We start from the raw sequence: 57,671 nt of genomic DNA, 5'->3' as shown, positions 1-57,671 counted from the left end.
ATCGGTTATATACCGTGTGGACTATATACCAGAATCGGTATACAGCCAGGTCAGCGTGCTAACGCATAGTTGGCAGGTTCTGCACGCTATTTCGGCAAAGACGTATCTGTCTTTGGAGATTCCGTGGGTTCTGAGGGGCCCGGCAGCGAACTATCTTTCGGAGACTCTGTAGGCTCTGACGGACTCGGCAGACTGCTCTGCTGCTGCTCGCTCAGCGGAACCACCTGGGCGCGTTCACCGGCAGCTCCGTTCTGACCGCTCAAATCTCCGGTACCGTTGTGCAGGTGCAGGAAGAGTGCCGAAGGCTTCTCGCCCTCAACGCGGTGCACCTTCATCTCGCCGCCGTTACGGTCAGCAAAGAGCCCCGGAACACCTGCGCTCTCACCCTCGAACCATACCTTCGGTGCGAACGGGTTGAAAGAGATCTTCTCGGTGGCATCAACATAGTCGCCGCCAGCCTTCGCATTGCTCCACGTGTTCGTCGAAACCGCATAGTCAATGCTCGAAGCCGAGTCAGCTGTCAAACCCAGATCCTTGAGCGGCACACCCAGCACCATCACGTTTGTATCCATGATGTTCGTATCGGTATCGCCCCAAGCGCCATTAAGCGGGTACCGATTGGTTATTTCCCAGGTATCCCCATTCGCCTTCCACACCTTCACGAGTGGGTAATCCAGACCCTTTTCGGGCCCCACCTCAAGGTTGTAGTCGGGCTTACCGTCACGGTTGGTATCGAGCGTTACTTGAAGCTGACGTCCCGGGTGCATGGAATCCCAAATACCCCAGGTCGAAATACCGAAGTAGATCTTACCGTCGTTCGGATTCTGCCCGGCTGCCTTGAGCGCCGGAGCGTCCGAAGCGGCACCTACATACTGCAGATCCATGCTCTGACTTGAGGGAAGATCCAAATTCTCGGTGGGGATGCGCGGGCTCGCAGCCCCCAGCTCGAAGGCTCCCATCATGGACCGGTAGCCGCCCTGGTTCACATCCTGCCCGGCGAGTTTGACGGTGGTTTCGGTGGCTTTACCATTCTCAAACTGAATCTCAGAGCCTTGAACCTTCATCGTAGAGATAGGCTTCGGCGCCGCATGAACGGGCAGGCGTATAAGCTCCTCCCAATCGTCCTGGTTCGCGTCCTTAAGGAGTATGCGGCCGGAGACGCTCGCAATATACTGACGTTTGCCCGAGATAATAGGCTGGTACTGCCCATCAGTATAGGCCATGGCAGTTTGCTCTTTCTCCAGGGTGGGATCCATGGTCTTTTCCAGGAAGGGGGTGTAAGTCGAGAAGGTGATAGGAACTTTGACGGTCTCACCCGGTTCTACGGTCACCAGGGGCGGTACTTCGGGACCTGAACCAGGGATTTCGGGACCATTCTGGTACGAAAGCTCGTAGGTGTGAGCCACCGAATCCATATTCCGCACGACAATATTGCGGGTTACGGTATGGTCTTCGCCATCGAGAGGATATTCGAGAACGCCGAATGATAGGGAAACCCGTTCGGGAGTTTCCTCATTGTAGACCAGAACCTTCGCGTTAACCGCCTTCTTGGCGTTCACGAAGCCAGACCCCACACGATCAACAGCATATTTATATCCTGAATTGTTGGTGACATTGGTGTCTGCGCTGTTCATGATCGCAGCCTTCACCATAGCCGGGGTATAGTCTGGATGCGCCTGCATCACCTGCGCGGCAATGCCGGAGACATGCGGTGCCGCCATTGAGGTTCCGGTGTTGTAAACCCCTTCGGTGCCCTGGCCGACTGACGCCGAAAAAATATCAACTCCCGGCGCAGCAACATCGGGTTTGATGAATCCTTCGGTGCCGTGCTGTCCGCGAGAACTCATAGAATTGAGGCCGAATTCGAGCCTGGTAGGAATATGCGTTGCCTTCTTATAAGCCTCATTCGCTTCAACCTTGAAAGTTCCGGCCTCCACGTAGGGTTTTATGTCTGCGGCGAAGGCGGTGTTAATGCGGAACCCGGGGATCGTGGCGTTACCGCCAAACCCTTGTTGGGCAGGATAGTCCTTGAGGACGAGCAGCACGCCCGTGCCACCCGCCTGGGCAACATGATCGAAACGTTCGGCGGAGGAACAGTTGACCTTGTAGGTGTAGTCTACTTCCCAGTCGAGCATCACCCATTTACCCTTGATCTTTTCAGCCTCTTCCGGGGTGAAGGGTTTACAGCCGTCACGGTTGCGTTCGGGCGCGAGGGTGACATAGCCGGTGCGTTTATCGGCAGGTGCCTTATCGAGGGGGAAATTGAGCGAATAGTCACCATCAATAAACTTAAAGTCCCTAAAGATGCCGTCAATAAAATCAAGGGGAATTCCGTTTTCGGGGCTGACAATTTTGAGCTGATCAGACACGCTCATGGTGCCGTTAGCATTGGCAACCGAAATGCTGGATGCGGCGTTGGCGGGGCTGCCCGAATCCGAGTAGGTATCACCCACGCCGTTGAACTCATTAGCGTTACCCGCCGCCGTGACGGTGAGAATACCTTGCTGCGCGAGGGCATCCACCATAGCGGAGTCAGGGTCATCAGCCGGAGAAAATTCGCTGCCGAGGGACAGGTTGATGATATTGGCGCGATCCGAGAAGTCGCCGTCCTCATTGGGGTCTAGAGCGCGGTCGAGCCCCTGCATCACCACGTTTGAGCTGCCCTGGCACCCGAACACGCGGATGCTCAGCAGCTGCGCCTCGGGGGCGGAACCGGGACCAATCTTCATGTTCTTGAGATCGTTTTCGGTGAGTTTGGAGTAGTCGCCGCGGAAGGTACTGCCGTCGGCATTCACCCCGTACCCCGCCGCGGTACCCGCCACGTGGGTGCCGTGCCCGCCGGTTCCATACCCTTCAGGACGGCAGTCGAGCGGATTATTATCGGGCTTAGGGGTCGAACCCGCGTCGAGAGCGTTGTAGTCATCCCCCACAAGGTCGATACCGCCAACCACTTTGGACCGGTCGATAAGCCCTGAATCGGCATCGGGCAGGTCCGTCAGAGTCTTGGCCTTTTCGTAAGCCTCTTTCGTGCCGGGACCGCCAAAGTCGGTATGGGTGTAGTCAATCCCGGAATCGACTACAGCGATCTTGACGCCCTTACCGGTGTACCCGGTGCTTTCGGCCCAAGCCTGCACGGCCTTAGAATCTATATCGCTATAAGCATTCATGCTCTTTTTCGCCACAATGGGGGTGATGCGCTCGACATCATCCCGCGCGGCGAGAGAACGGATTTTCTCGGCATCTCCGTGCAGGGCTGCGCCGCGCATCGTATTGTGCACGGTATAACGTATTTCTGCACCGGAATCCTGAGCCGCTTGGCGAGCCTGATTCTCGACCTGCTCCTTGATAGAGGTGGCCTCACCCTGCTTCTTAACGGGTTCCTGTTTATTGTGCAGAACCTCGTCGGGCTGGGTCTGCTCGTAGGCACCCTGACCCTTGAACTTAACGAAGACGAGCACATCTCCCTCCGCCTTTTTCATGGTGGGGGAGAGAGCATCTGAACTCTGCGGTGTGGGGGTTGCGAGGTACTGCCCGTTTTCGTTAATACCGCCCGGGTTTATGTCTGCGCTGGCAGGCGTGCCAAGCGCCAACAGAATACTTGTCGCGGCGGCAAGGCAGCCTAAGGCGCCTCGTCTGCGATGATTCGGAGGCATATCATACTCCTTGATCCTTTGAAGGTAACAATCTACAGATGATGCGGAGTGAATATGTGTTAACCCTCGTAAGAAGCGGGGATACGCCCGAAAAGGTAGGATTTTCCCACCTTCTCGGGCGAAAACCGCTGCTCGCGGGGTGGATTAGGGGGAGGGGCTAACCCTCAGCCTTGAGCACGCCCTGGTTGTAGCGGTACAGGAACGCCGCCATCGCATCGCGGTGGATAGGCTCCAGCGGACGGTAGGTTTGATCCGGCCCCCCGGTCGTCACCTTCTGCGCGGCAAGCCACTCGATCTCGCGGTAGAACATGCTATTCGGGGCAACATCCTTAAACGTGGGCTTATCCGGTGCCGTGAAGGCCGGGCTGCCCGCATACCGGTAGAAGAACGCCGCCATTGCATCGCGGTTAACCGCATCCTGCGGACGGAAGGTGCCATCCGCATACCCCGTCGTCAGCCGCTGCGCTGCAAACCACTCGATCTCCTTGTAGAACTGGTCGCCGGGAGCCACATCCTTGAACGTGGGCGTGCTCGGCGCGGTGAACTGTGGCGAGCCCGCCAGGCGGTAGAAGTACGCCGCCATGGCGGCACGGCTCGTATTCTCGGCGGGGCGGAACGAACCATCCGGGTAGCCGGTCGTGATCCGTCGCTGCGCTAGCCAAGCGATCTCGGTGTAGAACATATCGCCCTCCTTCACATCCGTGAAGCGCGGGGCAGAAGGGGTCTCCGTGCTCTGCTCGCTCACCGGAAGCACCTGGGCGCGCTCGCCGCTTGCACCCTGAGAACCCGAAAGGTCTCCGGTGCCGTTGTGCAGGTGCAGGAAGAGAGCCTTAGCCGAACCCGCATCCGAGGCGCGGTGCAGCGTCAGCTCGGTGGTGGGGGCATCCGCGAAAATCCCGGGGATGCTCGACTCGGTACCGCTGAACCACACCTTCGGGGCGAAGGGGCTGTAGGTAATCCAGTCGGTCTGGCTGACGTTCTCCCACTCGTACTGGGTGATGGACTCAACGCTGTAGCGAATCTGCGGGGCGTTTTCGGCCGTCAACCCCAGATCCTTCAGGGGTACGCTCATGATGAGTGTGTTTGTGTCCATCATGTTTGTATCGGTATCGCCCCAGGCGCCGTTGAGCGGATAGTAGGCGAGCTGCTCCAAAGACCCGTTTTTGTAGCCCATCAGGCGCACGATCGGGAAGTCCAACCCTGCGGAACGGTCGGTTTTGAGCACATAATCGGCGCGGTTATTGCCGTCCGTATCGATATTGACTGTGAAGGTGTTTTCCTCAGAGATCACATCCCAGTTCCTCCACGTGCTGATGCCGAAGGAAAGCGTGCCTTCGTTCGGGTCTTTGCCCGCATCCTTGAGCGCGGGCGCGTTCGAGGCCGCACCCACATGCTGCAGGTTCGCCTTCATATCGCTGCTGACCCACAGGTTGCTCGGGTTAACACGATTCACCGATGCGCCCCACTCGAAGGCCCCCAGCAGGGAGCGGTATCCGCCCTGGTTCAGCTCGGTGCCCTCTAACGTGACTCGCGTCTGGGAGGAGCCAGCGGGAACCTGCACGTTGTTGCCCGCAACCTTCATGGTCGAAACCGGTTTGGGTGCCGCATGCAGGGGAACGCGCAGGGTTTGGTCGCCTTCGGCCAGCTTAATACGCCCGGATTCGGAGGCGATAAACTGCCGCGCCTGCTCGGGAACCACGGTCTTACCCGTGTTCAGGTCGATGGAGGACTGGGTCTTTTCCATCGCCGGGTCCATAGTTTTCTCCAAGCGTGCAGGGTCGATCGTGACCTTCACCTGGAAATTCTTCTTCTCACCCGGCTGAACCGTAATGCTGGAAGGCATCGAGAATTCAACGCCGGGCATATCGGTGCTTCCCGCATAGGAAATCGAGTAGGTGTGCGCCTTGGAATCGAAATTCTCGACCGTCATCTCGCGGGTGAGCGACTGCTGGCCTGCATCTGCCGCATATTCCAGCACGCCGAAAGTCTGCGAGACCTGCTCGGGACGGTCCGCGTTGTACAGAAGCACGCGGGTATCAACAGCGGCCTTCGCATCGATGCGCCCCGAACCCACGCGATCCACCGCGTAGGTATGCCCGTCGGCATCGTGCAGGTCATGGTCTGCGCTGTTCATCATCGCCGCCTTGATCTGAATCGGCGAATAATCCTGATGCGCCTGCAACACCTGCGCCGCCACACCGGAGGCAAAGGGCGCAGACATCGACGTACCCGTGTACTGAATCGAGCCCGTTCCGGTACCCACGGCGGCAGAGGAAATATTATTCCCCGGTGCAGCGAGATCGGGCTTCGTGTACCCGTACGATCCGTGGAACCCGCGTGCGCTCGAAGTTGTCAGCTCATCGAATTTACCGCTCTGAACACGCAGACCACCCTTGAGGTCTTCGCCCAGGCGAATCTCTAGGGTGCCAGCCTGTGCAGCCTCGCGAACCTTATCGGATGCGCTCTTCGCCACCCTGAAGCCCGGAATAGTTTCGTTCCCGGCTATCCCCAGTTCGGCGCGCTCTTCCTGGGAGGACAGGACAACGCCCTTAGCGCCAGCTTTCTCAGCATTGTCGAAACGGACTTTCGAGCCGCACGAAATAGTACCGTCCTCGTTTGCCCACTCGATAAAGACCCACCGATCCTTGAGCTTGGCGGCGTCTTCGGCGCTGAATGCCTCACACCCGAACTTATTCGATGCGGGCGCCGCAACGACTTGACCCCGCAGGGTCTCTTCGGAGGCTTTCGAGTAGTTATAGTCCACCGAATAGTCGCCCGGAATCTTCCCAGCAATCTGGCTGGGTGCAAGAATCTGCGCCGCATCCATGGCGTAGGTTGAACCCACCGAGTTCGCCACCGTCAGCGCCGAAATGGCATTCGCGGGCTGGCCAGAGTTCGAGTAGGTATCGCCTGCACCGTTGTATCCGTTCGCGTTACCCGCCGAGACAACGGCGAGCACACCCTGGCGGAACAGCGTTTCGACGGCGTAGGATTCCGGGTCATCTTCGGGGGAGAACTCGCCGCCAAGAGACATGTTCACCACCTGGGCACGGTCTGAGAAATCGCCGTCGCCGTTGGGGTCGAGCACCTTATCGAGAGCTTGACCCACCAGGTTGGTGGCGCCGCTGCACCCGAAGACGCGGAAGCTGTACAGCTGGGCATCCGGTGCAGAACCGGGGCCGATCTTCATCTCGCCCAGTTTCTCAGGTGTCAGCGTGGAATAGTCGCCGCGGAAGGTCTTGCCCTGCGCATCCACCCCCCAACCTGCCGCAGTACCCGCCACGTGGGTGCCGTGACCGCCGCTGATGCAGTCGATCGGGTTGTTATCGGGCACTGCCGTGTTCAGGCCGTTATAGTCGTCACCGGCAAGATCGTACCCGCCTAAGAACTTCGCGGGGTCGTAGAGACCGGACGATGCTTCCGGCATATTGGTGAGTTTCGTGGCCTCGTCAAAGGCTTCTTTCGTGCCGGGTCCGCCAAAGTCGGCGTGCGTGTAATCAATCCCTGAATCGATCACCGCAATCTTGATGCCCTTGCCGGTATACCCGGTGTTTTGCCGCGCCCAATTCTCGGCGGCCCCGGTATCGACGACGGAACCCGCATTTTGACGGTATTTCGGCACGATCGGGCTAATGCGCTCAACATCCGGGCGGGATGCGAGCTCACGGATCGCCTGGGCATCGCCCATGAGCGCCACGCCCGGCATTACGTTATGGGTGGTGTATAGAACTTTCGCGTGCGATTCTCCCGCTACGGACTGCGCCTGTGACTCTACGCGGGTCTTGATCGCCTGCACCTGTGCCTGAGCGTTCACGGGTGCCTGTCTGTTCTGCAGAACCGCCCGCGGCTGGGTCTGCTCATAGGCACCTTGACCCTTGAACTTGACGTAGACCGGTATGGTGCCCTGCGCCTTTAGCATGCTGGGGGAGAGTACCTGCTGCTGCGTGTGCTGTTGTGAGGTTCTCAGGTCTGGGTCTTGCCCTCTCAACGGTGTCTCTGCTGCGTTGAGTGGTACCGCCGTGGAGGCGATAAGACCGAGCCCCAGAACCGCCGATAACCCGATGCGGGTGCACGCCCGCCAGGTGTTGGTGGATGCCATGATGCTCCTTGTGTTTGATAGTGTCGAACCCGAGTCAGCACTTTTGGTAACTACGGTTCGGTGTGATATACAAGCGCATCGCGTTTTAAAAAACAACGATGTGTCTTGCACTATCAATTCTAAGAAGTTTTACTCTAAAGTTTTATCAAGGACACCAAAAATATTTATAAAATTTATACATAAATGTAAATTCTTTACTTCTATAGTTTTATATACTCCCTCAAAACACCCGGTATTCGTGCCACAAAAATCTACCGTATAAATATGGTGCGCGCTATGATAAAAAGACCAAAAACACCGAATAAAATACCTTGTCGAAGCTGAGTTGCTCGCGTGGTCGAGCACGGTAAGGATGCTGTGCCCGGCTCGCATGGAAGTCTGCATCAGACCCGACGGGGTGGGGCAGCAGCCTCAAGAATGGAATATTGTCATGAGTCAGCCAAATTTTGATCCCAACCACAACCCTTATCAGCAGAACCCGCAACCTAACCAGGGACAGTACCAACAGCCGTACCCGCCGGGGCAGCCTATATACGTGACTCAACAAACCAACGATGTCAGTACGGTTGCCATGTGGGGACATCTTTCCGGGCTTTTAGGTGGGTTTATTATTCCACTCGTTATCTGGGCTATCTACAAAGATAAGCCCGGGTACGAACTGGCACGCCGCGCCGCCGCGCGGGCCTTCAATTTTGGGCTGACGGGATACCTGATTGTTCTTATCACCCTGCTGAGCGGGTTTGTCTATATTTTTACGATGGTCGTACCCGGTATGGCATCGACTAACGATCCGAGCACCGCTGTTTCCAGTGCCATGGGGATGTTCGCACCCATAACCCTCATGGTTCTGATAAGCTGCGTTGTCCAGATTATGATGATTATTTTCCAGATTATTGCCGCGGTTAAATCAAACTCTGGTGAAGACTATAAGTACCCTCTGCCCACCCTGCCTATCCTGCGATAGCACCGAGACGGCGGGCGCATCGGGCAGGAGTTTTGAGCAAACTTTTGAAGATGGACGCCGTGAAAAGCTTGAACACGAAACACAAAGACGACAACACACAGAACAGGTGAAAACATGAGCCAGTCAAACCCAAATTTTGACCCCAACCAAGACCCTTATCAGCAGAATCCACAGCCTAACCAAGGCCAGCAGCCATACCCGCCGGGATACGGCCCACAGCAGCCGAGCCAAGGCTACCCACAACCGGGTTACGGGCAGCCGGTCTACGTGATACAGCAGCCCACCGACGTTAACAACATGGCGATGCTCGCGCATCTTTCCGGGATTGCAGGATTCTTAATTCCGTTGATCTTCTGGGCGGTTTACAAAGACAAGCCCGGCTATGAGCGGGTACGCAGCGCCGCCGCACGAGCCTTCAACCTGGGCGTGACCATGGTTATCACTATTTTCAGTTCATTCCTGCTGCTGGTTCTGCTGATGGTAATATCCCTCATCATAGGGGCGCAAAGCCAATCCGGCGAACCATTTATGCTGTTCTTTACGATGTTTCCCATACTGTGGCTTCTGATCGCAGGCTTGGGCGTTACCGCTGTCGTGTTCCACATTATCGGGGCGGTCAAAGCAAATTCCGGTGAGGACTATAAATATCCTCTCCCCACGATTCCCATGTTGCGTTAAGGTAGGCGGCATATACTGTAAAACACAGCCCAACACGCTGCATTGAGGAGGTTCTTATGACCTACGACCCTAACTACAACAACGGACAGCCGAACTACCAGAATCAGCCCGGTTATAACCAACAGTCGGGTTCGGGTTACAGCCAGCAACGGCCAGAATATAACCACCAAGGTATTACCCCGGACGCAAAAAACATGGCGATATTCGCGCACCTCTCATCGCTTCTCGCCATGCTGCTGTCGCTGAACACGCTGAGCTTCATAGCCCCGCTCATCTTCTGGCTCATCTACAAAGACAAGCCCGGCTACGAATTCACCAAAGAATCATCGCGCCGCGCCTTCAATTTCAACTTCTCCATGTGGGTTATTAACACCGCCGCATTCCTCCTGATGGTTATCACCCTCTTCATCATGTCTCCGATATGGTTTTTGGTGGTATCAGTCACCGGCATACTCATGATTATCTTCCACATCTTAGGCGCTATCGCGGCTAATCGCGGTGAAATGTACGACTACCCCATGACCTTCATCAAGATTCTCAAATAAGAAAGTTCATGCGGTACCTGGGGCATACACCCGGGCATAATTCACGGATGCGCGCTCGCGGCAGGTTGCCCCGGGCGCGCATCCTGTATGTTGGCCCTCCAAAGTGGCTTTTACCGCCGAATCACGGGGTTTACGCCGCAGAGACTCACGGAAAAGATGTGTTGCAATCGCTAAATAATAGATGCACCTTCACAGGGTCGCGTTATGATTAACAAATGTGTGCCTAAGAGGGTTTGAAGAACCCGCGCACGGCCGCCGAAACGGCGGGGACTACATCCTAGAGGAGCAAGAATGTCAGCTGTTGTGATCGTGGGCGCCCAGTGGGGCGATGAAGGTAAAGGTAAGGCAACCGACCTGCTCGGACCCCGCGCGGACTACGTGGTCAAGCCGAACGGCGGCAACAACGCTGGACATACCGTGGTGGTGAACGGCCAAAAATTTGAGCTTAAGCTGCTGCCCGCCGGCATTCTGAGCGAGAACGCAACCCCCGTGATCGGCAACGGCGTGGTGGTGAACCCGGAGGCACTTTTCTCTGAGATTGAGGGTCTGCAGGCGCGCGGCGCCGACACCTCTAAACTCAAAATCTCGGCAAATGCCCACCTTGTGGCACCGTACCACCAGACGATGGATAAGGTCACCGAACGTTTCTTGGGGAAGCGCGCAATCGGCACGACCGGGCGCGGTATTGGGCCTGCCTACATGGATAAGGTAGGGCGCTTAGGTATTCGCATGCAGGATATTTTGGATGAGTCGATTCTGTGGCAGAAGGTTGAAGGCGCGCTGCGGCAGAAAAACCAGCTGCTCGTGAAGGTGTACAACCGCCGCCATGTTGAGGCAGACGAGATCGTGGACTATTTCATGTCTTACGCCGAGCGGCTCAAACCCATGATCGTTGATACTACTCAGCTGCTCAATAAGGCGCTGGATGAGGGTAAAACCCTGCTCATGGAGGGCGGCCAGGCGACCTTCCTCGACGTCGATCACGGCACCTACCCGTTCGTGACCTCCTCAAACCCGACCGCCGGGGGCGCCTGCGTGGGATCAGGTGTTGGCCCAACCCGCATTTCCCGCGTGATTGGTATTCAGAAGGCATACACCACCCGCGTGGGTGCTGGCCCGTTCCCCACCGAGCTCTTCGATAAGATGGGCGATTTCCTGCGTACAACCGGCGGCGAGTTCGGTGTGAACACGGGGCGTCCACGCCGATGCGGCTGGTACGATGCGGTGCTTGCGCGCCAGGCGGTGCGCATCAACGGGTTTACCGACCTGTTTATCACCAAGCTGGATGTACTCACCGGTCTTGAGAAGGTCCCCGTATGCGTGGCGTATGAGGTGGACGGCGTGCGCTTTGATGAAATACCGATGACGCAGACCGATTTTCACCACGCGAAACCGATTTACGAGTACTTCGACGGCTGGAACGAGAGCATTTCGGATGCGAAAACCCTGGACGAGCTGCCCGAGAACGCCCGCAAATATGTGCATAAGCTTGAAGAACTTTCTGGCTGCCGCATCTCGGCGATCGGCGTAGGCCCCGACCGCGACCAGACTATTGTGGTCCGCGATTTGATGGATTAGGCTCGTCATAATCTGAAGGAATCTATTGACAGAACGTTCTGAAAACCGGTAGATTAATTATCGGTAGTAGTGGGGCTTGGCCCCTCAGAACGCCGTTCCGGATGCCGTAACTTTAGAAGTTGCGGCATCACGTGTATATAAAATTAATCTGGATAACTGGAGGTAAAAACAATGAACGAGCCACTTGTACGTAATAATGAGTTGCTAGATCAAGTGGTGACGGACGCAACTAAAATTGGGCGATCTTTATATGAGATTTCAAGACATGGTTTAAAAGAAGGAACAGACTCAAGTAAAATATTACCGCCAAGATTTACTAACTTAAATAATTATAAAAAAGGAAGTGAAAATTATAATTTATATCACATAGATAGTCAATCACGGATAAATGATATAGATTTTGATTGGGCGATTATAACTTTAATGAAACTAATCGATATCTCGTATAAAAATAGAAATTTTTCATGTCATGAAGAGGAAGAATATGTGTATGAAGTAAAAAAGTGGAGAATATATATTGTGCGGGCGCTTCAAAGAATATATCTACTTAAAAATTCATCGCAAAAACAGTATGTAGGAGAGTGTCGAGATTTCGGTAAACTATTCAGTTTTATAGTTGATTGTTTGTTTTTGGAACGTGCTAAGGAACATAATGATGTAGCACTTATATGGGGGGATCCTGATGAATTCTATTCGACGATAGTGTTTGCCCCAAAGGTCCCTGTTGAAGAAGATATAAATAGTTTACTTAGTGATCTATCTTGTGAAACCCTTGCTAAGGTTATTGATATAATATGGTATGGAATAAATATTGATGACAATGTCATTAAATTACTATTTAAGGAATCTAGGATTCTGAAGCATATTCCTACGTCTGGGGCAGGGAAAGATATTTGGTTTGGTTTGCACATGAGACTATCCCTATTACTTAATATTCTAAAGAAAAATCATAATAATCTTACGTTCGTTAATAAAAATAGTTTTTTGAATGTATCGATGTACTCTTGCACGACGAAGCAAAAAATTGTTTATACTTCTCTAAATTATTATGGTCTTTGCCTTAACTCATGCAGTGAAGATAGTTATAATTTATTTCCCCTGTATATTTTAGGGGAATATGTATGGTTTTCTCCTCGAATCCTAGAGGCATCAATATCATTGTGGCTATCTCAAGAAATTGATAGAAATAGTGATATACGAGAAAAAGCTATCTCTGGGTCCTTTGAGTTGAAAGTCATTAATTTATTGCGCCGAAATAATTATATTGCCGGCGAGGTGACCCAGAATGGTTTCTGGAGAAATGATCAACCTGGCGAAGACCTCTCAGGTAAACAAAAATCTGGTCTTACTGGTCAAATAGATGTATTAGCAAGAAATGGGAAAGGAGACCTCATTGTATTAGAATGTAAATCTGTTAAGCCATTTGGAAATCCGAGGAATGTGGCCGGAAAAATTAGAAATGATGATTCTTCTTGGCGAAGAAATCTAGCTAAAAAGATTGATTGGGTGGAAAATATTTTTAAACAGAAGATTAGTTATTCTGCAATTGTTCAGGAAGGTTATATATATAAAGATCCATCCGAGGATAGCGCAGATATACCTGTCATTAATTTTAATGATTTGGAGAAAAAGATAATAATTACTCGATAAAGGTTTAAATCCTACGGGTTATTCGTTGAGGTTGTTCTATAGCCAGAAGATTCATGCCCACGTATCGCCAAGAACATTCTGAGGTAGGAACTGATGGGTCTGCGTACCTGTACGCTAGGATCCGCTAATACTTGTTTTGGACGATGACACGCTCCACCGCCGTCCGGTGGTGGTTGATTTGCTAGTTCACATTTTTACATCATGGGTGAGGAGGCTCCTTCCCGATGATGATTTCTTAGTCCCTCAATAGCAGTGCTACAAGCGCTTAGCAGGGCTTATGGCACGTTGGACACAACTGGATGCAGAATCTCCAGCAGTGTTGTCTCTATCTTCGTGATGACACAGCTGATTGGTAGGCTGGAAGACACCTGAAACGTTCGGCGAGGGTTTCTCCTCGGTGTATGATTCTGGCACAGGTATAACAGGGTGGGCTTTTAGCACTTATGTATGTCAGGGCGCGGGGTATTTGGGCTGTCCTAGGCCAAGATACTGTTGAGTAAATGTACAGGATAGCGAGTTGCGTTGCGGTGAGCTTGGATCTACGGTGAGTATGTAATGGGTTCTACCTGTGCGTGGATTGGTGGTTGTTAGTTTTTCACCATCATACGCCCTTTAAGGTTAGGGATCGTTGTTTTTGCGCGTAGTGGGGTGGGATACCTAAATGAATAACTCTTCTTGGTGTAAGTAAAGGAATACCATCGTCCCGATAGTATTAAAATAAACAGTCCTTAAGGTTATATTCAGTCATCCTTTTTTCGTTCAATAATCTTATATATTATACAGATAACAAGCCCCAAAGTTATAAGCTGTATAATGCTAAAGAAAAGTGTTAAGGGGTCTTGATGCTGAGTATTTTCGGGGGGAGTAGATAAATTGTGTATGAAATTTATAATAGATATACTGTCACTCATTCCAGAGACAACCCCAGGTACAATCATTAGAAGGGCTATATACAATGCATACTTAGATATATAGCCTTGTTGTCTATTTGATTGCAAATCATGAGCTTTTGAGGATATTTCTGCTAAGCTTTCGATATCTTTTGTAAAAGATGTATATAACTCCTTAAATTCTCTAACTTCATATATAAGGTTCATAATAGATATATGTTGTCCAGTATGGGATATGTGATTATTGAATCTGTACCTCATGCTATTTTCCTGAATCTCTTTTTGTAGTAGTATTATATTATTTGTCCTACTGTATAAATTTATCCCTTCAGCATATTTTATATTTATAGTATCAATCATTTGTGATTCATAGTACTCTATTATGTGCTCTTGAAGCAGAATAAAGACAAATCCATCTAAGTGAAACCCTAGGGCGTATGAAATACCATATTTATACTTTGGTGATATATAGTAACATGCACCATGACGTGCTATGTATACTCCCCAGTATTTACTTAATTTATAGTAAGCATTAGGTTTTTTATTAGACCATCTAATAATTTGGTGTTTATTAGGATTCCTGGATGTTGCAAATGAGTAACTTGTAAATACTTCAGAGAGCATTTCAAAGGAATTAATATCTTCAATATTGTTGTCCGGTACTTGTAATTTAAATTCTGAGTAACATACATGATAAACTTTCTTTCGTGATGAATGAGAACTTTTTTGCGTTCTCGGAATTAGTATTCCAGAAAGATTTAGCTTTTCAATTACTTCATATATTTTATTATGTCTAGAGAGCTTATTGATTTTATCTTTAATTTCTTTGAAGGGTCCGGTTATATCAGTAACTAAAGTTATTTGTGCGGGAATTTCTTCGGATTTAATTAAGTCAGGGCTTACTGTTAAAATATCGACCCATTTTATTTCAATATTAAATATTTTTTTATCTATTAATTTATAAAATCTAGTAGGTATTACGCTATCTTTTCTTGCATTTATTCCATATATGTAAGGAAGCATCGGTGTGGGAAAGTTATCTACTCTGTCTTTGGCATCGCTTGCATAATAGGAATTTGAATCTTCCCTTCTAGGAGTCTTTATTGGCTTGGCGCCAGCATTCCAGTCCTCTTTTAATTTATTGAGAGAACCCCTGTCTATCTCTATGTTGCAGATGAAAGCGGTAATCATATCGTATCTCCTTATAACTAAAGTTATTTTATATTCTAGCAACATGCGTTGTATCTAGGTTATGTGGCATGTGTGTTTACCCCTACACTTAACCTATGTCGTATGTAACCGGTGCTATTTATCCGCAGCAGGACCGCATTCGTATGGGGGTTACCCAGTCCGAGGCGCTTGATGCTTACCGTGAGGGCGGCGCAAGCGTGGCGCTCGGCTACATGACCCCGAACGCGCGGGAGCTGCGCGAGCTTCAGCAAACCTTCAACCTGCACGAACTTGCGCTCGAAGACGCCTCGCACGGGCATCAGCGCGCCAAACTTGAAAGCTACGAAGGCTCCCTGTTTGCGGTGGTACGCCCCGCCATCTACCTGGATGCCGAAGAAGAGGTGCGCCTGGGCGAGATGCACATGTTCCTGGGGCGTGACTACCTGTTGAGCATCGTGAACGACCAGATACATCCGCAGCAGGCAGTGTACGAACGCTTCAACCTGATCTACGCCACTCCGGACGGCTCGCCCATACGCCTGCTGCACCGCATCATCGACCAGACGGTAGACGGTTACATGCCGGTGCTCGAAGGGCTCGAAAACGACGGCGATGAAATTGAGAATGCGCTCTTCCAAGAAACCGGCGCTGGCGACCGCACACTGTCACGCCGCACCTACGAACTGCTCAACCAGGTTGCCGATTTTCAGCGTGCCTGCAAACCGCTCGATATGATGCTCGCGCGCATCATGCAGCAGATTCGTGACGGCGTACTTGACGTCAGCCCCTATACGGGCGCTACCGCAACCGAAATCGCGCAGGAGAAGGATGAGCTGCAGCGGCAGTTCCGCAATATTCAGGATCACGTGGTGCAGGTTAAGGAGCGCCTAGAGGATCTGCGCACATCCCTGCAGAACACGCTTACGGTGCACGATACGATTGTGGCGCAGCAGCAAAACGAAGATATGAAGCGTATTTCGGCGGGTGCCGCAATCCTGGTGGTGCCTACGATTATTGGGTCTATCTACGGTATGAACTTTGAGGATATGCCCGAGCTGAAGTGGACTTACGGATACCCGGCATCGCTCGTGCTCATGGTGGTGGCGTGTGTGGTGGTGTATCTCTTCTTTAAAAAGCGCGGCTGGTTCTAGCCGTAATATTAAGCATTTTAGAAGAGTATATTAAAAACATTCTCACGGTATTTAGTGTTAGAAATATCGAATAAAATCTAGAGTTTTCGGTGGTCTGCATGTTGTTGTTAGCGCTCTATTGCAGCGAAGTGAGGGCATTGTAGTGTATGAACATTTTGTAGCGACAACTCGTCACAGAGTGGCGTTAAGCTCTTTTGTATTAAGGGTAGGATGTTGCTACATTAAGGGTGTCCTAACTCAATAGATCAACGAGGATTACACATGTCTTTCACGTTTGCATCACGCCAGCGCACCCTCAGACGCATCTGCGCACTCACTCTCGCAGGCGCCATGCTCTTGCCCGCAACTCCGCTTTTGGCTGTGAACGCTCACGCCGATTCCGGTGTAGCGGTAACCGCCGAACAGAACCAGAGCACCGGAAATATCACCTGGGGTATCAAAACCTCATTCCGCAATTACATCGGCGAACCGTACAAGGTCAGCGAAGGCGCAAGCTACAACTCCACCGACCTGTTCACCTTCCCCAACCAAGAAGCCAAAGTTTCCGAGGACGGTAACCAAGTTTCACTTCAGGGATCCGGCAAAGTTCAATATATCTCGCACTGCGCCGACCGCAATAAACCCGAAGAATGCTCGCTAAACCTAACGCTCTCAAACCCGCGCATCGAGATGGATGCGGCACAGGGCACCGGTACGCTCTACATGGTTGTGCGCACCAAAAATTACACCTCCGGGCAGTGGGAAGGACCCCACGAAATCCCGATGGCGAAGCTCTCGCTCAAGACCGCTCAGCAGAGTGAAAAAGACGGCGTTGTCACCTGGAGCAATGTTGCGGCTAATCTCACCGCCGAAGGTAATCACGCATTCTCGAACTTCTACGAAGACGGCGTGGGGCTGGACGCTCTCACCTTTTCGTATTCCGGTACTAAAGCGAAAGATGCCCAAAACAGCGGCTATAAACTGGGTGAGAGCCTGAACTCGGGTACCGATATTAATAATCCGCAAAATACCGTGCGCGCGGGCTCTTATCTTTTCTACGCGGCAGGTAAAAGCTTCGGCGGCGGGGCGGATGCACGCTACGCGGTCATCGACCCAAAGACTTTGCAGCAGACAGAGTCTGCAACCCTGCCGATGGGTTCCAGCGCGCACTTTGCCGCCAACCCCGCCACCGGCGATATCGTGTTTGTGAACGCGAATACTCGCGCCTTGGAACGCTACCGGGTAGATGAATCCGGCAAGCTTGTATCTCAGGGTACTTTCGCGGGTGTCACCTTCAGCGAATCCGAAAATATTCTGGCGCTCGGTTACAACGAAGCGACCAACAGCTGGGCTGTGCTCACCGCCGATAGCAGCGGGCAGGCGCGGTACGTCAACGTCGCCTCTGATGGCACGGTGAAAGCGCAAACCGTCAAATCTCCGCTGGACTTTGACCCCTCGGTGGCACACGCCGATGACCTGAGCGAATATTATGGCGACGTTTTCACCGGAAGCACCCGCACGCTTGCGCCGCTGCCCGACGGCTCGTTCCTATACAGCCCCAATAAATCTGTGTACAACGAAGAGGGCAATAAGATTCAGAACGGTCAGCTGCTTCACCTGAGCGCTCAGGGTATTTCGGTGGTTGAGCAAACCCAGCCCAAGGATGCGGAAGAGGCAGCCAGCCTCAACGGCCTGCTCACCACCCCGGACGGATATGTCTACCGGTGGAATAACTACGCCGCAAGCACCAGTGCCGTGCAGGTTCTCAAGTACGATGGTTCTTCCTTCACAACGGTGCGCGAAAGCTCCACAGCGCCGCACGGTATGGGGGCGATCGCATCGTTCTTCACCGCTGGCGACAAGATTGTGGCGGTCGATTCCGCAAACGGCCGCCTGGTCTGGATGTCAAAGACCCTTGAATTTGATCACGATGTGCCGCTCTCTGACTTGCGTTCGACCGATAAGAGCGGGTCGTACAACGCGCTTGAGCTGCCGAATGGGGATATTATCTTCCCCACGATGGTTGAGAAGAATGACGGTCTGGAATCTAACCTGTGGCTCAACCGTCTGGTGAATACAGCTAAGACACCGGAACCCGAACAGCCGAAACCTGCTGATCCGACCCCGGAACCCACCCCTGAGCCGACGCAACCCGCGCCCGAGCCCAGCAAACCGGCTGAAACACCGACTCCCGAGCCGTCGGAAAGCTCCGAGGCACCAGCGCCTGAGCCCAGCAAACCGGCTGACCCTGCTCCAACCCCTGAACCGAGTAAATCAGCTGACCCGGCCCCGACGGCCCCCGCACCGGAACCTTCGAAGCCTACCGAGCCGGAGCCCAGTAAGCCTGCCGAACCTGAGCCGAGTAAACCGGCAGAGCCCGCTCAGTCGTTCTCGGATGTGCACGAAGGCGATATGTTCTACCGCGAGATTACCTGGCTTGCCGGGCAGAACATCACGACCGGCTGGGTCGACGGCACGTTCCGCCCGCACGAAAGCATCGAACGTGAGGCTATTGCGGCGTTCTTCTATCGTATGTCCGGCTCGCCCGAGGTACAGCTGCCGAAGGAATCCCCCTTTACCGATGTGAAGGAAGGCGACCCCTTCTACAAGGAAATCGTCTGGTTCCAGCAGCAAGGTATTACAACCGGCTGGCCTGATAAGACCTTCCGTCCGCACGATCCCGTCAGCCGCGAGGCTATGGCGGCATTCTTCTACCGGTACTCTGGGAAACCGCCGGTTAAAGTGCAGAATGCGCCCTTCAAGGATGTTCCCGAACAGAACATGTTCTACCGTGAAATTGCTTGGCTGCATGACAGCAAGATTACGACCGGTTGGGATGATGGAACGTTCCGTCCCCACGAGAGCATCAGTCGTGAGGCTATGGCGGCGTTCCTGTACCGTTACGCACACCGTGGCTAATCCGTAACCGTGCTGGCTCCCCGCGCACCGCATCGTTCGGTGAGTGGGGAGCTTTGCTCTGCCCGAAAACCCTAAGCGGTCATACCGTAATCTTCGCGGATGCGGCGACGCACGTCCCGGCGTTCCCGTTTGAATTTGGTGCAGGCGTCCTTGGGGTTTTCGCACTCCCACAGGTCCCATTCACTCACATCAAGCCCCATCATGGCGACTTCCAGCAGGCCCAGCATATTGAGGAACTGTGCGGTATTAATCCTGAAATCGCCGGAACCCGGGCGGCTCTCGGTGGCGAAAGCATACCCTTCCAAGGGCAACACCCGCGGCGCCCAATGCTTATACCAGGCATCACCGTAACGGGGGCTGCAATACATACGCGTCAGCGCCAGCTTGGTGCCCTGAATCCGCTCGAAACGAAGACCAATCTCAAGCTGATCGTGCGGGAAAACCATTAGGATAGCGTTCTGCGCCGCCCGGCGTAATTCGTGAAGATTTTGCTGGAATCCGGCCTCGCCATAACGATGCTGAGTGAGCATCCGGGTGCAGGAATTTGACGCCGGGGCGACCTGCAGACAAACACGCTCGGCAATGAGCTGTTCTAAATCGCGGCGAATGGCCTCTATATCGAAGGTTTCGTGGTGTACGAGCGTTCCCGTGGACATGAGGAACTGATGATCGGCGCTAACAATATCCTCGGCGGTTGCAACGATGCGGGATGCGCTTAGGGGGTGCTGTGCCATAGGTGCTGATCCTCTCGATGGGGTGCCGCCCCGTGAAGGTGCGGGGTGTTTTTCTGATACCTCGACGGTACCTAGGCACCCTGACACTTTAACCGTGCCGAGCCGCCAAGAGAGAATTGCATGCGATGTATATTCCAGATGTGGAATGTGGAATATATGCTCTGACAAGTTTATATATCGTTTTTGGAATATAGCTATGTGGGTTAATAAAGAGATGGAAAAACCCACATGTATTCATGGGTGCAGGATTTAGTCGCTTTACAGGGCCCCTGTCAGACTCGTTCGTACCTCACTCGCCTGACATCCCTAGGCGCTTTAAACCCTGCACCCCTGCGGCATGGATACGTCCGCACATTTTTAGAAACCCAAGTTACTTACTCCGGTGCAGAAGCCACAGCATATAGGCACCGCCCAGAGCACCAGTCATCAGTCCGACCGGAATCTGGAAGGGTGAAAGAATCCGTGATGCCGCATAGTCAGCCGTCACCAACAGGGCTGAACCCAGAAGCGCTGAGTGCCACATCGCCGTACCCGGGGTATTCCACAGCCGCCGCGCAATCTGCGGGGCAACGAGCGCCAAGAAACCTATGGGCCCTGACATTGAGATAGCGACCGCCACCAAGAGTACTGCTGCGGCTACCAAAATATTGATCGTGCGCCGTACCGGTAAGCCCAAGCCCGCCGCCAGGTCTTCGCCCAGTTCTAGGGTGCGCAGGTAGCGGGTGAGCATCAGCACGAGTGGAATCGTAATCGCAAGCGCTATCGCTGGTGCTGTCACCTGGTCCCAAGAAATCGCATTGAGCGAGCCGTGCTGCCAGGTCTTGGCCGCCTCCGCCTTTTCCAGATCGGAGCGTGTGATTAGATAATCATTGACCGATGCGAGCATAGCGCTGACCGCAATACCGATCAGTACCATGCGCTGCCCCATAGAAGCGCCGCCGCGTATACCCGCAAGCAGCATTACCACGGTGGCGGTGAGGAAGCCGCCGATAAGTGCGCCCATGCCGATACTCACGCCGGAATTGTCGAAGGATCCGACCAGAATGATGGAGAGCGCGCCGGTTGCCGAACCGACCGTGAAGCCGATGATGTCCGGCGAGCCGAGGGAGTTGCGGGAAACCGATTGGAAGATAGCCCCGGAAAGCCCCAGTGCCGCACCCACAACGGCAGCCGCCACGATTCTTGGCAGATATTGATCCAGAATAAAATACCGGTCAATATCGCTGCCGCCGCCCTGAAAAAGTACGTTCAGCACGTTGGCGGGGGAAATATTGTAGGTGCCATACATGAGCGTCATGCAGGCGGCCACTACCATGATCGCAATTACCAAAAGTGTGCGCGGCAGGGGAGTGCGGTACCGCCCGGGAATAGTCGGTCGTGCGCCGGATTTTCTGCGGGGATTCGGGGATGTGCTCGCCGCATTGAACTTATTCGTGTGCGTCGTTTGGCTCACCGGGAACCTCCCGCCGTCTGCGGAGCCGTCCCTGCCTGTTCGTGCTGTGCCGCCTTCACACCCAGGATGCTGCGCTTGCGGCCTTTCGCCCCGGAACTAAGCCGAAGTACCAGGACCATGAGCACGGGTGCACCGATGAACGCGGTCACGATACCGACTTCAAGTTCCCCGGGAAGAACAAGCACGCGCCCGGCAATATCGGCGGTCAGAACCAGCACCGGTCCGTAGACGAGCGAAAGCGGTAAAACCCGTGCAATATCGGTGCCCACCAGCAGGCGCACCGCATGCGGAACCACTAACCCCACAAATCCGATGGGTCCGGCCACCGCAGTCGCCGCGCCGCATAGAGCCATAATCGCCACGATACAGGCACCGCGCACGAGGGTGACCGGCACGCCCAGGCCGGATGCCGCATCCTCACCTAGCGCTAGGGCACGCAGGGGGCCGATAAGAATGAACGATAGAACCAGCCCCAACACCACGAGGGGAAGCGCCGCGAAAACCTGCTCGTAGGTACGGTTTTCTAGGGAACCGACCACCCAGAACCGGTGTGAGTCGAAAGCCCGGGAATTGAACATAGTAATAATGCCGGTGATCGTTCCCAAACAGGCATTTACCGCAACGCCCGTAAGCACTAGGCGGGCGGTAGAATCCAGGTTCGGCTTGGAATCAATAAGACCCAGCAGGAATACCGTGCCCGCCGCAAGACCAGAACCGGCGAGCGCTAACCACAGCTGCACGAAGGGTGAAGATACCCCGAAAATGCCGACGCCCACAACGACCGCAACGGCCGCCCCGGAGTTCACGCCCAGCAGCCCCGGTTCGGCAAGCGGGTTGCGCGAGAGCGCCTGCATAATAACGCCCGCAACCGCCAGCGCCGCGCCCACCATAATAGCGGCGAGTGTGCGGGGCATCCGCTTGAACCAAATCAGTTTTGATTCGATCGTGGCGGCATCCGGGTGCAGAAAGCCGTCGAGTGCCTTCTCGAAGGAAAACATGCGCGAACCGACTGCCCCGGAGAGCACGATAAGAACCGCTAAAAGAGCCAGCCCTATCAGAAGTGCCAGACCCCAACGTGATAGCGAAGGCTTTGGGGTGCTCGACTGTTCGGCTGATGCCGCAGTCGTGCTCTGGGCGGATGCGCCCGCCCCGTCAGACCTGGAAGCGACGGGCTGTTTACCCCGGCGGGGCGATGAACTCATAGGCGTACTCTATCTTGTGGTGATCGGGAGGTTATGTGTGGTGGGGTCTCATGCCGGTTTGCTGCCCGAAATTCAGGGTAGTAGCCGCATAATATTTAGGACATATTTATGTGATTTATCCTACGTCAATATGGGGCTGATATGGCATTATCTATTTTATAAGGGTATCCTCAGTTTATGGCTAATACTAGTTCATCCCAACACAGGGACTCTCATCGTTCATTGACCAGACGATCCTTCGGCGTGCTTGCCTTGGGCTCCTTTAGCGCCCTCGCCCTTGCCGCCTGCGGGTCTTCCAATTCTTCCGATTCCAACGCATCCGCGTCCTCTGCATCGACGAGCGCAAAGCCCGCTCCTTCGGCTCTTCCTTCCGGCATGGGATCGACCGCAGGTGATGGCGAATTCCCGCGTACGGTCAAGCACTTCCGCGGCGAAACCAAGATTGAATCTGCCCCCAAGAGCGTGGTTATCCTCTCGACCGGGCAGCTTGACGATGTTCTCGCTCTGGGTCTGGTACCCATTGGCGCAGCAACCGCTAACGATGCCGACCTCGTACCCGAATACCTCAAGACCAAGTTCTCTGATAAGTCGGCTGAGCTCGATAAGATAGCCAAGGTGGGCAAGCGCACCGAACCCGACCTTGGTGCTATCGCAAATCTGCACCCCGACCTCATCCTGATTAACAACACCAATAAAAAGGAAGAGGTTTACGACTCACTCTCAAAGATCGCCCCAACTGTGGTGACCGAGGGTACCGGAAATAACTGGAAGCAGGACTTCCTGATGATCGCCTCGGCGCTGGGCGCTACCTCTAAGGCTGAGGAGATGCTCAAGGATTACGAGGATAAAGCCAAGAAACTGGGCGAGAAGGCCGGTAAAGAGAAGACCTTCTCATTCCTCTACGCAGCTGGGGACCGTACCCGCGTATACGCGAAATCTTCGTTTGTGGGTTCCATTTGTGAGGATGCTTCCCTTGCCCGCCCCGCCGCGCAGCAGGAAGGTAAGACCTCGATTGACCTGAGCTCCGAGAACCTTGACCAGGCGGACGGCGACTATCTCTTCTACGGTGTGCAGGGCGGCGACGAATCCAAGCTCACCTCTGAGACGCTGTGGGATAGCCTGAAGGCGGTCAAGGAGAAGCATGCTCATAAGGTAGATTCCGATATGTTCTACCTGAACGCGGGAATTACCGCGGCCTTGGGTGTGATTGAGGAAATCGACAAAAATATCTAGTATGCGCATCACAACGACAGCACCCTTGCCCGGAATTCTCCACGGATTCCGGGCAAGGGTGCGGTCGTACTGGTTCACATTGTGTAGTATGCGGATGCGTTCGTTTTTCACCCCACAACGATATTCAAGGCATACTATAAAAAAGTGTGTTCTCATGGTTAATACATGCCATTAACCACGCCTTGGAGGATGTCCATGAGCACTCTAGAAGAAAAAGCGCAGCATGTTGCCGATGCGCTCAATAAAGACCACGTCAAGCAGGCGGTACGCATCACGGCAACTGCCTCTAAGACCCCGCTGCCAAAGACCGCCTCAAAATTTGGGGGCATTCCCTATGTACCTATGGGTGCTTCGGCGCCAACAAACTCCAGTGGTCAGCCCTTGGGGATGATCGCGCAGATTAACTGTGCAGAGCTGCCGCCGAATGATATCTATCCAAAAACTGGCATGGTGCAATTCTGGATAGACCCGAAGGACGAGGCGTGGGGGTTCGATGCCGCGAAGCCTGCATCTCAGGAGAACTGGCGGGTTATCTATTACAAGAACGTGGGCAGGCCAGACCCGAACACGACTCTTCCTGCCGTGGATCCCAAGGACAACTGGCCCGTTGAACCCACGCAGGCCGAGTTTGCGCTTTCGTTCGAGGTGATCGAGCAGGGTATTACCGGCGCCGCCAACTACTACTATGAAGATTTCGCGCGCGTGTGGAATAAGATGTACCCCGAATCGCAGCTTGAGAGCTACCAGGAGGCGCAGGGTGTCGCCCTCACGATTGAGGAAAACGACGAATTCTCGAAGATCGGCGGGTACCCCTACTTTGTGCAGAGCGACCCCCGGTTCTTCAACGAGGCTCTGCAGGGGCATACTGTGAACCTGCTGACCATTGTTTCTGAGGTAGACTGGGCCGAGCCTCATGACGGTTCGCCTAAGCTCATGTGGTGCGGCGGAGGCGCGGCAAACTGGCTGATAACGCCCGAACAGCTGGCGGCGGGTGACTTCTCAAACGTGATTTTTGAGTGGTCGAGCAGCTAACCGGCCCGCTCGATAATTCTTATACAGGGGGTTGTGGTGTACTCAAGCTACTTGATACACCACCAACCCCCTGAATCTTTGGGATGCCTAGAGTCATGCAGCGTGTGGCCTTCCAAAAAATACACTGTTGAATAAGCGCACGAGTGACGAAGTTCTGAGCACGGCACCGCAAAATGTGTTCTGATGGTTGTAGCACTGAACCAACCACCCGGAGGAACATATGAATACCACCGAGCAGAACGCAGCTAAAAACACCGAAGCGCAGGTGCGTCGAGTCCTCGACGTTATGAATCAGGGAAAACTCAAGCAGGCTATCAGGATTACGGCAACCCCATCGCAGCAGCCGTTGCCGAAGACCGCCTCCAAGTTCGGGGGAGTGCCGTACCTGCCTGTAGGAGAATCCGCGCCAACGAATGCATCCGGCCAGCCCTTGGGCATGATTGCGCAGATTAACTGTGCTGAGCTGCCGCAGAATAATATTTACCCGAAGAGCGGTATGCTTCAATTTTGGATTGACCCTCACGACACCGTGTGGGGGTATGACTATAACAAGCCTGCGGTTCAAGAGAACTGGCGGGTGCTCTACTACGAGATCGTGGGTGAGCCGAACCCGGATGCGCCGCTGCCGGTGATTGACTGGGACACGATCGGTTGGCCTATCGAACCGGAGAGCGTGGAATTTGCGCTTTCGTTCAGCGTGGTCGAGCAGGGAGTTACCGGTACTGCGCACTACTATTATCCCGATTTTGCACGAGTGTGGGACGAGCTGTATCCCGAGGATAAATTGCCCACGGGAGACGACGAGCGGGCGAGGATTCAGCGGACGGACGCCGTTGAGGAGCTTACTCTCCCGTATGAGGAGAGTGATGAGTACTCTCGGATTGGCGGTTACCCCTACTTTATTCAGAATGACCCGCGGGATTTCGACGAGAACCTGCAGGGGCACATGGTGAACCTGCTGACCATCGTTTCTGAGGCGGACTGGGAGTCAGAGGAAGAAACCCCGGAACTCCTCTGGGGCGATGCGGGCTCCGCGAACTGGCTGATAACGCCTGAACAGCTGGCGGCGGGCGATTTCTCGAACGTGATCTTTGAATGGTCGAGTTGCTAAAGAAGGAATCTAAGAGGCTTTCCCTGGAAAGGGTGATATTCACAGGTTTTCAAGGAAAATCAATAGAGAATTAATCTTCATGGTATTTATTTTCCGAACTGCTTTATCGAGTAAGCTCACGTAGATATCCATGCTCTAAATGATCGATATTAAAAATATTTGGGATAACAGCAAATGCTTCAGAGAGCGGTTTGGCAGCAGTATTCCAACCCTGACCGTCGGTTACCCACACAAATTCTATACCCTTAGATTTTTGGGTAATATGGTTGTAAAGTGATTTAAATTCACCTGCTACTGATTTTAGTTTACTACCTCCACCACCATAATAATTTGTTTCAAAGAGAAAAAGACGTCGTCTATTAGAGTCGAAAAGAGCCCCATCAAACTTACGTTCTGACTTGTCTACAGGAACTTCAATTTGCCACTCATGCTGCATCCTATGAGCTGTTGCTTGGGTCATTGTCTGGTAGCCATAAAAATCAGCAACAGCACGTAGCTGTCCCTCCAAGAGATCCTCCATAACCTTACCACTACGGTTCTTACGCCCGTTACTATCTAAACCAACTTCTACACCATATGCGTAATCCACCAATGAACGGTTTGCACTGTGCTTTAGAAAATAAAGAAGTCCAGATTTTTGCATAAATTCCACATATTTTTGAATATTAGTGGTATCTACATTTTTAAAGTCAAGATTGTAAAAGGATATACTTTCATCATTGTCTACCTTCATGACATTTAGATGGACATCGCGGGACGCGAGAAGAACTGGTACTGCCTCAAGGAGATTGGGTTGTTGCGTGAACAGATGAATTGCTTCCTCATACAGGTTATCCAATCCAATCAAGTAATTCAAAGTATTCAGAGCTAATTTATGTTTTTTGACCCCGAGTTCCACTTTTTCCCAGTTTACATAGTAGTCAGGGGTACGGTTCGTAATCGAAAGGGTACTCAGAAAGTATTTAAGTTTTTCTTCTGGGACACTTCCCATGTATTCGTCGTACTTCATGTTTAGTCAACCTTTCGTAATTTTAAAAGAGGGTCTGTGATACCTCGGCGATACGTTTCTGTGCTATACACAGGTATTCAGGCTCAAGTTCAATGCCGATGAACTTTCTCCCAAGTTCCTTGGCAACTTTGCCTGTAGTACCGCTACCAAGGTACGGATCTAGTATAAGGTCTCCTGGACGAGTACAGGAGAGGATAATACGTTCCAGTAAATATTCTGGTTTCTGCGTGGGGTGTTTGCCATAAGATTTTTCCCTGGGTTTTGTAAGGGAACCCTCCCACACGTCTTTCATTTGACGGTTATTATTTATTTCTTTCATTAATTCATAGTTAAAATAATGGCGTGTTTTGGGTAAATTCTTTTTAGCCCACAGGATGGTTTCGGTAGAGTGTGTGAAGGTGCGGCAGGCTAAGTTTGGTGGTGGGTTTGTTTTTTGCCAAGTAATATTGTTGAGGATTTTGAAATTCTCTTCTTCTAAAGCAATACCAACGGAATATATATTGTGAAGTGTTCCGGAAACCCAAATAGTTCCATTATCATTCAATGCCTGGTAGCATTTTGATATCCATTGACGGTTGAACTCTAGTTTTTTAAGAACAGATAATTTTGTATCCCAATTTCCCTTGTTTACACTCACTCTTTTTCCACCACTATTGGTGGTTCCACCTCCACTTAAAAAATATGGTGGATCTGCAAATATCATATTAATGCTACCAGGGATTATATTTTCTAATAATCTAAAACTATCACCATGAGCTAAGATGATATCAGGCTCTTCGTAATGTATACTCTTGGATGGTATATTATGAGTAATTCCGGATAATGACTTCATTGATTTTTCCCCTCCCTGTTGCTTTAGAGTTAATCATTCGGGAAGCATCTACGGTTTCAATTGTGAACCCTTCATATAGATCGAATACATCTGCAGAGTGAGAGTTTGAAGCCATAAATAGAACCCCATTACGGTCTAGCTCTCGGCATGTTTCCATGAGGCGAATCTGCTCTCTGGGCCCAAAGCCAGAGTCAGTATAAGATGTGAAATCGCTTGTAGCATTGAGAGGAATATAGGGCGGATCAAAATATACAAAATCTCCAGATATAGCTTCAGAAACGGAATTCTGGAAATCTCCCTGACATATATTAATATCTGCTTTATTTAAATAAAAACTTACATCCTGAAGGAGCCTTTCATCTAATATTTTTGGATTTTTATATCGACCGTAAGGGACATTAAATTGATTTTTTGAATTTACACGATATAATCCATTAAAGTTCACTCGTAACATATATAGGAGACGTGCTGCACGTTGTGCTTTTGTGAAAACTTCTAATCGACCGTCACGATCTGCAGAACGTATATTTAAATAATATTCCTTAGAATTATTTTCTTCATGTTTTTTAAGTTCTGCAATAACTTCTTGAAGATTATCGCGTAATTCTGTGTAACAGAGCATAAGATCTGTATTATAATCATTTATAGTTGCTTTTTCTGGCTGTATATCAAAAAATAAGGCACCACCACCTATAAATGGTTCAAAGTAGTGGTTATATTTATTTGGCATACGAATCGTGAGTTCGTGTAGTATCTGGCGTTTGCCACCTGTCCATTTTGTAAAAGGCTTTAGTTTTTGGTGTGTATTTAACATTTAGCTCCTTTTGATTGTACACACGAATATGTATACGAGGTAGGTGAACCATTATACAGACATAGAAGGAAGTTATGTATTCCACAACAAGATAGGTTGGGAGCAGCGAGTAGTGTATCAAGAGGGCCTGTCATAATCCGACACAAACGACATAATGCTACGCGCACTTGGCGCATCCGGGGACCGTGGCACAGTATAGGGTTGAGTACCTCTGTTCCTCGACCTTGGCGCATCATTCGGCTGCGCTAAGCCAACCAGGAGTCATGCATGGCTGAACATACTTTCGGATTCCGCACCCGCGCACTGCACGCGGGCGGCACCCCGGACGCTGAACACGGCGCCCGCGCGGTCCCTATCTACCAGACCACCTCATTCGTTTTCAAAGACACCGACGATGCCGCCAACCTCTTCTCCCTGCAGAAATACGGCAACGTCTACTCGCGCCTATCGAACCCGACCGTTGCCGCGCTGGAAGAGCGCATCGCATCCCTAGAGGGCGGTATCGGGGCGGTGGCGACCGCATCCGGTATGGCCGCCGAGTTCATCACTTTCGCCGCGCTCTGCCAGGCGGGCGATCACCTTGTGGCATCCTCACAGCTGTACGGCGGAACAGTCACCCAGCTTGATGTTTCCCTGCGTCGATTCGGCATCGAAACCACCTTTGTGGAAGGCACCGACCCCGCGGATTACAAGGCGGCGCTGACCGAGAACACCAAGGCAATCTACACGGAGGTTGTCGCCAACCCCTCCGGCGAGATCGCAGACATTGAAGGGCTCGCTGCTGTAGCCCATGAGGTGGGAGTCCCCCTCGTCGTAGACGCTACGATCTCAACCCCGTACCTGATTCGCCCGCTGGAACACGGGGCCGACATTGTGATTCACTCCGCCACCAAATTCCTGGGCGGGCACGGAACCACCCTCGGCGGCGTGGTTGTTGAGAGCGGACGGTTCAACTGGGCGAACGGCAACTTCCCGCTCATGACTGAGCCGGTGCCTTCGTACAATAACGTCTCGTGGTGGGGGAACTTCGGCGAATACGGGTTCCTCACAAAACTGCGTTCCGAGCAGCTGCGCGACTTCGGTCCCGCACTCTCACCGCAGTCGGCATTCAACCTGCTTCAGGGCGTCGAAACCCTGCCGCAGCGCATGGATGCGCACCTGGCCAACGCGAAAAAGGTCGTGGACTGGCTGGTTGAGGATGCGCGCATCGCCTACGTGAACTACGCCGGTTTGCCGGGGCATGCGCACCACGAACGCGCGAAAAAACTGTTGCCGCTGGGCGTTGGGTCTGTGTTCTCTTTTGGGGTGAAGAGCACCGAGAAGGCGAGCGGCCGCGTGGTTGGCGGCGAGTTCATTAGCGCGCTTGTGTTGGCATCGCATCTGGCGAATATTGGTGACTCGCGCACCCTGGTGCTGCATCCGGGTTCGACCACACATCAGCAGCTTTCCAGCGAGCAGCTTGCCGCGGCGGGCGTGGGCGAAGACCTGATCCGTATTTCGGTTGGGCTTGAGGATGTTGAAGACATTATCTGGGACCTTGACCAGGCACTCACCCACGCGACTGGCCTGAACCACGCGGGTGAACGTGTGGGCGAATCCAGTGCCGATAAGCTCGTTGCGGCACAAGAGGCTCTCGCCGCCGAAGAGGCTGACTCACAGCAGGGTGCCGCCTGCGCGCTGCCGAATAGCGCCGCAGCTTCGAGCGCCTCAGAGTCCAAGGAAGCACCCGCGAAGGAGGGCAACTAATGACTGAGAAACGTACCTGGGTAGGCCCGAGCGCCCCCGAGCGGCTGAACATTCTGCGCAATACCCGCACTATCGCGATTGTGGGGATGAGCGATAAGATTTCGCGCGCCTCAAACTTCGTGGCAACCTACCTGCTGTCTTCGTCGCCGTATACGGTGTATTTTGTGAACCCGATTCTTGCGGCGAAAGGCAAGACCGTGCTGGGGCAGCCGGTGTACGCCTCGCTTCAGGACCTACCAGAAGTGCCCGATCTCGTCGAGATTTTCCGTCGCAATGAAGATCTCCCGGGCGTGGTTCAGGAGGCGGTTGATCTGGGCGCGAAAACCGTGTGGATGCAGCTGGGCTCGTGGAATGAGGAAGCTGCCGCTATCGGTGAGGCAGCTGGGCTGAACGTGGTCATGGACCGATGCGTGAAAATCGAGCACGCACGCTTCCATGGTGGCCTGCACCTTGCGGGCTTCAATACCGGTGTGATTTCCTCGAAACGCCAGGTCACGGCGTAGCTCGGCGACTGTCGCAGGCCTAATCTTCAAAGCGGCGGCTGTTTGGGAGTAATAAGCTTCCAAATGGCTGCCGCTCTTGTGTGATAGGTGCGCATCTTCCTGCCCTACAGAAATGGGGGGCGGTATGTTCCGCATCTGGGGTGCTTGGCTGGTCATCATCACAACATCTTCACAGCATCATTACAAAAAGTTGTGATGATACTGGGATGACCGAACAGTCGCAAAAACCTTGAAATTTCAAAGGGCTTTCCCCATGAGCCACAACGAAAATAAGCGTCATAACAACATCATCTCAACATCTTCACAAAAAATTGTGATGATATTGAGAAGATATTGTGATGATACTGTCCTTCTGTCAGCGCAAGAGGGCTGGATAGGCTAAGAAGGCAGAAAATAGGGCTGGTTGGGGTGTTTTAGTGCGGTCGTATCGCTGGCGCATCGGGCCGAAGAAAATTAATTAATCGTCAGAAACACAAAATTATATATTTATATTGTTTCCACCCGAAAATCTAAATCGGGTTAACCACTTGACAGCTTAAAACCCTACCCTTAGGGATAGGTTTACGGGTATGCTAATACGAGTGCCTTGCGACAGGGGGCTTTCGCGGCGGTCGCAGGGTACTTTTGTGGCGGTGGGGTGCTTGGCACACATGAGCATCCCGCCGCCTTTATCGTTTCTTTCCGAACAGCGTTTAGGAGCCTCTCAGGGCGAAGTAGCAGACCCGTTACTTACCGCCGCGAGCCAACCAGATTCAGAACACGTGCGGCTACCCGCCGCGTTGCTCCCGTTCACGGTGCAGCTGATCGCGGTACGCCTGAATCTGGTCCTCTGTAATCACATCCAGCTGGTTTGTGAGCGGCGTGCCCGGTGCCCAGCCTTCGTTCTCAAGGTGTTCGTGGTCGCGGCGGAATACATCCAGCAGGCGCGGGCGCTGAACCTTCAGCGTGGTGGGCATCGGCAGTCGCCAGTCGCGCCACCGTGCCACAACCCCCAACACCGTGCAGGTGAGCACAGACATAGCGATCGCCACATGAGGGCGCTCCAGCATCCTGAAACAAATTGCCGTTTCGGCGGCACCCACGAACGCTACCGTGGCGTAGAGCGAGTTCCCGCCGAAGATAGCGGGGATGCGGTTCACCATAATATCGCGGATAACCCCGCCGCCAACCGCCGTTGTCACCCCCAGCGCGATGGCTGGGAGCCAGTGCAGTCCCAGGGTAAGGGATTTGATGGTGCCGGTAGCCGCCCAACAGCCCATGCCCAGAAAGTCTACGACCACAAGGGCGCGGGTGGCCCAGTTTGAGCTCAAATCCAGCACATACGCCAATGCCGCCGAGGTGATAGCGCCTACCCAGTACCAGCCGTCGGTGAGCGCTATTGGAAGCCCCACATTCAGCAGGATGTCACGAATCATGCCGCCGCCCATGCTGCAGACGACCGCCAGCAGCAAGAAGCCCACCATGTCGAACCGCAGGGCGCGCGCCACTGCTCCGCCGAGCAGGCCATTAGCCACCACGGCTGCAATATCTACGATGCGGAACAGCGTCTCGGGCTCGATATTGAACACGGTCGGCCTCCTTTCGACGGCTCAGGGTAGAGGAGTGGATGCGGCCCGCAGATTTAGGCGCAACGTCTGCTATCTTACCGCGTGTGCTGCCGCTACGATACCCGCAGGTTTGTGGCGTGCCGCACACGCCAGATCTGTGCGAGACAATGGAAGAAAGTAAACGCAGGTTGAAAGTGCTGAGAGGAACGCAATGGCGGTTTCACGTGAGCAGGTTTTTGAGGTTCTTCAGCGGGTGCATCCGGCGCTAGAGCAGGGTCTGCCTGGATGGTCGGTGCGCCCAAATATTACGGGAACCGGCGCGGTGGGGCTGTATCTTGACGGTCCTGAGCTGCCGCTGATGGGCGTGAATCTGGCGGGCGAGCACGTGGCACGGCATCTGTGCGGGACGGTTCAGAGTGCCGACCGTGGGCTTCCCGACGAGCTGGATCAGGTGCGGTATCAGTATATTTTGGGCGTGAGCGTGACCGAGCGTGACGAGGAATATCCCGAATTAACCGACCTGCCCAAGACGGGGGAGCCCAGCTGGGTTGATGCTCTGCGGGTGTTGGATCAGCAGGTTCTCGCTAAACGCAGGGATGAATTTTTCATCAGCCGCGGCGGTTATGTGCCCGGTCGTCGAGCTTTGGGGAAACGCCGGGTGGCGCTGCGGCGCGAGTTCTTCCCCGGCAAACCCTGGCTGGGTCTGGGCACGATTGACTGGTGCGCGGGCGTGCGTTCCGCTCCTGTCTATGCCGGTGAGCTGGATGCGCTCGCCGCCGCCGCGGTGCGCCTCGCCTCCACCTGGGATGCGGCGCTCCGGTCGGTCTAAAATTCAACTGACATGAGGTTTTATGCGTGACGTGCTCACGTTATACATAAGATTCACGAGTTAGGCATATTACCTGAAGAAGGCAGTGGGCGAGCCTTCAGCACCCATAACTTTCACCTACGCGAATAACCCCCCAAAGCGCCCTTAGATCCTCGGGAAGAGGGGAGTAGAATCAAAGAGGTGCCTCTCACAGGTTCTTTCTCAACGTTCAGAGGAACCTCTGACAGCAAGCAAACATCACACAGACACAACCAAGAATTCAGGTTTTCGTGACAACGCATTCACAGGGTGCGGTGGAGAATCCGCGCCGCATGCTTTTTCTCTACACAACACTCAGCGCGCTCATGGCCTGCTCGGCTATCTCGACCGACCTTTACCTGCCGGGTCTGCCGAGCATCGAATCGCAGATGGGCGGCAATATTGAGCTGACGATTACGGGATTCCTCATTGGGTTCGCGATTGCGCAGCTGATTTGGGGGCCTGTCAGCGACCGCATCGGGCGCAAAATTCCGCTGATGCTGGGCATGGCAATCTTTGCCGTCGGTTCTGCCGGATGCGCGCTCGCCTCAACCACAACCGAACTGGTTCTGTGGCGCCTGGTGCAGGCGGTTGGTGCGTGCGTGGGTCCTATGCTAGCGCGCGCTATCGTGCGTGATATGTATCAGGGCGTGCGTGCGGCACAGGTACTTTCTACTCTTGTGCTTATTATGGCGATTGCGCCGATTGCCGGGCCGCTTCTTGGCGGGTTTCTGGTGGTATCGGGTGGGTGGCGGCTGACTTTCTGGGCTATTGTGACCATCAGTGCCGTTATTCTGCTTTTGGTCTTTTTCCTGCCTGAGAGTCTGCCTGAGAATAAGCGTGAAAGTAGTACGGTACTTGCGGCGTTTAGAAGTTATCCGCTTCTGCTGCGCCGCCGCACTTTTATGCGGTACGTGCTGTGCGTGTGTTTCTTTTACGTGGCGATTTACGCTTTTATCACGGCATCGTCGAGTGTGTATATTACGCGGTTCGGGGTTGATCCGCGCTATTACGGTCTGCTTTTCGGCGTGAATATTATCGGGGTGATGGTGCTCAGCAGTTTCAATCGACGATTTGTGCAGCGCTATAGTCTGGATTTTCTGCTGCGTATTTCGACTGCGGTTGCCGGGGTGGCTTCTATACTCGCCGTGATAACTGTTGCTGCGGATGCGGGTGGTCTGTGGGGTGTAGCGGTTCCGGTGTTCCTGGTGTTTAGTATGAACGGCATCGTTGCCGCCTGCACGAACGCCGCCGCCCTAAATTCTGTGGAACCTGCCATTGCTGGTTCCGCTGCGGCACTCTTAGGGTCGTTCCAGTATGGAAGCGGTATTATTTCTTCGCTCCTGCTCGCGGTTATTCCGGGGGAGAGGACGATTCTGATGGTTTCTATTATCTGTGCGTTCGTCCTGCTCTCAGCGGTGATGGGCTTCCCTAAAGCGCCCGAAGAAAAACCCAAGGAACAGCCTCAGAGGCAGGAAGCGGCTTAGAATTTATTGTCCTACTCGCATCTGCATCTGAACTTGCGTAGGTAAAACTCTGGGTATAGCCCGGTGCCTCAGGGATTGAGAGTAAGAGGGAGCAGCTGATTCAACTGCCCCCTATTCACTTTAAGTTAAGCTGCCGCTAGCCCCTTAACAAGTAGTTCGCGGGCAACTTCAGAGGTGCTTTGTCCTCGTTGAGATGCTAGGTCTCGGATAGTATTGTTAAGGGGTATTCGGATTTTATGGTGGAAAAGGGCTTATAAATCACCCTTCTCCAAATTCTTAATAAGTGTGGAAAAATCGACACCTAAGTTGTCTGTAATGTCGTGATCATTCACTTCATACCAATTGAAAGTATCGTATAACATAGCTTTATTGAAAGCACTTGAATTAAATCGTGGCTTACGCTTTTTATGGAGCTTCTCATTGAAAAGGATTTTGGCTCGTAAGGCATCAAACGAGTAACCTCTACCCATTCGCTCTACCTGCCTAATAATGCTGTTAATTGACTCCGTATAAGCATTAGTGAGCCTTTTATCAAAGTAGTTGAATATTTCAACATGCCAGTTGTCTACGGCTCTCACGAGGTCTTTATATGCGTCTTTAGAGTTGCTGGACATACAACGGTGTCTCCATTGACTATAACGAAGATGACCTTCATCTGGATCAGGAGTATCCCATATCCAGTAAAACTCTTCTTTGAGTTCATAGGCTTCTTTTAAAGCAGGAAGATTACCTAACCAAGTATCTAAGAGGAATGATTCACGTTCATTTAGATCGTGTTTACGCTTTAGAAGGATAAACCTTTCACGCATAAGGGTACGTCTTTCTTTTTGGCTCATATGGGCTTTCAAAGACTTTCTGACGTTATCTAAGGCTTGATTAGCCATTCTAACTACATGAAACTTATCTACGACAACTTTAGCGTGTGGAAGGATAGTGTTCACTGCGTCTTTGTAGGGCTTCCACATATCCATTGTGACTTACTCAATGTAAGTCCTGTCACTGATTTCTGAAAGACGTTGGATGACTGTTTCCTTGTTACGGTTAGGCTTGATGTCATAAATAGTCCTGCGTTCAATATTAGTCAATACAAGCCGAGGTCTACGGATAATATGTATCTCGTCTATCCCAAGCCACTTAGGAGTTTCAAACTGGTATTCACGTTCTTTGAGTGCCACATAGTCCTTAAAAACGTTCCTAATGGTTTTCTCTTCAACACCAACGCTTTCTGCGACTTCTACAAAGGTCTTAGACATGGATTGCTCTTGAATGGACTTTAAAAGCCTTTTGGTCATACTACGCTTTTCATCTACAGATATTAGGCGTTCCCAGAAGGTAGATCCGCATTCACGACACTTGTATCGTCTACGGTTCAATTGTAAGCCCACTCGCTTTAAACGAATGGGCAAATCCATAATTAGTTGATTTCTTGAACTGTGTTTGTACAACTTGTCAAAACCACATTCAGGACAACGTTCAGGTGGTCCGACTGCTTCAACTTTAAACATCATATCGGTTTCATTTTCTTGTGGCGGTTCTATTGTTTTAATGTCTGGTAGGGATAATAAGTCTGACATATTATTCATCCTTTATTACTCTGCGGTGTTAAGGTATCAATTATAGATTTGATGTCGAAATCATCAGTGTTAAATTATTTTTGTGACCACAAATTCACTTAGAAAATCCCTTAAAGCATTAGCTGGTTCACTTGAATAGGGAGTTGTAAAAAAGTTCCCTTAGCCTGCACAACAAGATAATTTCGAAATATCTTTATCGAACGTAAGTGCAACTAATTTTAGCCCTTCAGCCATTGTTAAATATGGTGCTAGGGTTTCTGTTAAATCTTCTATCGTTAAGCCAAATTTAACAGCTAATGATGCTGCATAAATTACGTCTCCTGCGTTTTCTGCCACTACATGCGCCCCTAACACTTTCAATGTTTTCGCGTCTGCCACTAATTTGAAAACACCTGTTGTTTCCCGATTAACGAGCGCTCTTGGAACAGCATCCAACGGCAATACCGATGTTTTCACTTCATATCCTTTTTCTTTTGCCTGTTGCTCCGTTAAACCAACCGTTGCAATCGATGGAGAAGTAAACGTAACGCCTGGAACCACTTCTAAATTGACCTTTTGATTTAGTCCTCCGATTGCATTACGAGCAGCAAGTCCACCTTCATAAGCAGCTACATAAACAAATTGGGGACCGAGAGTGACATCTCCAGCTGAATAAATTCGGGAATTGGTCGTTTTAAGATAATCATCAATGACAATTTCACCACGGGAACCAACTTCAACGCCTGCTGCATGTAAGTTTAATGATTCTGTATTTGGTTTTCTTCCAGTGGCAATTAGCAATTGTTCTGCTTCAATAATTCGCTTTTTACCATTTATCTCAACATGAACTTTTTTAATGTCTCCATCTTGCTCAACTCGTTCATAGGTTGCACCTGTTACTAAATTAATTCCCTGTTCTGTTAAGGCCTTAGTAATGGCTTCTGAAATTTCAGGATCGTATTCTTTTAATAGACGCTCGCTTCTTTGAATCAAAGTGACTTCTGACCCGAGGTTATGAAATAGTTGTCCTAATTCCATGCCGATATATCCTGAACCAATTACGGTAAGACGATTTGGAACCTTCTTTAATTCCAATAAGCTAGTGCTTGTTAAATAATCTACTTCATCTAATCCGGGAATATTAGGTGCAGTTGAAGAAGCACCTGTAGCTATTAAAAATCTTTTGGCTGTGATTTGATTGCCATTTACTTCAACTGTATTTTCATTTACGAATTTTGCTTCACCTTTTATTAATTCAAAACCATAATCATCAATTAAATTCACATATTTTTCATTTCGCATCTCGGTTACTAAATCATTCTTTTGTTTTACTAATGGCGCTAAATCAACATTTGAAGCCGAAGTGTGTAATCCCACAAATGGATTATTTTTTGCTAGATGATTGATTTCCCCTGCTCTTAATAAGGTCTTAGAAGGAACGCATCCGACATTAACGCAAGTTCCACCCACCGTTCCACGCTCAATCATAGCCACTTTTGCGTTCAAAGTAACGGCTTCAATGGCAGATGAAAAGGCAGCTCCACCAGAACCGATGATGATGTAATCATAATCATAGTTACCTTCATCATTTAAACTTACATCTGTCCTTTTTTCCGATTGCACTTGTATTTCTTCTGCTTCGCCCGGTTGATATTGTGCGTCAGTAATCGCTGTTTTCGCGATATCAATGTCTACATCATACGGTAGTTCAAACAGTGCTTCTCCGCGACGAAAGTCTACTTCAATCCCTTTTGCACCTGCATTTTCAAGAGCAACCGCAATATGTTCTTCACAACCAGTGCAGGTCATTCCTTCAACGTTTAGCCGATATTTTTTCAATAAATTCGTCTTTTGTTCCGATTGAAATTCTTCTGCTTCGCCCGGGTGATAATTTGCGTCAGCAATCGCCTTTATTGCACTTTCAACCTCAATATCATCGGACAGTTCAAATACTGCTTCACCACGACGATAACTAGACTCAATATTTTTAGCACCTATCTTTTCAAGTGCTGATTCTACGTGTTTTTCACAACCCGTACAAGTCATTCCTGAAATGTTTACCTTAAATTTATTCATAAAAAAGCTCCTTTCGTTAATTAATCTCTCATGTTAATGTTTCTATTATTGGACACGTTGGCTCCCTCCGCATTTCTTCAAAATATTTGTCATTGTATGCAGTCATAGGTCTTAGCCCCTTCCAGTTCTGTGGTGTGTGCTAGTTTCTAGAATACATACTTCGCGAGGGTTACGCATCCGTTATCCTGCACCGGAGTGAAGCCGAAGCGCCGATAGAGCTCGATGACGGGTGTGTCCACAATATCTGTAGTGATGAACCTCTGGCGAATGCTCTCCCGGTCAAAATCGGCGAGGATCTTTCCCAGTAGAGCCGAGCCGATACCGTGGTGCTGAGCCTGCGGGTGCACCAGTAGATCCTGGATATACGCAATGGTTTGTCCATCACCCACTGCACGTACCAGGCCGATAAGCCGCTCGGCTCCTTCCGCCGTGTTCTCACGCGCTACATAGAGGTACCGCGACCCATCCAGCATAGGGACCAATCGCTCGGGCGTGCGAGTGTAGGCGCTCCAGCCCACCGCATCGTACAGTTCAACGAGTTCTTCGGTGCTTGGTAGGGAATTCTTGGCGTTCAAAATACTGTACTGCATACCCGTATTATCCTATGCCCCATACGAAGAAGAGCCTGACAGTGAATAAGCGTTAGAAACTCAGCCTTAATCACTATCAGGCTCTTCTTGCGCGAGATTACGCGGGGGCGAGGCTGTGTGCTTAGCCCAGTGCTTCAGCCAGCTGAATACCCTGTGCCACGCCGCCCATGGTTGCCGCAATGCGGATCAGGTCATTAACCTGCTCCTTGGAGGCGCCCTCCTCGCGGATGGTGTGCTCGTGGGCAGCCACGCAGTGCGAACAACCGTTCACGGCAGAAACTGCGAGCGCCAGCATCTCAAAGTCGAGCTTGTCGATACCACCGTTTTTGCCGATGATCTGCATGCGCAGGTTTGCGCGCTGATCGTCGTAGGCGCCGTCGAGGAAGCCGCGGGTGCGGTAGAAGATGTTGTTCATCCCCATGATGGTTGCCGCGCCGAGTGCCGCATCGAAGGCGGTTTCGCTCAGGTGCTCTTTCGCTTCTGCTGCGATCTCAACGATAACGGAATCAACCTTGGTTGCCGCTGCGGTGGCCAGGATTGCTCCCCAGAGCTGCTGCTCGGTAAGCGAGGTGATGCGCGGCAGCGAAGACAGATTCAGGTTCATGTCCTTCGCGTAGGAAGGCAGCGCGTTACGCAGGTTCTCAATGCTCATTACTTCATCTCCTTGAAGGCGTCGATGGTTTCTGCACCCTTCTTCCAGTTGCAGGCACACAGTTCGTCGGACTGGAGCGCATCCAGCTGGCGGAGCACCTCGTCGGTGTTGCGGCCGACGGAATCTGCGGTAATGGATACCGACTGGATGGTGTTGTGCGGGTCGATGATGAAGGTTGCGCGGTCTGCCACGCCGTCCTTGTTGAGGACGCCCAGGGCGCTGGTGAGCTCGCGCTTGAGGTCAGATGCCATGACGATGGGCAGATCTACGAGCTCTTCATGGGAGCGGCGCCATGCGTAGTGGGTGTATTCGTTATCCACGGATACGCCGATAACCTGGCAGTCGCGTGCCTCGAATTCGTCGGCGAGCTTGCCGAATGCAGCGATTTCGGTGGGGCAGACGAAGGTGAAGTCTTTGGGCCAGAAGAATACGACGCGCCAGGTGTCTTCGTCCAGACCCTCGGAGGAAACGGTGGTGAAGTAATCTTCGGGCTTGTTTGCCTCAATCTCGGCGAGCTTGCCGGGAACAACGCCGGTCAGCTCGTAGGCGGGGAACTGGTCGCCAATAGTTAGCACAGCCATAGTGTTCTTCTTTCCTGATCTAGGTGGGTACCTCAAGGCTGGTTTGTGTGTGACTTCGGTGGCCTTGAGGCATTCTTCTGTTCTCCTCACAAGAGGAATCCTATCCATTTTAATATGAGTAATTCATAATAATCAACCATCCGTCGCTATGTTACAAGTGTTTTGAGTCACACAATATGGCGATTGGGGAATTGCAGGCACAGCACGCCTCACAAAACAGCGCAGAAACTGGTAATGTCATGTCATGAGAATTCCGGAACTCATCACCGAAAAATTTACCCTCAGGTCACTGCGCGAATCCGACCTTGACGAGCTGGTTCATATCTGCACCGACCCCGAAACCGTGCGATGGACCACCATCCCCCTGAACTACACGCGCGACGATGCGCGAACCTTCCTCAACTTCACCCAGCGCGCCGCAGCAGCCGGGCGTGAACTCACCTGGGCCATTGACTACAGCGGGGTGCTCGCAGGGGTTGTTACCCTGCGCCTGCCCGGAGGCTCCGCAAATGCGCCCGGAACACACGCAGACTTAGGGTTTTATACGGCTCCCCAGATGCGCGGGCGAGGCATCATGACAGATGCGGTACGCACAGTCCTCGGCTTTGGCTTTGACCCGCTCGGGTTTGCCCTAGACACCATCGGATGGACGGCGTTGGCGGGGAACACGGCATCCGAACGGGTGGCGGTGAAGGCCGGATTCACGAATATTATCAACGGGATTAGCACCAGCGCGGCCCGTCCCGACAAGTACGGCAACCGGGTGGCTGTCGCCGTGCGGCAGGCGATGATGACACGTGCCCAATTCGCCGAGATCTGGCGTGATTAAGGCATTTAGTGTGTGTATCCTGGCTTCTCGCTTTTTCGCCGCTATCACTGCGTAAAAAGGCTCTTGATGTAAATAAAGCGTTGGAAATCCCGCTTTATTCGCATCAGGAGCCTTCTGATTACTGCATATTTTCGGCAGGGCGGCATAGGAGCACCGCCCACAGCACAACCAACACCACGAGCGCCAACGCCGGAATTGAGGTCACAAACATAACCGGCTGCTCATCCGCCGCCCGCAGGAGCAGGGTATGCGCATCCACCCCTGGATACCTGCCGGTAAACGGGTAAAAATCGACACGCCGCCAGAAGCGCACCACGAGCTTTCCCCAGTCCAGAAGCGTATTAATCAGCATGAGGGAACTCAGCGCATAGCAGGTATAACACAGGATGCGCCCCGCACGAGAACGCCACCGTGCCGCCGGCGGCAAGAAATCGACCGCCGCGCACACCATAAAAATCGGCAGAATCACGGCGTGATGGAACCAGCTGATCGGCGAGATAAACACCGGCACAAGAACCGCCAAAGAGACCTGCGACAGATAGAGGTTGTGCTGCTCCATCTTCCACAGGGCGTGCCCCGCCACCGCAATGAGCGCGATTGCCGTGATCCCGTACAGAGCCTTCAGCACGGTACCATCCTGAAAGGTCATGCGCCCTAAAATACCCTGAATCGCCACGCTATTGCTCGATATTGGGTTGCCCACGCGTGAAGGATCCCAGATGACGCTGCCCCAATAGGTGAGAGACTGCTGCGGGAGCACAGCAAATCCTGCTGCAATGGTTCCCGCAAACGAAACTCCCAGTGCAATAATGGATTTCCACTCTTTACGCACTAGAAAAAGAATTCCTATGGCGAGCGGAGTAAGTTTAATGCCCGCAGCAATACCGATAAAAACGCCGCGCGGAATCCTGGTACCCGGCCGTAGAAGATCGTAGAGAATAAGCGCCAACAGATACGGATTTATTTGACCGTACAAGAAATTATTGCGCCACGGTGCCGACAGCAAGATAAGTGCGGCACACAAAACAATAAAGGAAAAAGGCGAAAGATATTTCTCAAAAAGCAGCCGAGAATTGCGCTTTACCAGATAGTCACGCAGAACCTTGGCGCAATAGAAGGCAATGGGCACGAAAAATACCAGATGAAGGCCAATTGCCACCCGCAAGGGCAAGAACGATGCGGGAATAAAGAGGATCGAGGCAAACGGCGGGTACGTAAACGCAAGCCACAGGCCGTCATCACCGAAAATATATCTAAAGTTTTCTGCCCGCACAGTTTCACGAAGAATGTCGAGATCATAGAGGCTGCTGGGATAGTCAAGAAACCAGTTAACGCTTTTACCCCCGGCATAATAGACCAGATAATCATATGCCAAAAATTCGCGCAGGTTATAAACAATAACTCCGGCTAAGAAAAGAATGCAGGCACCGGTTATGCCCCAGCGATAGCGTGTCATCAAAGACCTTCATGAAATACGTGAATGATATGAGTGCGTAAACTATTATTCCACGTTACCGAGCATTTGGGGCATACTGCGAAGCGCATTGGGAGCATAAAAAGGCTCTTTATGTGAATAAAGCGTCCAAAACGCCTCTTTATTCACATAAAGAGCCTTTTTAGCATGGCAGCAGGAGAGTGCGCTACCGGGTCCCGAACCCCTTGAATGTGCCTTGCGGTTCGGTGAAAGACGCATCCACAAAATCCACATGCCCGGCGGTATCGCCCGAATTAAGGGTCTCCAGCAGGCGCTCGCAAGATGCGCGGCTTCCCTGCGCGATCACCTTCACCCGACCGTCATCCATGTTCTCGGCGTATCCGCTCAATCCCAGCGGCTTGGCGGCCCCGGCACACCACCATCGAAACCCCACACCCTGAACCCTGCCTTGAACGTAGGCGGTGAGCTGCGCCTCGGCGGGCTCTTCCGGGGTTTTGTCGGCGAAGAGATCGAAGAATCCCACGGGAACCTCCCTGCAGTTGCTCTAAAAATACCTGGTACTTTAGGATACCGAGCGATGCAGCACCAACGGAATAGCCGCCCCGGAACTCATCGCGAGATAACACCCGCACGCTGCCGGACTAAACCTGACATGACAAGAGCGCGACCGCGCGCAGACACGGGGACAAGTACCAAACATCCCGCACTCCGGCGTGCGAACCAACCTTGCGCGAGAGAAAAACGCGCCCCGAACCCGTGAAGAGGCTCGGGGCGCATCCGCACTCAGCCGGGGCGGGTGCATCCGGCAAACCCTAGCGCAGCTGTGAGCTTGACGGTGCCTGAGCGAGAGCCTGCCGAATCTCGGTATCGCCGCCGGTGAAAGGAATGCTCTTGCCGATCGTGCTGGAATCATCGACCACCTCAGTGAGCACCCGCGCCACGGTGGCACGCGGGGTATGAGAGCTCAAATCCGAGTGGTACACCGGATCGACCCCCACGGTAATACCGCCCTCATCCTCAGTCGTGAGCGTGCCGGGGCCTAGAATCGTGTACTCCAACCGGGTGCCGCGAAGATGCTGGTCAGCCTCCGCCTTAGACTCCGCATACGCGAAGAATGGGTTATCTGCGGGTACCCCGTGCTCGGTTCCGGCCCCCAAATACGAGACCATGATGTACCGTCGAATGCCCGCCTGCTGTGCCGCCTCCATAGAACGAATTGCGGCGTCACGGTCAATCGCATAGGTGCGTTCGGGACCACCTACACCGCCCGCACCCGCGGACCACACCAGCACGTCTGTATGTAAATCCTTGAAGAGCTTCGCCATCTCCTCAGTGCTTAGGGTGGTAATATCGGCAACCACCGGGTTAGCGCCGGTCGCCATAATATCTGCCGACTGATCTTCACTACGAATAATAGCGTTCACCGTATGTCCGCGTTCACGAAGCATCGGTTCTACCAGAAGAGCAACCTTGCCGTGCCCGCCAATGATCGTAACGTTAGCCATCGTATCCTCCCTGTGTGTTGAAAAATACTTGTATATCCAGGATAGGCTTGCTGTGCCGCAATGTCTATGGTCTTTCTGTGCTTCCTGAGAACAACAGATACCCGCGTTCCCTGTGCTGATGCGCTCAGACAGCACCGCATGATGAGAATTCTCGTGCGGGGCTCAAGCCGGCGTTATGATGAAGTGCTAGGTTTTTATTGCCCGGCGGTACCGCCGAGAAGACAAGGCAGGGGATTTATGGCAGAGCCAGCCGCATCAAAGACGCACCGCAGCGTACCATCAATGGAGCAAACCGCCGAGAAGCCGTGGGTTGCCATGTGGTCACTCGTGATCGGGTTCTTTATGATCCTGCTCGATACCACTATCGTCACCGTGGCGCTGCCCCATATGCAGCATGAGCTCAACGCCTCGCTCTCCGCCGTGATCTGGGTGACCAGCGCCTACCTGCTCGCCTATGCGGTGCCGCTGCTGATTACCGGTCGCCTGGGCGATAGGTTCGGGCAGAAGCAGATGTACCTGCTCGGTATGGTGGTCTTTACCCTCTCTTCGCTGTGGTGCGGGCTCTCGACCAATGTGGAGATGCTGATCGTTGCGCGCGTGGTGCAGGGGATAGGCGCCTCAATTATGACCCCGCAAACCATGTCCATTATTACGCTCATGTTCCCGCCGCATAAGCGCGGGGTGGCAATGAGCGTGTGGGGTGCGGCGGCCGGTATCGCATCGCTCGTGGGCCCTATCGCTGGCGGTCTGCTCGTGGATGGTCCAGGCTGGACGTGGATCTTCTTCATCAATATCCCTATCGGCGTGATCGGCACCTATCTGGCGGTTCGGAATATCCCGCATTTTCCCTCTAAACAGCACAACTTCGACTGGGTGGGCGTGGCTCTCTCCGCTATCGGCCTGTTCCTGATGGTCTTCGGTATTCAGGAGGGATCCACCTACGACTGGGGTACTATCACCGAGTCGCTGTGGGGAACCGGAATCTCGGTGAGTGTATGGGGCATGATTATTGCGGGCATCATCGTGTTCACCCTCTTTATCGTGTGGCAGGCCGTTAACCGCAAAGAACCGTTGGTACCGCTGGGACTGTTCAAAGACCGCAACTTCTCGGTATCGAATATTGCTATCGCCGCAATGGGTGCACACACCCTCACAATGGCATTCCCCACCACCATCTATTTCCAGCAGGTGCGCGGTATGAGCCCCACCCAGGCAGCACTCATGACCGCCCCGCTCGCCCTGTTCTCAGGTGCGCTCTCTCCGGTCATTGGCAAGCGTTTAGGCACGTCAAACCCCAAATGGTATGCGGTCTCGGGATTTGCTCTATTGGTAGTCGGGTTTGTCGTTCTGCGCGCTCTGATGACGGCGGATCAATCCCTCGCGCTTCTGCTCATACCCTTTGCGATCTTGGGTATCGGCAACTCTATGATTTGGGGTCCGCTGGCGGTGACCGCAACCCGTAACCTGCCGCCTCGTTTAGCCGGTGCCGGGTCGGGCGTGTATAACGAAACTCGTCAGGTTGCCGGTGTGCTCGGTTCTGCGGGTATTGCCACACTCATGGGCGGTCTGATTGCCGACCAGATTGCGCAGACCATGCAGCGGATGCGTCCCTCGGGCGCAGGCGGAAGCGCCATGAACGCCCCCGCCGTCGGCGGTGAAGGCGTATCCGGCGGTCAGGTTCCCGACTTCCTGCGTGAACCTATCGCCACCGCGATGAACGATTCGCTGATGCTGGCACTGGTTCTGGCAGTCGTGGGCATGGTCGCGTGTCTCTTCTTCGCCAAGCCGGTGGATAAGGGTGCGTGGGCATCCGGGCAGAATGCCGCTGAGCCACAAACGGAAGTTGACTCGGCATGGGACGGCTCACACTCTTCCGGTACCGATCCTGATGCGGAGGTGACCGTCTCCACCGAGGCACGCCCCGCAGACGAGACGCAACTGATTTCTTCGGAAAAGGACGCGAAAAATCCTTCTAAGCCATAATTCCTTTTGAGGAATATACTATTTGATTAGTATATATAGCCAATGCGGCATATAACCTGTTAGTTATATGCCGCACTGTAGTTTTAAGGATATTGGGAGCTATTTTCCTACAATGTTCGCGCTCGCAGAGAACCTTTCTAGCAGATTCGGCGCGATGCCGCTGCCGAGCGTAACCCCTATGCCGCCTGATCCTCGGTGAACGCATCTGGGTCTACTCGCCCGGTGTCTACGAGCACCTGTGCGATAGCGCCGAGCGCCTCCTCATTCTGAAGCGAAGAAATATCGCCCAGCTTATGCCCCTGGTAGAGCTCGCCCAGCAGGCGGCGGGTAATCTTCCCCGAGCGAGTCTTAGGAATATCGGCGACCGCGACCACATCCTTGGGCTTAGCGATAGGACCAATATGCTCGCGCACATGCTGAGTGAGTACAGCCTTCAGCTCGTCTTCGGTGAGTGCCCGGCCTTCGTCGGTGAGCGTCACATAGGCGACTGCCTGGTGACCGGTTAGCTCATCCTCCACGGGGCACACACCAGCCTCCACCACGGCCGGGTGCGTCACGAGCGCAGACTCAATTTCGATGGTTGAGAGGCGGTGCCCGGAAATGTTGATCACATCGTCGATGCGCCCCAGGATGTACACATTGCCTTCATCATCGACCTTCGCGCCGTCACCGGCGAGGAACCAGCCGCGCGTACCGTAGTGCTTCCAATAGGAATTTAGGTAGCGTTGCGGGTCGCCCCAGACAGTGCGTGCCATGGAGGGGCCGATCTTATCGACCACAATGAAGCCCTGCTTGCCGGGCTCAACGAAGTCACCGTGCTCGTCCACCACGCGCACCGAGACGCCCGGGACTTCGCGGGTGGCGCATCCGGGAAGGGGAGTGCAGTGCGGGGTGCCTTCGGGGAAGGTCCCTTCGGGCGCGAAGGCGGGGTCATGTGGTCGCGGGGAGCAGATGGTCGATCCGGTCTCGGACTGCCACCATGTATCGATAAACGATGCGGTGCCCCCGCCCACGTGCTTGCGCAGCCACTTCCACGCCTGAGGGTTAATGGATTCGCCCACAGACCCGAGCAGACGCACGGATGAGAAGTCGTATTTTCCGGGTTCGGGGCCATCAGGAAAAGCCCCCATAAGGGAACGAATCAGGGTGGGCGCGGTGTAATAGTTGGTGACGCCATAGCGCTCGATAACCTCGAAATGGCGACCGTAATGCGGAGTATTGGGGGTACCCTCGAAAATAACCTCGGTCACCCCGTTCACAAGCGGACCATAGATTTCGTAGGTGTGCGCGGTCACCCACGCGAGATCGGCGGTACACCAGTGCACAGTCGATTCAACTTTCGCCGGGTCGTTCACGGCAGACAGCTCATCGGGGCGCAGCACCCCGTCTTCATCCACATAGTCCGGCAGCAGATCGTACAGCAGCGCGTGGGTGTATGCGGTCTGCACCAAATACCCCGCCATCGTGTGCACTAGGCCCTTGGGTTTGCCCGTGGTGCCGGAGGTATAGATGATAAACAGCGGGTCTTCGGCATCGTGCAGCTCGTACTCATGGGTATCGGGCTGATCGTCCACCAAATCGTGGTACCAAATATCGCGCCCGGTCGTCCAGGGAACCTGCGCGTGCGCCACGGGGTCTGCGGCGCTTGTACGGTCCACCACGATCACGTGCTCGATTTTGTTCTCACCCGAGCATGCTTCATCGGCGTTCACCTTCACAGGCACGACCTTGCCGCGGCGGTTCTGCCCGTCGGTGGTGATCAGAACCTTCGCGCCGGTGTCTTCCACCCGGAATTTCAGCGCCTCCGCCGAGAACCCACCGAACACGAGCGAGTGAATTGCGCCGATGCGCGCGCACGCAAGCGTGAAGATAATGGTTTCGGGAATAACCGGCAGGTAGATTACTACACGGTCGCCTTTACGCACGCCGAGTTTGAGCAGGCCGTTGGCGGCGCGGGCGATGCGTCGCTGTAGTTCGGCGTAGGTGATAGCTTCACGGTCGCCGGGTTCGCCCTCGAAATAGAGGGCTACTTTGTCGCCGCGGCCCGCCTCCACATGGCGGTCCACGCAGTTGTAGGCGACGTTGAGTTTGCCGCCTTCAAACCATTTAATCTCGGGTACGGAGTATTCTTCGATGCCCTCAGCGTCGGTTCCGATAACCTGCGGTTTCTGGAAGGTGTGTGCGTTGTCCCAAGTCTTGCCCCAGCTTAGGCGTTCGGCTTGTTTTTCCCAGAACGCTACCCGCGCCTCGTCAGATTCGTGCGCGGGGTTGGGGGTGGGTGCTAGAGGATTCGTGAATGAAAAAGGGGAGGGAAGTCCCACAGTATCTCCCATCGGTTGCTGGCGTTAGCACCTTCGGCGTTATGAAGGCGCATGATGCGCCACCGCAGGCGAGGTTGCTGCGACGTCGTCGAGCCAGGTCTCTCGGTCGCTCTAGATGGATTACCAATCTAGTAAACCCTGTAGCTGGCGCAGGTGCAAAGACACCCCGTCATATTGCGCGTGTATGCGCCACGTTCGTAACATTCCGCAATATTGTGCCCTCCGTCCACACCACACCCTATACCGCGAGCAGGTAGGATTTTGTCGACAAGGTAGGATTTTCCTACCTGCTCGGGTCAAAAACCACCTGCTCGCGAACAGTGCAAGAAAAACACTCCCACCGGGATGCGCCTCGTCAAGAGGATTTATCCGGTGGGAGTGCCGTTTACTCACCCAAAATTACCGATTAGTTCTGTTTTTGTGCGTTGGTTGAGCCTTTCGAGGCTCCGTTAGGGTTTTTCTGCCCGGATAACCAGTCGTTAGGATCGATCTGAATGTCGTTACGGACGGTGAAGTCGCTCTCTTGATCCTTGTTTTTCTGGTCACCCGTTGATCCCGTCGAGTTGGACTTTGACTTGTCGCTGGGGGTGCTGGGAGTGCTCGGATCTGGATTCTCAGGTTCGCCAACATGATCGATGGATGCCACAGCCTGCTGACCGGTCAGGTCAATATCGCTCTTGGGGGCACCATTCTCAGGTTCGTAGCGCAGAGTGCCGCTGAGGATCGTCAAGGTGGTGGTCACACCGTAGCGTTCGAGATAGAAATCTTCAAAATGTGTACCGAACTGGCTGGCCAAGATCTGGTTGTAGACCTGAGTTCCGCCGCCATTGTGGCTGGAAGCTACAACATCCTGCTCAAGCTTGATATCAACGTAACCTATCAGCTCATTACCGTTAGAGGTCATCTCGCTGAAGGTACCGTACATAGCACCACCGTTGAAGGCGACGAGCTTAGGGTTATCGCCGTTTTCTGGCGTGGGATTGATGACGAGGGAAACCGCAAAATCGTCAGTATTTTTATTCCAGCCCGGAGGTTCTGCCCCGTCGATCTCGGCCCAGTCGGGGAAAACGAAACGGTGCTCCAAGCGCAGGCGCGCACCGGCGAGTAGGGTAGTGGTGCCCGAGTAGTATGTCTGCTTGCCGTCTTTAGTGGTTGCCTTGGGTGCTGAGAACCAGAAACCAGCGCCACCCCATTTTGCATTGCCGATGCTGCCGCCGGGGGTAAACTTACCGCCGCCAGCTGAGTAGAGACCACTGGAACCTGCCGGAACATTGGCCTGCTCGTTCGCAACTGGGCCGCTAAATGAATCTAGCCCCAGGAAACTGTTAGTGTCTAGTTCCTGGTGGGTGACGAACGCCTGGGTAAAAATACCGTAGTCAGGGCGTGTGTCATCATACGAAGCCGCATAAGCCGGAACTACAGCGGAAGAAACAATAATTGGGGTTGTCCATGCGGCGCCCGCCAGAACACGACGGCGCGTTAGACCTCCCCGCGTAGATGCGTGGGTCACAATGACTCCTATGAGTGGTTGGGTGAATAAGTGGCGCTCGGATTACACGCCAGTAATAATTTTACGGGATATACCCCAGAAATCCTAAACAATATAAGATAAACATGAAATCTTTACGATAAAACGCTCACTCACCCGGATCTGAGCATCCTCAAATTATGCGGAAGATATTCTGTATTCCGCGCTCATTTCGGGCCTATTGTCGCGTGTATGTTCCGGCGAGTCTCTGTGTTTCACCGCCGCATGGGCGCATCATTCTGGGCTTGCGGGCTGCCGATATGAAGATTTCGTATTCACTCAACATATACATATCTAAAGGACTCACTCTCATGAAGATGCGTCGCACGGCGCACATGACGCTGGCGGTTGCCAGCCTGGTGCTGCTGAATATCCTGCCCACCTCCGCTGCCTCGGTTCCCGCCTATGACACTGATGGCGATGGTATTCCCGATTCTTGGGAGATGTACGGTTACGATGCCGATGGTGACGGCGCTATTGACGTCGATTATCCCGCGATGGGTGCGAACCCTAACCATAAGGACGTATTCGTCGAGATGGATTACATGCCCGGTGAGCTCGGCAGCGAAGAAGATTTGGACCGAATCGTGCAATCCTTCGCCACACTTAATATCAGTAATCCTGATCGAAAACCGGGCATTAACCTGCACCTAGACGCTGGGTCCGCCCGAAGCGCTAAGTACAATCTGGGCGGCGGTAATGAGGTGCCGCATCAGGGACTGCGGAATATGGGCGATTGGGCACGTATTAAGGCCCGTCATTTCAACCCTGCCCGCGAGGGCATTTTCCATTACATGATCTGGGGTGATTACCACGGACATAACAGCTCATCGGGCTTGGGGTACAAGAACAAAGCCGGGTTTATCGTGACCGTCGGGAAAACCTACTGGGGTGGCGCCAGCAGCGATATTCGCGTGGGCACTTTCCTACACGAGCTTGGGCATAATTTGGGTCTTGATCACGGCGGCAATGATAGTGAGAACGGCAAACCCCATTACTTCAGTGTGATGAACTACGATTACCAGCTCACTGGTGTTCCTAAGAAAGACGGAACGTTCTATTTTGGGTACTCCCAGACGGACGCGCTAAGCCTTGATGAGTCGGCGCTCAGTGAGCGGCGCGGGTTCGGCTTCAAAGCTCGCGGATACCTCTATGAGGGCAAACCTGCAGATCGAAACATAGACTTTAATCACAACGGTAAGATTGATGATGTGCCCGTCGCCAAAGACCTCAACAACAACGGATACGAGAGCGTTCTGAGTGCACCCAGCGATCTGAAAACGATGCGGTTCCCGGCCCAAGCCGTCAGTCACGGACGTGAGATAATCCCTGAACCTCCACCAGAGATTGAGATTAATCTCATAACGGCTGATGATGCACGAGAGCAAGGTCTTATTCGCTAGCCTTGTATGCTGCCAGCGTGCGGGAGCGGGTTATGTTGCCAGAAACCTTTACTTGTTCCTGTGATATGGTCCGCTCCCAAAACTTGTTTTATGTCACAGATTTATAAAATTTTACGGTGCTAGGATGCAGGTGAAATCTTATCTATCGGTTATTCATATACAACCGTTCATATACCACTCTCTTGCTCAAACGGCACCACAATGCCACTAATGCGCATCGTCGCATGTGGGAATCTGCCACACCATAGGTTCCCTACCATGAATACCGCTCACTCATAGAAAGATTTCCTCTCGCTCAACACAACGACACAAGGAATATCTCTCATGAAACTACGTACTATAGCGCGCCTGATGCTGGCATTCGTCAGCCTGGTGTTTCTTGTCCCACTGAATTCTCTGCCCGCCTCGGCAGACACGTTGCCAGTCGCCCCTGGTAACCCGGGTGTCGCCCCGAAGGTGACTTCACCTGATACTGACGGTGATGGGCTTTCCGACAGCGTGGAAATCAACGGATACGATGCTGATGGTGATGGTAGACCTGAAGTCGATTACAAGAAAATGGATGCAAATCCCTACCACAAAGATGTATTCGTTGAGATGGACTATATGCCTGGCGAGCTTGCCAGTGAGGAAGAACTGGATCGCATCGTGCAGTCTTTCGCTGACTTGAATGTTACTAACCCTGACGGCAGGGCAGGCGTTAATCTTCACCTAGATGCAGGTTCTGCCCGGAGTGCCAAGTATAACTTGGGAGGCGGCAACCAGGTTCCGCACCAAATGCTCACCAACAATATGAAGTCTTCTGGGGAATGGGCAAATATCAGGGCTCGTAATTTTGATTCTGCCCGCTACAACAGCGGTTTCGACTACATGATCTGGGGCGATTACTATGTGGATAATAAAACCGGAAATCGAAACTCATCAGGAGTAGGGCTTCTAGGCTCTCCCGGTTTCATGGTGACCGTTGGGAAAACCTATTGGGGAGGAGCCAACAGCGATATTCGCGTGGGCACTTTTATCCACGAGCTGGGGCACAACCTCAACCTGAAGCACGGTGGTACTGACGATTTCAACGGCAAGCCTCAGTACTACAGCGTGATGAATTACAACTATCAGCTCACTGGCATTCCCAAGGCGGACGGAACCCGATACTTCGGATACCTGCAGCAGGATATGCCAACCCTTAACGAATGGGCACTGAACGAGCGCGACGGCTTTGGCCCCCAAGCGGGCGAATACCTGTATACGCACAAAGATAAAAATGGGAAAGACGTTACTCAGCCCGCAAATCAACCCATCGATTTCAACCGGAACGGCGTTATTGATAATTCTCCGGTCTCGGTAGATCTCAATGGCGATGGGATACTAAAGGAGCTAACTGCTCTCAGTGATCTGAAGAAGCTCAACTTTGATATGACGCCTACTCAGGCTGGAGCTGGCGGTCCTGTGGCTCAGCCTGAAGCGGAAGAAAACCCGGTCACTGCGGATGACGCCCGCAACCTGGGCCTTATTCCCTAAATCATTCGGCGTTCTTCCCAAAACGGGGGGCGAAGAGGTGTAGCTGCTGAGGGATGTTATTCCGAGCGTGCGAGGACATACATAACGTTCTGAAGCTGGCGAGGCAACGAGCCAGATGAAACACGCCCTCGCTGCACCTCTTCGTTCCCGGGCTTTACCCCGCACAACCGTTCATATACTACTCTCTTGCTCAGACGGCATCGTGATGCCATCTAAAATGCACTCGCATCCGAGAACCCGCAACATCGCAGGTTCTCGCCGATGACTATCGCTCACTTCACTCTCTATGTAAGATTCCCTCTCACTCAACACATGACACTAAGGAATATCTCTCATGAAATTACGTACTATAGTGCGCCTGATGCTGGCATTCGTCAGCCTGGTGCTTGTTGTTCCTCTGAATTCTCTGCCCGTTTCTGCGGTGGAAGCGAAGCCCGCTCAGCCTGCACCCGCGCAGAACCAGAATATAGATCTCGTTCAGAGCCCCAACTCGGGTGATCGCGACGGCGATCATATTCCCGACGAGCTGGAAAGAGACGGGTACGATATCAACAACGATGGCATACCAGAGATCGATTTCCCTAAGATGGGCGCGGATCCCAACCATAAAGACATTTTTGTCGAGATGGATTATATGCCCGGTGAGCTTGCCAGTGAGGAAGAGCTGGATCGAATCGTGCAATCTTTCGCGGATATAAATATCAGCAATCCCGACGGCAGAACGGGTATTAATCTGCACTTGGATGCCGGTGCCGCCCGGGGACCTAAGTACAACTTGGGAGGAGGCGAACAGGTCAAGTGGCAAGTGCTCAGCGACGATATAGGTAACAACGCTGGGAACTGGGCCAGGTTTAAAGCTTCTCATTTTAATCAGCGTCGTGATGGACTCTTTCATTATATGGTTTGGGGCGACTACTACGTGCAACAACAAAATGGGGAGAGCGGCTCATCAGGATTGGGACAATTGGGAGGTCGTGATTTCATGGTGACTGTGGGGAAGACACACTGGAATAACAATAAAGGTAATATGAGCGATATTCGCGTGGGTACTTTTATTCACGAGCTGGGGCATAACCTCGGCCTGCAGCACGGTGGTGATGCCGATGAGAAAGGCGAAAAAGGTAAACCACAGTACTTCAGCGTTATGAATTACAACTATCAGCTTACCGGTGTGCCCAAGGCGGATGGAACCAAATATTTCGGATACCTGCAGCAAGATATGCCGACCCTTAAAGAATGGGCCTTGGACGAACGCAAAGGCTTTGGTCCCCAAGCGCGTGGGTACATGTATCGGCCCAATTCAGAGGCCGTACTGAGACCAGCAGATGGACCTGTCGATCTCAACGGTAATGGCGAAATCGACCATGGAATCTATGCTCTTGATCTTAACCGTGACGGAATGAAAGGCTGGCTGACGGCACCAAGCGACCTGAAAAAATTGAGCTTTGGAGCTGTGTTTGGACGAGGTGCTGACGAGACTATCCCTGAGCCCAAGGTGGAAATAAACCCCATCACTGCGGATGACGCCCGCGAATTGGATCTCATTTCCTGAATAATTTGACGCTTTTCCTAAAATGGGAGCGAAGAATGGCAGCGGGAGCGTTAAACACGCTCCCGCTGCAAATTATTGCTCCCGAATTTTGCCGTCGCATTCGAAAGAACACTGCTGTCCGCCGGGCGACGTACGCGGCCCTTAATATTACGGGCGACAGTCACAAACATTAATATTCGTCATAATATCGCACCAACCACGACACCCCTTATACACTCAAAATCAAGGATTATGAGTCCCGGTGTAAAGCTCTGGCTAGCCGGGCGGCAACCCTCTCCCGTAGCGGGGTGCTCCAGATGATGATCTGGCTTCAAGGGACACGAAGCAAGTACGGCGCGAATGCGCCACCTGCACGACTTGGAACACCAAGAAGGTCACCACCTATAAGGAGGCGGCGCGCGGGGTGCAGGAACACCCTAACATTCGCGAAAGGATACGTAGATGGCTGAGCAGAAGAAGCGCATCGCAGTTAACGCATTCGACATGACCTGTGTGGGTCACCAGAGCTTCGACCTCTGGCGCCACCCCCGCTCCCGCGCTACCGAGTACAACACCATCAAATACTGGACTGACCTGGCACAGATCCTTGAGAAGGGCCTCTTCGACGGCGTATTCCTAGCCGATGTTGTGGGCATCTACGATATTTACAAGAACTCCGCTGCGCCAGCTATCGAAGGCGGCGCGCAGGTGCCCGTGAACGATCCGTTCATGCAGATTTCCGCAATGGCCGCCGTAACCGAGCACTTGGGCTTCGGCGTGACCTCAGCCGTCACCTACGAGCAGCCTTACACGCTTGCCCGCAAGTACGCTTCTCTCGACCACCTCACTAACGGACGTGTGGGCTTTAACGTGGTGACCTCATACCTGCCTTCCGCCGCCGAATGTCAGGGCCTCGAAACCCAGATTGAGCACGACACCCGATACGAACTCGCCGAAGAGTTCCTGGATGTCTGCTACAAGCTCTGGGAAGGCTCCTGGGAAGACGGCGCGGTCGTCAAAGACCGCGAGAAGGGTATCTACGCCGACCCCGCCAAGGTGCACCCGATTCAGCACAAGGGCAAGTACTTCAGCGTGCCTGGTGCGGGTCTGACCGAGCCCAGCCCCCAGCGTACCCCCGTGATTTTCCAGGCGGGCGCATCCAGCCGCGGGCAGAAGTTCTCGGGCAAGCATGCCGAAGTTGTGTTTATCGGTGCGCTGCGCCCCGATTTGACCCGCATTATTACCGACCGTATCCGTGACCGCGCCGAAGAGAACGGCCGCGGCCGCGACGAAATCAAGGTTTTCGCGATGCTCTCCATCATTGTGGACGAAACCGAAGAGAAGGCGAAGGCAAAGTACGAAGAGTACCGCAAGTACGTGAACCTGGAATCTTCGCAGGCCATTATCGGCGGCTGGTCCGGTGTGGATCTTTCCCAGTTCGACGAGGACGAGGTACTCAACTATGTGAAAACCGAGTCGATTCAGTCCTTCCTCACCCCCTTCACCCTGCAGGCCAAGGATAAGCAGTGGACGCGTAAGGATATTGCCGAGCACTGCACTATCGGCGGTATGGGCGAGGTTATTGTGGGCGACCCGCAGCAGGTGGCTGACGAGCTCGAACGCTGGATTGATGAAGGCGGACTGGACGGTATTAACCTGGCATACCACGTTTCACCCGGCTCCTTCGAGGACTTCATCGAGTTCGTGGTTCCCGAGCTGCAAAAGCGTGGACGCTACCGCACCTCCTACGAAGGTGAGACCCTGCGCGAAAGCCTGTTCGGCAAGGGACAGACTAAGGTTGCAGACTCCCACCCGGCCGCGAAGTACCGCGGCGCATACGTGGGTAAGCCCTCCACAGCAGACACCCCGGCACGCGCTATCGCCAACTAAACCCGCTGCTCCTGCACGCTTGGTTGTAAAATCTCCCCTCCTGGGATGATAAAAAGAGCCTTTATTTGAATAAAGCATTAAAAATGCCGCTTTATTCGAATAAAGGCTCTTTTTTTACGCACGTTTAAAATGGGGTGCATGAGCGAAACAACCCTGTATGATCCTCAAACCCGCTGCCCCTGCACAAGCGGCGAGGTATACGGTGCCTGCTGCGGGCGGTACCTGGGCGAGTTTGCCGCATCCGGAACCTTGGGCGCGCCCACGCCGCTGGCTCTGATGCGCTCGCGATTTACCGCTTTCGCCCTGCACGATGCGCCCTACCTGCTGGCAAGCTGGCACCCACATACGCGCCCCGCCGAGTTAACGTTGGATGAAACGTTGCGCTGGTACCGGCTGGATATTCTGGGCTCTTCGGGCGGTCCCTTCGATGCGGCGGGCACGGTCGAGTTCGTGGCGTACTACCGCTCAGTTCCCGGCACGCCCGCCGAAGAACGCGTGAAAGGTACCATGCACGAAAAATCCCGCTTCGAGAAAGTACACGGCACCTGGTACTACCTAGACGGCGAGGTCAGCTAAGTTCCTCCCGACCGGGCAGCATGGCAGAAATATTCCTCTTATGGTATGTTTTTGCCATGATGTCAGTCGCGGAATATGCCCAGCACGCCGGGGTGAGCCCCCGAAGCGTGCGTGCACGCCTTGAACGAGGATCTTTGAGTGGACAAAAAATCGCCGGGCGGTGGATGGTTTCAGATAACCCGCACGAGCATCACTCCGCACATGGGCGCAAAATCTCGATGTCATCTTTCAATCAACTTGCCGCCTATCTTGACGGTAACAGTGCATCCCTTACCCCCGATGCACGCCGCCGTGCCAAAGAACGTGTACATAACCTCTCCGAACGTGGGGTAGAAGCTCTTAGGCAGTATGCAGTGCGTGCAGATGCGAAACTTCAATTCTATGCTGTGCCTTCTGCTGACCTGCATGACTTGATGGACGAACGAACATTAGCGCTTACGGGTGTCAGCCACGAATATTCGGAAATTTACGGGGCTACCGTAGAAGCATATGTGACTCCCCACAATCTCGAATCCCTGAAATTTATCTACGCACTGCGTGAAGTTCCGGCACAGGATGCCAACGTTATTCTTCGCGCAGTCAAAGAGTTGCCTAAGATTCGCCCCTTGCACGTTGCGGTTGACCTCCTAGTTTCCAAAGACCCGAGAAGCGAGCGGGAAGCGGAACGTCTGGTGAAAGGACTCATAAGCCGTGCCTGATCAGAAAACGGTGAAAATCCCAGCCCAGGGCGCAGAGCTTTAGCGGAACCCGGTATTGGCCGTCCTCGTGAGCGTGAGATGGCTCAGAATATTGTGAGCTTCCTCGATGAAAGTCTCAAAAACTAGACCTGCGTTTGCTATGTTTATCTAGTTTTCTGAGAAGACTCCACCCTTTA

41 protein-coding genes, 2 pseudogenes and 2 riboswitches are annotated in these 57,671 nt (G+C 53.0%); of the genes and pseudogenes, 22 read left to right on the top strand and 21 right to left on the bottom strand.

From position 1 onward, the window contains the following. Nucleotides 1-86 precede the first annotated feature (86 nt). Complete coding sequence (locus HMPREF2804_RS09310) at nt 87-3,653, bottom strand: S8 family peptidase (RefSeq protein WP_070628085.1); 3,567 nt, start codon at nt 3,651-3,653, stop codon at nt 87-89. A 157-nt stretch (nt 3,654-3,810) separates the two neighbouring features. Continuing rightward, complete coding sequence (locus HMPREF2804_RS09305; protein ID WP_070628083.1) at nt 3,811-7,752, bottom strand: S8 family serine peptidase; 3,942 nt, start codon at nt 7,750-7,752, stop codon at nt 3,811-3,813. Between the two features lie 430 nt (nt 7,753-8,182). On the opposite strand from HMPREF2804_RS09305, the gene HMPREF2804_RS09300 reads away from it, so the two are divergent. From HMPREF2804_RS09300 to HMPREF2804_RS09280, 5 genes are all read left to right on the top strand, one after another. After that, on the top strand, nt 8,183-8,716 hold the full coding sequence (locus HMPREF2804_RS09300) for a DUF4870 domain-containing protein (RefSeq protein ID WP_065423711.1): 534 nt from the start codon (nt 8,183-8,185) through the stop codon (nt 8,714-8,716). Between the two features lie 114 nt (nt 8,717-8,830). Further along, complete coding sequence (locus HMPREF2804_RS09295; protein WP_048752773.1) at nt 8,831-9,394, top strand: DUF4870 domain-containing protein; 564 nt, start codon at nt 8,831-8,833, stop codon at nt 9,392-9,394. Between the two features lie 56 nt (nt 9,395-9,450). Beyond that, entirely contained in the window at nt 9,451-9,939 is a 489-nt protein-coding gene (locus tag HMPREF2804_RS09290; RefSeq protein ID WP_004006466.1) for a DUF4870 domain-containing protein, read from the top strand. 291 nt (nt 9,940-10,230) lie between these two features. Further along, entirely contained in the window at nt 10,231-11,517 is a 1,287-nt protein-coding gene (locus HMPREF2804_RS09285; RefSeq protein WP_070628081.1) for an adenylosuccinate synthase, read from the top strand. A 171-nt stretch (nt 11,518-11,688) separates the two neighbouring features. Beyond that, complete coding sequence (locus HMPREF2804_RS09280; protein ID WP_070628079.1) at nt 11,689-13,167, top strand: hypothetical protein; 1,479 nt, start codon at nt 11,689-11,691, stop codon at nt 13,165-13,167. A gap of 740 nt (nt 13,168-13,907) precedes the next feature. Here HMPREF2804_RS09280 and HMPREF2804_RS09275 read toward each other — a convergent pair. Beyond that, the gene (locus HMPREF2804_RS09275) at nt 13,908-15,248 is read right to left on the bottom strand and encodes a hypothetical protein (RefSeq protein ID WP_070628077.1); all 1,341 of its coding nucleotides are present in this window, start codon (nt 15,246-15,248) and stop codon (nt 13,908-13,910) included. Nucleotides 15,249-15,343: 95 nt separating this feature from the next. On the opposite strand from HMPREF2804_RS09275, the gene HMPREF2804_RS09270 reads away from it, so the two are divergent. Together HMPREF2804_RS09270 and HMPREF2804_RS09265 are read left to right on the top strand one after the other, a co-directional pair. Beyond that, nucleotides 15,344-16,378 (top strand): magnesium and cobalt transport protein CorA, encoded by a 1,035-nt coding sequence (locus HMPREF2804_RS09270; protein WP_070449981.1) that lies wholly within the window; start codon nt 15,344-15,346, stop codon nt 16,376-16,378. A 261-nt stretch (nt 16,379-16,639) separates the two neighbouring features. Continuing rightward, a complete protein-coding gene (locus tag HMPREF2804_RS09265) occupies nt 16,640-19,276 on the top strand; it encodes an HtaA domain-containing protein (RefSeq protein WP_070628075.1) in 2,637 nt (878 codons plus the stop codon). A 71-nt stretch (nt 19,277-19,347) separates the two neighbouring features. Here HMPREF2804_RS09265 and HMPREF2804_RS09260 read toward each other — a convergent pair whose 3' ends face one another. The 3 genes from HMPREF2804_RS09260 to HMPREF2804_RS09250 all read right to left on the bottom strand — a co-directional run bounded on the left by HMPREF2804_RS09260 (nt 19,348) and on the right by HMPREF2804_RS09250 (nt 22,665). Beyond that, nucleotides 19,348-20,010, bottom strand: a complete 663-nt coding sequence (locus HMPREF2804_RS09260) for a hypothetical protein (protein ID WP_070449986.1) — start codon at nt 20,008-20,010, stop codon at nt 19,348-19,350. 370 nt (nt 20,011-20,380) lie between these two features. Continuing rightward, nucleotides 20,381-21,463 (bottom strand): FecCD family ABC transporter permease, encoded by a 1,083-nt coding sequence (locus HMPREF2804_RS09255; protein ID WP_048754607.1) that lies wholly within the window; start codon nt 21,461-21,463, stop codon nt 20,381-20,383. Beyond that, nucleotides 21,460-22,665, bottom strand: coding sequence for a FecCD family ABC transporter permease (locus HMPREF2804_RS09250; RefSeq protein WP_070628073.1), 1,206 nt, complete (start codon nt 22,663-22,665; stop codon nt 21,460-21,462). Before HMPREF2804_RS09250 ends, HMPREF2804_RS09255 begins: the two co-directional genes overlap by 4 nt. 177 nt (nt 22,666-22,842) lie before the next feature. Between HMPREF2804_RS09250 and HMPREF2804_RS09245 the strand changes: the two genes are divergently transcribed. The 3 genes from HMPREF2804_RS09245 to HMPREF2804_RS09235 all read left to right on the top strand — a co-directional run bounded on the left by HMPREF2804_RS09245 (nt 22,843) and on the right by HMPREF2804_RS09235 (nt 26,041). After that, nucleotides 22,843-23,898 carry an ABC transporter substrate-binding protein gene (locus HMPREF2804_RS09245; RefSeq protein WP_048752783.1) on the top strand — a complete coding sequence of 352 codons (1,056 nt, stop codon included), beginning with the start codon at nt 22,843-22,845 and terminating at the stop codon, nt 23,896-23,898. Between the two features lie 195 nt (nt 23,899-24,093). Next, nucleotides 24,094-24,930 (top strand): YwqG family protein, encoded by an 837-nt coding sequence (locus HMPREF2804_RS09240; RefSeq protein WP_070628071.1) that lies wholly within the window; start codon nt 24,094-24,096, stop codon nt 24,928-24,930. Between the two features lie 220 nt (nt 24,931-25,150). Beyond that, entirely contained in the window at nt 25,151-26,041 is an 891-nt protein-coding gene (locus HMPREF2804_RS09235) for a YwqG family protein (RefSeq protein ID WP_070628069.1), read from the top strand. 103 nt (nt 26,042-26,144) lie between these two features. Here HMPREF2804_RS09235 and HMPREF2804_RS09230 read toward each other — a convergent pair whose 3' ends face one another. Genes HMPREF2804_RS09230 through HMPREF2804_RS09220 form a run of 3 tightly spaced genes read right to left on the bottom strand, consistent with a single transcriptional unit; the run spans nt 26,145 to nt 28,696 of the window. Next, on the bottom strand, nt 26,145-27,050 hold the full coding sequence (locus HMPREF2804_RS09230; RefSeq protein WP_048752786.1) for a type II restriction endonuclease: 906 nt from the start codon (nt 27,048-27,050) through the stop codon (nt 26,145-26,147). Between the two features lie 22 nt (nt 27,051-27,072). Further along, complete coding sequence (locus tag HMPREF2804_RS09225; RefSeq protein ID WP_070628067.1) at nt 27,073-27,882, bottom strand: DNA-methyltransferase; 810 nt, start codon at nt 27,880-27,882, stop codon at nt 27,073-27,075. Next, nucleotides 27,854-28,696 (bottom strand): DNA adenine methylase, encoded by an 843-nt coding sequence (locus HMPREF2804_RS09220; RefSeq protein ID WP_070628065.1) that lies wholly within the window; start codon nt 28,694-28,696, stop codon nt 27,854-27,856. The genes HMPREF2804_RS09225 and HMPREF2804_RS09220 overlap by 29 nt, the downstream gene beginning before the upstream one ends. 267 nt (nt 28,697-28,963) lie before the next feature. Between HMPREF2804_RS09220 and HMPREF2804_RS09215 the strand changes: the two genes are divergently transcribed. Together HMPREF2804_RS09215 and HMPREF2804_RS09210 are read left to right on the top strand one after the other, a co-directional pair. Beyond that, entirely contained in the window at nt 28,964-30,442 is a 1,479-nt protein-coding gene (locus tag HMPREF2804_RS09215; protein WP_070449995.1) for an O-acetylhomoserine aminocarboxypropyltransferase/cysteine synthase family protein, read from the top strand. Beyond that, entirely contained in the window at nt 30,442-30,945 is a 504-nt protein-coding gene (locus HMPREF2804_RS09210) for a CoA-binding protein (RefSeq protein WP_013398362.1), read from the top strand. The genes HMPREF2804_RS09215 and HMPREF2804_RS09210 overlap by 1 nt, the downstream gene beginning before the upstream one ends. 767 nt (nt 30,946-31,712) lie before the next feature. On the opposite strand, the gene HMPREF2804_RS09205 is transcribed toward HMPREF2804_RS09210, so the two are convergent. Next, on the bottom strand, nt 31,713-32,513 hold the full coding sequence (locus HMPREF2804_RS09205) for a trimeric intracellular cation channel family protein (RefSeq protein ID WP_070628063.1): 801 nt from the start codon (nt 32,511-32,513) through the stop codon (nt 31,713-31,715). 190 nt (nt 32,514-32,703) lie between these two features. On the opposite strand from HMPREF2804_RS09205, the gene HMPREF2804_RS09200 reads away from it, so the two are divergent. Beyond that, nucleotides 32,704-33,321, top strand: coding sequence for an L-alanine-DL-glutamate epimerase (locus tag HMPREF2804_RS09200; RefSeq protein ID WP_070628061.1), 618 nt, complete (start codon nt 32,704-32,706; stop codon nt 33,319-33,321). A 269-nt stretch (nt 33,322-33,590) separates the two neighbouring features. After that, a complete protein-coding gene (locus HMPREF2804_RS09195) occupies nt 33,591-34,826 on the top strand; it encodes a multidrug effflux MFS transporter (RefSeq protein WP_070628059.1) in 1,236 nt (411 codons plus the stop codon). A 251-nt stretch (nt 34,827-35,077) separates the two neighbouring features. Here HMPREF2804_RS09195 and HMPREF2804_RS11465 read toward each other — a convergent pair. The 6 genes and pseudogenes from HMPREF2804_RS11465 to HMPREF2804_RS09170 form a co-directional block, all read right to left on the bottom strand. Beyond that, nucleotides 35,078-36,400 (bottom strand): annotated as a pseudogene (locus tag HMPREF2804_RS11465) (ISL3 family transposase). Between the two features lie 159 nt (nt 36,401-36,559). Next, the gene (gene merA, locus HMPREF2804_RS09185; RefSeq protein ID WP_070628153.1) at nt 36,560-38,218 is read right to left on the bottom strand and encodes a mercury(II) reductase; all 1,659 of its coding nucleotides are present in this window, start codon (nt 38,216-38,218) and stop codon (nt 36,560-36,562) included. A 57-nt stretch (nt 38,219-38,275) separates the two neighbouring features. After that, nucleotides 38,276-38,455 (bottom strand): annotated as a pseudogene (locus HMPREF2804_RS11415) (heavy metal-associated domain-containing protein); the annotation flags it as partial. Between the two features lie 146 nt (nt 38,456-38,601). Next, on the bottom strand, nt 38,602-39,045 hold the full coding sequence (locus HMPREF2804_RS09180) for a GNAT family N-acetyltransferase (protein WP_070628057.1): 444 nt from the start codon (nt 39,043-39,045) through the stop codon (nt 38,602-38,604). A 121-nt stretch (nt 39,046-39,166) separates the two neighbouring features. Further along, entirely contained in the window at nt 39,167-39,697 is a 531-nt protein-coding gene (locus HMPREF2804_RS09175; protein ID WP_013398369.1) for an alkylhydroperoxidase, AhpD family, read from the bottom strand. Beyond that, nucleotides 39,697-40,278, bottom strand: coding sequence for a peroxiredoxin (locus HMPREF2804_RS09170; RefSeq protein ID WP_004006488.1), 582 nt, complete (start codon nt 40,276-40,278; stop codon nt 39,697-39,699). Before HMPREF2804_RS09170 ends, HMPREF2804_RS09175 begins: the two co-directional genes overlap by 1 nt. A 244-nt stretch (nt 40,279-40,522) precedes the next feature. Between HMPREF2804_RS09170 and HMPREF2804_RS09165 the strand changes: the two genes are divergently transcribed. Next, nucleotides 40,523-41,107 carry a GNAT family N-acetyltransferase gene (locus tag HMPREF2804_RS09165; protein WP_048752315.1) on the top strand — a complete coding sequence of 195 codons (585 nt, stop codon included), beginning with the start codon at nt 40,523-40,525 and terminating at the stop codon, nt 41,105-41,107. A 118-nt stretch (nt 41,108-41,225) separates the two neighbouring features. Here HMPREF2804_RS09165 and HMPREF2804_RS09160 read toward each other — a convergent pair whose 3' ends face one another. The 3 genes from HMPREF2804_RS09160 to HMPREF2804_RS09150 form a co-directional block, all read right to left on the bottom strand. Next, complete coding sequence (locus tag HMPREF2804_RS09160) at nt 41,226-42,563, bottom strand: glycosyltransferase 87 family protein (protein ID WP_070628055.1); 1,338 nt, start codon at nt 42,561-42,563, stop codon at nt 41,226-41,228. Between the two features lie 184 nt (nt 42,564-42,747). Next, entirely contained in the window at nt 42,748-43,065 is a 318-nt protein-coding gene (locus HMPREF2804_RS09155) for an acylphosphatase (RefSeq protein ID WP_048754596.1), read from the bottom strand. A 289-nt stretch (nt 43,066-43,354) separates the two neighbouring features. Then, on the bottom strand, nt 43,355-44,047 hold the full coding sequence (locus tag HMPREF2804_RS09150; RefSeq protein ID WP_070536588.1) for an SDR family oxidoreductase: 693 nt from the start codon (nt 44,045-44,047) through the stop codon (nt 43,355-43,357). A 237-nt stretch (nt 44,048-44,284) separates the two neighbouring features. Between HMPREF2804_RS09150 and HMPREF2804_RS09145 the strand changes: the two genes are divergently transcribed. After that, a complete protein-coding gene (locus HMPREF2804_RS09145) occupies nt 44,285-46,030 on the top strand; it encodes an MFS transporter (protein WP_070628053.1) in 1,746 nt (581 codons plus the stop codon). Between the two features lie 176 nt (nt 46,031-46,206). Here HMPREF2804_RS09145 and HMPREF2804_RS09140 read toward each other — a convergent pair whose 3' ends face one another. Further along, nucleotides 46,207-48,351, bottom strand: coding sequence for an AMP-binding protein (locus HMPREF2804_RS09140; protein WP_048754712.1), 2,145 nt, complete (start codon nt 48,349-48,351; stop codon nt 46,207-46,209). Between the two features lie 5 nt (nt 48,352-48,356). Further along, a riboswitch (SAM riboswitch) is annotated at nt 48,357-48,473 on the bottom strand. A gap of 284 nt (nt 48,474-48,757) precedes the next feature. Further along, nucleotides 48,758-49,861: a hypothetical protein gene (locus tag HMPREF2804_RS09135; protein WP_048754593.1), complete on the bottom strand. Its 1,104-nt coding sequence runs from the start codon at nt 49,859-49,861 to the stop codon at nt 48,758-48,760. A gap of 329 nt (nt 49,862-50,190) precedes the next feature. Between HMPREF2804_RS09135 and HMPREF2804_RS09130 the strand changes: the two genes are divergently transcribed. From HMPREF2804_RS09130 to HMPREF2804_RS09105, 6 genes are all read left to right on the top strand, one after another. Beyond that, nucleotides 50,191-51,282 carry a C4-dicarboxylate ABC transporter substrate-binding protein gene (locus tag HMPREF2804_RS09130; protein ID WP_048754592.1) on the top strand — a complete coding sequence of 364 codons (1,092 nt, stop codon included), beginning with the start codon at nt 50,191-50,193 and terminating at the stop codon, nt 51,280-51,282. A 324-nt stretch (nt 51,283-51,606) separates the two neighbouring features. Then, complete coding sequence (locus HMPREF2804_RS09125; RefSeq protein WP_070628051.1) at nt 51,607-52,800, top strand: C4-dicarboxylate ABC transporter substrate-binding protein; 1,194 nt, start codon at nt 51,607-51,609, stop codon at nt 52,798-52,800. A 334-nt stretch (nt 52,801-53,134) separates the two neighbouring features. Beyond that, complete coding sequence (locus HMPREF2804_RS09120) at nt 53,135-54,352, top strand: zinc-dependent metalloprotease family protein (RefSeq protein WP_070628047.1); 1,218 nt, start codon at nt 53,135-53,137, stop codon at nt 54,350-54,352. A 227-nt stretch (nt 54,353-54,579) separates the two neighbouring features. After that, nucleotides 54,580-54,689, top strand: a riboswitch (SAM riboswitch). A gap of 104 nt (nt 54,690-54,793) precedes the next feature. Then, the gene (locus tag HMPREF2804_RS09115; RefSeq protein WP_048752326.1) at nt 54,794-56,221 is read left to right on the top strand and encodes an LLM class flavin-dependent oxidoreductase; all 1,428 of its coding nucleotides are present in this window, start codon (nt 54,794-54,796) and stop codon (nt 56,219-56,221) included. Nucleotides 56,222-56,359: 138 nt separating this feature from the next. Continuing rightward, the gene (locus HMPREF2804_RS09110; RefSeq protein ID WP_239664714.1) at nt 56,360-56,797 is read left to right on the top strand and encodes a YchJ family protein; all 438 of its coding nucleotides are present in this window, start codon (nt 56,360-56,362) and stop codon (nt 56,795-56,797) included. Between the two features lie 20 nt (nt 56,798-56,817). Then, entirely contained in the window at nt 56,818-57,495 is a 678-nt protein-coding gene (locus HMPREF2804_RS09105) for a hypothetical protein (protein ID WP_070628045.1), read from the top strand. The last annotated feature ends 176 nt before the right edge of the window (nt 57,496-57,671 follow it).

The organism is Rothia sp. HMSC065G12, assembly GCF_001811455.1.
Lineage (GTDB): Bacteria > Actinomycetota > Actinomycetes > Actinomycetales > Micrococcaceae > Rothia > Rothia dentocariosa.
This window is presented reverse-complemented; position numbering and strand designations above follow the sequence as displayed.

What these genes read in the sequence shown, in the direction of transcription:
- HMPREF2804_RS09310 (WP_070628085.1), bottom strand. Translation starts at nt 3,653, where the DNA reads ATGCCTCCGAATCATCGCAGACGAGGCGCCTTAGGCTGCCTTGCCGCC.
- HMPREF2804_RS09305 (WP_070628083.1), bottom strand. Translation starts at nt 7,752, where the DNA reads ATGGCATCCACCAACACCTGGCGGGCGTGCACCCGCATCGGGTTATCG.
- HMPREF2804_RS09300 (WP_065423711.1), top strand. Translation starts at nt 8,183, where the DNA reads ATGAGTCAGCCAAATTTTGATCCCAACCACAACCCTTATCAGCAGAAC.
- HMPREF2804_RS09295 (WP_048752773.1), top strand. Translation starts at nt 8,831, where the DNA reads ATGAGCCAGTCAAACCCAAATTTTGACCCCAACCAAGACCCTTATCAG.
- HMPREF2804_RS09290 (WP_004006466.1), top strand. Translation starts at nt 9,451, where the DNA reads ATGACCTACGACCCTAACTACAACAACGGACAGCCGAACTACCAGAAT.
- HMPREF2804_RS09285 (WP_070628081.1), top strand. Translation starts at nt 10,231, where the DNA reads ATGTCAGCTGTTGTGATCGTGGGCGCCCAGTGGGGCGATGAAGGTAAA.
- HMPREF2804_RS09280 (WP_070628079.1), top strand. Translation starts at nt 11,689, where the DNA reads ATGAACGAGCCACTTGTACGTAATAATGAGTTGCTAGATCAAGTGGTG.
- HMPREF2804_RS09275 (WP_070628077.1), bottom strand. Translation starts at nt 15,248, where the DNA reads ATGATTACCGCTTTCATCTGCAACATAGAGATAGACAGGGGTTCTCTC.
- HMPREF2804_RS09270 (WP_070449981.1), top strand. Translation starts at nt 15,344, where the DNA reads ATGTCGTATGTAACCGGTGCTATTTATCCGCAGCAGGACCGCATTCGT.
- HMPREF2804_RS09265 (WP_070628075.1), top strand. Translation starts at nt 16,640, where the DNA reads ATGTCTTTCACGTTTGCATCACGCCAGCGCACCCTCAGACGCATCTGC.
- HMPREF2804_RS09260 (WP_070449986.1), bottom strand. Translation starts at nt 20,010, where the DNA reads ATGGCACAGCACCCCCTAAGCGCATCCCGCATCGTTGCAACCGCCGAG.
- HMPREF2804_RS09250 (WP_070628073.1), bottom strand. Translation starts at nt 22,665, where the DNA reads ATGAGTTCATCGCCCCGCCGGGGTAAACAGCCCGTCGCTTCCAGGTCT.
- HMPREF2804_RS09245 (WP_048752783.1), top strand. Translation starts at nt 22,843, where the DNA reads ATGGCTAATACTAGTTCATCCCAACACAGGGACTCTCATCGTTCATTG.
- HMPREF2804_RS09240 (WP_070628071.1), top strand. Translation starts at nt 24,094, where the DNA reads ATGAGCACTCTAGAAGAAAAAGCGCAGCATGTTGCCGATGCGCTCAAT.
- HMPREF2804_RS09235 (WP_070628069.1), top strand. Translation starts at nt 25,151, where the DNA reads ATGAATACCACCGAGCAGAACGCAGCTAAAAACACCGAAGCGCAGGTG.
- HMPREF2804_RS09230 (WP_048752786.1), bottom strand. Translation starts at nt 27,050, where the DNA reads ATGAAGTACGACGAATACATGGGAAGTGTCCCAGAAGAAAAACTTAAA.
- HMPREF2804_RS09225 (WP_070628067.1), bottom strand. Translation starts at nt 27,882, where the DNA reads ATGAAGTCATTATCCGGAATTACTCATAATATACCATCCAAGAGTATA.
- HMPREF2804_RS09220 (WP_070628065.1), bottom strand. Translation starts at nt 28,696, where the DNA reads ATGTTAAATACACACCAAAAACTAAAGCCTTTTACAAAATGGACAGGT.
- HMPREF2804_RS09215 (WP_070449995.1), top strand. Translation starts at nt 28,964, where the DNA reads ATGGCTGAACATACTTTCGGATTCCGCACCCGCGCACTGCACGCGGGC.
- HMPREF2804_RS09210 (WP_013398362.1), top strand. Translation starts at nt 30,442, where the DNA reads ATGACTGAGAAACGTACCTGGGTAGGCCCGAGCGCCCCCGAGCGGCTG.
- HMPREF2804_RS09200 (WP_070628061.1), top strand. Translation starts at nt 32,704, where the DNA reads ATGGCGGTTTCACGTGAGCAGGTTTTTGAGGTTCTTCAGCGGGTGCAT.
- HMPREF2804_RS09180 (WP_070628057.1), bottom strand. Translation starts at nt 39,045, where the DNA reads ATGCAGTACAGTATTTTGAACGCCAAGAATTCCCTACCAAGCACCGAA.
- HMPREF2804_RS09175 (WP_013398369.1), bottom strand. Translation starts at nt 39,697, where the DNA reads ATGAGCATTGAGAACCTGCGTAACGCGCTGCCTTCCTACGCGAAGGAC.
- HMPREF2804_RS09170 (WP_004006488.1), bottom strand. Translation starts at nt 40,278, where the DNA reads ATGGCTGTGCTAACTATTGGCGACCAGTTCCCCGCCTACGAGCTGACC.
- HMPREF2804_RS09165 (WP_048752315.1), top strand. Translation starts at nt 40,523, where the DNA reads ATGAGAATTCCGGAACTCATCACCGAAAAATTTACCCTCAGGTCACTG.
- HMPREF2804_RS09160 (WP_070628055.1), bottom strand. Translation starts at nt 42,563, where the DNA reads ATGACACGCTATCGCTGGGGCATAACCGGTGCCTGCATTCTTTTCTTA.
- HMPREF2804_RS09150 (WP_070536588.1), bottom strand. Translation starts at nt 44,047, where the DNA reads ATGGCTAACGTTACGATCATTGGCGGGCACGGCAAGGTTGCTCTTCTG.
- HMPREF2804_RS09145 (WP_070628053.1), top strand. Translation starts at nt 44,285, where the DNA reads ATGGCAGAGCCAGCCGCATCAAAGACGCACCGCAGCGTACCATCAATG.
- HMPREF2804_RS09130 (WP_048754592.1), top strand. Translation starts at nt 50,191, where the DNA reads ATGAAGATGCGTCGCACGGCGCACATGACGCTGGCGGTTGCCAGCCTG.
- HMPREF2804_RS09125 (WP_070628051.1), top strand. Translation starts at nt 51,607, where the DNA reads ATGAAACTACGTACTATAGCGCGCCTGATGCTGGCATTCGTCAGCCTG.
- HMPREF2804_RS09120 (WP_070628047.1), top strand. Translation starts at nt 53,135, where the DNA reads ATGAAATTACGTACTATAGTGCGCCTGATGCTGGCATTCGTCAGCCTG.
- HMPREF2804_RS09115 (WP_048752326.1), top strand. Translation starts at nt 54,794, where the DNA reads ATGGCTGAGCAGAAGAAGCGCATCGCAGTTAACGCATTCGACATGACC.
- HMPREF2804_RS09110 (WP_239664714.1), top strand. Translation starts at nt 56,360, where the DNA reads ATGAGCGAAACAACCCTGTATGATCCTCAAACCCGCTGCCCCTGCACA.
- HMPREF2804_RS09105 (WP_070628045.1), top strand. Translation starts at nt 56,818, where the DNA reads ATGGCAGAAATATTCCTCTTATGGTATGTTTTTGCCATGATGTCAGTC.